Source organism: Oceanobacillus halophilus, from assembly GCF_003628505.1.
GTDB lineage: Bacteria > Bacillota > Bacilli > Bacillales > Amphibacillaceae > Oceanobacillus > Oceanobacillus halophilus.
Window position 1 is genome coordinate 1 of record NZ_RBZP01000006.1, and the last position, 57,671, is coordinate 57,671.

Sequence of the window (57,671 nt, forward strand, 5' to 3'; positions counted from 1 at the left end):
TCTCTTTTTATAGGCGCTCCTCTCTTTTTATAGGCGCCCCACACTTTTTATAGGCGCTCCACTCTTTTTATAGGCGCTCACTGCTTTTTATAGGCGCTCCACTCTTTTTATAGGCGCTCCACTCTTTTTATAGGCGCTCCTCGCTTTTTATAGGCGCTCCTCTCTTTTTATAGGCGCTCCTCTCTTTTTATAGGCGCTCACCGCTTTTTATAAGCGTTCACCGATTTTAATAGGCGCTCCTCCCTTGATATATTTTTAAGCATATCCTCTGTTACTTTTTCCAGATCATAATTCGCCTTAAATCCCCATTCTTCTTTAGCTGCTGTGCAATCGAGGTGATTGGGCCAGCTTTCTGCTACTTTTTGTCGGACAGGGTCGACATTATAATCTAGTGTAAAATCTGGAATATGTTGTCGAATAGATTCTGCAAAATTTTCAGGTGCTGCGGAAAATGCGGATATATTATAGGCATTGCGGTGGACAAGATTTTCAGGGTTTGTTTCCATTAATTCGATAATGGCATGGAGTGCGTCAGGCATATACATCATATCCAGGTATGTTCCCTTTCGAATATAAGAAATATATTTTTTCGAATTGATCGCTTCATGATAGATTTCAACAGCATAATCTGTCGTTCCCCCTCCAGGTGGGGTTACATAAGAAATCAATCCTGGAAAACGAATTCCTCTAGTATCCAGTCCATACCGCATAAAGTAGTAATCACAAAGGAGTTCTCCAGCAACTTTATTAATGCCGTAGATGGTGATTGGGCGTTGAATAGTGACTTGTGGCGTGTTTTCCTTTGGAGCTAATTGCCCAAATGCACCGATGGAACTTGGAGTGAAAAATTGTAGATTCATTTCTCTAGATACTTCTAATGCATTCCATAAACCGCTCATATTTATGTTCCAAGCAGATAAGGGATTCTTTTCTGCATTTGCGGATAAAATCGATGCAAGATGGATCATGGTGTCAACATTATGCCGTTTTGCAATCAATGCAAATGACTTTTCATCTGTCACATCCAATAGTTCAAATGGTCCTTTTTCTCTTGCATTCTTCGACTCACGAATATCCGTGGCTATAACGTTCGAAATTCCATACGTCTTTCTCAACAAATCAACTAACTCTGTTCCAATTTGTCCAAGGGCACCAGTAACTAAGATTCTTTTCATAAAGAAGTCTCCCCTTGTATTATTTATTAGCTTTTTTCCTAAAAGAAGCGTATTATAATGTTTCTTTTCATCGTTTTTTCTTTATAAATGTCACAGTTGATAGATACTGTTAATAATCTGAATTCACAGTAAAGTGCTTAACCCGCTACAAGAATACACTACGCTTTTCACAGGAGGCCATAGAAAGAAACCATCCAGAACAACCATCAACTGTGCACAACCAGCAAACCTTAAAGCAACCCCATTTCTTTCCCTACTTTTTCATAGGCACTAAGTGTTTTATCCAGCATTTCTTTTGTATGCGCGGCTGTTGGCATGTTTCGTACTCTTCCCGTACCTTTTGGGACTGTTGGAAAAACGATAGACTTCGCATAGACACCTTCATCGTACAGTCGCCTGCTAAATTCTTGTGTTATCTTTTCCTCTCCAATAATACAAGGTGTAATGGGAGTTTCACTTTTCCCTATATCAAAGCCTAGCTTTCGTAATCCTTGTTTTAAATAATTTCCATTTCCCCATAACTTTTTATTTAACTCGGTAGAATTTATCAGCAAATCAAGCGCTTTTATACTTGCTGCGGCATCTGCTGGGGAAACAGCTGTCGAAAATAAAAATGGGCGTGATCTTGCTTTCAACCAATTTATTAAATTTTTCTTTCCAGCGACATATCCCCCTACCACCCCGATGGCCTTTGAAAGTGTCCCGATTTGAAAATCAATAGACTCCTGCAGTCCAAAGTGTTTTACCGTTCCAAATCCATTTCCTGTAACTCCTGAACCATGTGCATCATCCACATACGTTATAATGTTCCGTTCCTCCGCTATCTCAACAATATCCGGCAGTTTCGCAATGTCCCCATCCATTGAAAAGACACCATCTGTTATTATCATAATTTTTTTGTACTTTCCAGAGTCAGCCGCTTCCTTCGCTTTCTTACGCAGGTCATCCATATCAGAATGTGCAAAAGGTATGATTGTTGCCTTAGATAAACGGCAGCCATCAATAATCGATGCATGGTTTAAGGCATCTGAAAGAATAATATCCTGATCATCCATTACGGCAGAGATTGCTGCCATGTTACAATTAAAACCAGATTGATAAGCAATTGCTGCTTCGGTGCCTTTAAATTGAGCTAGATTCTCTTCCAACTTTTCATGCAGATCAAGTGTGCCATTTATCGTTCTTACAGCACCAGAACCTACACCATAAACCTCCACCGCTTCCATTGCAGCTATTTTCAAACGTTCATCTGTTGCCAAGCCTAAATAGTTATTGGATGACAGATTTATAAATTCTTTATCATGGATATGGATAGTAGGTCCATTCGCTCCTTGAACCGTATCAATCTCGTTATATAGGCCATTCTGTTTTAACTGTTGTAAGTTACTATTTAGAAACTGATTTAATGTCTTGCTAGTCAAAATTCGTTACCTCCTTATTAGGGATATAATCACTTTCTATTATTCTATTCATGAAACGCTTACATTTACCATTAATTCACATAAAAATTTGCTTCCTATGATTATACTTCTTTCCTTGTATAAAATTTATTTTTTTCAAAGATTTCCCTGTGGTTAAATTCTCATATTTTTATTATACTAATGTGTGGTAGATACAATTGATGGAGGGCACAGAGAATGAGGAAAGTGTTGTTGGCACTGTTTATTATGGTTATTTTGTCTGTAGGTGCTATTGGAGTCGTTAAATCAACGGATAATCCCGGTGAAGTTATAGAGGAAAATGGTGTTTCGACGGAAATACAACTTTAGAAATGGTGGATGTTATATCCACTAAAAATGTTTAAATTCTACAAAAAGAAGGAATACACCTTATAGAAAGGTGAATATTCCTTCTTTTTTAGTCTAATATGGTTATTTCTAAATCACGCGTTCCCCAGTCCTTCGCATCGCTTAGCTCTGGGATAAACACATCAATTCTTTTACCTTTAATGGCACTACCAATATCCGCCGCGGTTGCATAACCATAACCTTCGACGTAAACTTCAGAACCTAATGGTATTACTTTTGGATCTACTGCAATGACTTTTGCATCTGGATTCTTATTCAAGTCAACACCAGTATAAGTTACTCCTGAACATCCGTCACAGCTAGCAGTATATGCGGTAGATTTTACCGTCATCTTCTTGCCTTCTGGTTCCTCGTTTGATGATGTTGTTTTTACTTCTTTATTTTCGTTCTTGGTTTCTGCCTTTTCCTCTGAAGATGATTCCTCATTGTTTTCTTCTTTATCAGTGGTTACACTTTTAATTTCTAACTCTTGTCCAATAATAATTATATCGGATTCGATGTTATTCCATTTCTTTAATTCATCCACCGTTACATTATACTGATTTGCTACACTAATCAGTGAGTCTCCGCGTTTTACTTTATGCACTTCATTTAATAGTAATACCTCTTTTGGGTGTATAACGGTATCTTTTAATTCATTTATATCTATTAACTCATCTACTGTTGTATTATTCTCTTCTGCAATATTCCAAAGATTATCTCCGGATTGAACTTCATATTCTTCTGCTGAAACGGTAGTGACAGCTGTTGTTGCTATGATTATCCCGGTAGCTAATGCTGCTACTAGCTTTCTCATATGGATTCCTCCTTTAATAACTATGAATCATGTTATCATAGGATAATAGAGAATACAGTAACAGCTCAGTTAAGAATCTATTACACGGATTACTAATACCGACAAAAACATTTCAATTGTAATATATTTGATATAATTATAGGGTAAAAACGCGAATACTGTAATAGAAGTCACAAAAAGTATCGAATTGTAATAGAAATGCACTAGTCATGCCTACTAATATTCTACTAAATGTTGATATTTTTTAGATAAACATATATAAAGTCAGAACAAAAACTAGAAATGAAAGTTAGAGTTTTATCTACTGTCACGATAACATTACGACAAAAAAGCACCCCTACATTGGAGTGCCTGTTTACCGTATATATACCTATATAATCTATGCCAAACTACCTTCCTTATACCTCTCATCATATAAATGACATGCAACCCAACGGTCTTCCTTATACTCTTGCCATTCCGGTTCGACTCTTGAACAAACATCCATGGCAAGGGGGCATCTGGTGCGGAATCTGCATCCACTAGGCGGATTTACAGGGCTCGGTACATCTCCTTCCAAGATAATCCGTTCCCTTGTTCTTTCTAATTGTGGATTTGGTACAGGAATGGCACTGATTAACGCCCTAGTATAGGGGTGCAATGGTTCATGGTATAATTCATTACTTTTTGCAATTTCTACCATTTTCCCTAAATACATGACCCCTACACGATCGCTAATATGTTTTACCATGGATAAATCATGGGCAATAAATAAATAGGTTAATCCATGGTCCTTCTGTAATCTTTTTAGTAGATTTACAATCTGTGCTTGAATGGAAACATCCAATGCAGAAATCGGCTCATCCGCAACAATAAATTCTGGATTGACGGCAAGGGCTCTGGCTATTCCAATTCTTTGTCGTTGTCCGCCACTGAATTCATGAGGGAATCTTGATCCATGATCCTTATTTAATCCAACTAATTCAAGCAATTCATTGACACGTTCTGCACGTTCCTTAGGAGATTTTATCAGTCCATGTATATCTATTCCCTCTGCAATAATATCTTTCACTGTCATTCGTGGATTTAAAGAAGCATATGGGTCCTGGAAAATCATTTGCATCGATTTGTTAAATTCCTTTATTTCTCGTTTGGATTGTATATGATGGACATTCCTCCCAACAAAATCTACTTTTCCATCTGTTGCTTCGTACATACGCATGATAGTCCTGCCTGCTGTTGATTTTCCACATCCTGATTCGCCGACAAGGCCAAACGTTTCTCCTTGATAAATATCAAAGCTAATTCCATCTACTGCCTTCAGGATACTTTTTCTATCTAATTTAAAATGTTTTTTTAAATCTTTTATTTCTAATAATTTTTCCTTTGTACTAGGCATTGATCTCCGAGCCCCCTACAATGGCAGATTCAGGAATTTGAACTTCTGGTGCTCGATCATCCAATAACCAGCATGCGGTTTTTTGTGTATCCGAAATATTGGTATAGGCTGGCATTTGTTTTGTACACGCACTCATTGCATATGGACAACGAGTAACAAATGGACAGCCTTTTGGAGGATCCGCTAAATCTGGAGGGGAGCCAGGAATAACCTGCAATTCCTCCTCTTCAATGTCTAGCTTTGGCATAGAACCCAGAAGACCCCAAGTATATGGATGTTTTGGATGATAAAATATCTCATCGACCGTACCTGTTTCAACAATTTTACCACCATACATAACCGCTACTCGGCTAGCCATATTAGCAACGATACCTAAGTCATGCGTAATTAATATAATCGCTGTCCCCGTTTCTTCCTGCAACCCTCTCATTAAATCCAGAATTTGTGCTTGAATGGTCACATCTAAAGCCGTTGTTGGCTCATCAGCTATCAGAATTTTGGGGTTACATGCAAGGGCAATCGCTATCATCGCACGTTGTCTCATTCCACCTGAATACTCGTGTGGATATTGATTAATCCGAACTTCCGGAGTCGGTATCCCAACCAACTTCAATAATTCAATCCCTTTTAAATGAGCTTCTTTTTTGGACATATTTCGATGTTTGATTAAACCTTCTGCAATCTGTTTTCCTATCGTCATGGTGGGATTAAGAGAAGTCATTGGGTCTTGAAAAATCATCCCTATCTCTTTTCCTCGTATATTTTCCATTTGTTTCTCCGGTTTTTCAGTGAGGTCCTCCCCATTAAATAGAATGGACCCATTAACAAACTTTCCTGGAGGCATTTGAATTAATCGCATAATTGATTGTGCGGTTACACTTTTTCCAGAACCTGATTCTCCAACAATGGCTAACGTTTCTTTTTCTTCCAAATCAAAACTAACCCCTCTAACTGCCTTTACCTCTGCTCCATATGTATCAAATGAGACAGATAGATCTTTTACTTCTAAAATTTTATTCATACTTGTTTCCCTCCCCATTATCTGCGCTCTTTAGGATCCAATGCATCTCTCATTCCATCTCCTATGACATTAAATGCCAGCATGGTTAAACAGATGAATATGGCGGGGAAGAAAAGCTGATATGGATAATACTGTAATGCCGGCAGACCATCATTTGCCATGGTTCCCCAGCTAGCAAGTGGCGCCTGAACACCTATACCGATAAAGCTTAAAAAAGACTCTGTAAATATGGCACTTGGAATTGTTAACGTTAATGTAACTAGTATTTGCCCTGTTGTATTTGGAATTAAATGTTTAAACAATACCCTTCCATTGCCCGCTCCCAGCGATTTAGAGGCCATAATGAATTCTTGTGCTTTCAATTGCATGACTTGTCCACGCACGATTCTTGCCATATTAATCCAACCTGTTATTGTCATGGCAATAATCAACGTCCACAATTTCTGCGGCAACACGACTAATAACAAGATAACAACTAACAAATATGGCAATCCATATAAAATATCTGCAATTCGCATCATTATCTCATCTGTTTTACCACCAAAATATCCGGCAATTGCCCCCCATATGACTCCTATAACAATATCGATAATTGCTGCCATCAATCCAATAAACAAGGATATTTGTGCCCCGTACCATGTTCTCGCAAAAACATCTCTACCTAAATTATCTGTTCCAAACCAATGATCGGAAGAAGGGGGATTATTGGCATTCAACAAATCTTGTTCATAGTAATTTTGACCAGAGATTGTTCCACCAAAAATGGCCATAAATGAAAGTAATAAAATAACAATGATTCCTGCTATAGCTAGTTTATTTTTCTTAAATCGGCGCCATGCATCTTTCCAATAAGAAGCACTTTCACCAGCGATTTTTTCCGCTTCTGAATGATGGACAGTAATTGGCTGAAAGTCCTTATTTGTTATTTGTGGTTCTGCCATTATCCCTTGTCCCCCTTCGCAGCTACTTTAATACGTGGATCGACGAGACCATACACTAAATCGACAAGTAAAATAGATACTAGTAACAGAACACTGAAAAAAACAGTAGTTCCCATTATGACCGTATAATCTCGATTCGTAACACTTACGACAAACTCATTTCCTAATCCAGGAATACCGAAAATCTTTTCAATAACGAAGCTTCCCGTTAAGATAGATGCAACGAGAGGTCCAATATAGGAAATGACAGGAAGGATGGCATTTCTGAGTCCATGTCGATAGGTGACAACTCTTTGCCCTAGTCCTTTCGATTTTGCTGTTTTAATATAATCGGTGCTTAAAACATCTAGCATACTGGAACGCATAAGCCTTGCTATAAAAGCGAGAGGAGTGGATGCTAAAGCAACTGCTGGCAAAATCGTATGGGCAAAAGTCTCAAATCTCGCAATCGGCAATAGTTGCATTTGTATAGCGAATATATATTGCAATACCGCTGCCATAATAAAGCTAGGCACAGAGATTCCCAGCACAGCAATAATCATTGCTGTATAATCTCCAAATCTATTATGTTTTAATGCAGCAATTACCCCTAAGAGAACACCAATGGCTAATGCAATAAACATTGCTTCTAAACCTAAAACCAAAGAATACGGAAGTCCTCTCCTAATAATATCTGATACTTCTTGTCCCACATATTTAAACGATGGCCCAAAATCAAACGTAAAAGCGCTTACTAAATAATCTAGGTATTGGACATGTATCGGATCATTTAAACCATATGCTTCATTCATTTGTGCTTCTATAGCTGGGGTCAATGCTCTTTCCGATGCGAACGGTCCGCCTGGTGCTGCATGCATTAAGAAAAAGGTAATTGTGATAATAAAAAATAAAGATAGGATGATATAACCAAGTCTTTTTAAAATATATGTGACCACAAAATGACACCTCCATATTTTGTTAATTACGCTTATTGATTAGATGAAAGTACTTCAATAAAGCGGAGGTTAGCATTAATCAAATTCCCTTTAAAATAGATTAGAATAGAACAATATAAGGTATACAGCATTACCATATACCTCCTATTGTTCTAGTCGTTTATTTATCTCTTAATCTAGTAGTTAATCGGGACGAATCCCCTTATTCTTCCAGCAGATACGCCCACTTAAACTGGACGCCACCCAATCCAGATACTTCCAGACCTTTAACATAATCCTTGCTTAACCAAGCATTGGTATAGAAATAGACTGGTGCGATTGGTAAGTCTTCCATAAAGATAGCTTCTGCCTCGCGAAGAATCTCTTTCCGTGCTGCATCATCTGTTTCCGTTCTAGATTGATCGAGAAGATCAGAGTATTCTTGACTTTCCCAGTTTGTATAATTGTTTCCTCCAACAGTTTGGAAAATTTCCAAGAAGTTGATTGCATCGTTAAAGTCAGCTAACCAACCCATACGTCCGACATGGAAATCACCACTACCCATACTATCCAGATAAACGTTCCATTCTTCGTTTCTAAGTGTTACATCAACACCAAGATTCTGCCTCCACATTTCTTGAACAGCCTGAGCAATAGCAGCGTGTGCTTCACTTGTGTTATAAGAAAGCTCAACAGGTGGCAATTCATCCAGACCTAATTCCTCTAATCCCGTTTGCAAATACTCCTTCGCTGTTTCTATATCATTATCTGTGAAGTAACCTTCATTGCTTTCTTCCCAAATGGATGGTGGAACAAGTGCCATTGCAGGTTGCTCTTCACGTTGTGTAATACTCTGTACAATACCTTCACGATTAATAGATAATGCAAAAGCTTTACGTATATTCACATTATTAAACGGTTCTTTTTCTGTGTTAAATGCATAATAGTATATACCAGCTAACGGTGAAATGTTCAATGAACCATCTTGTGCAAGAGATGGGATTGCTGACAATGGAAGTGAATCAGTTGGATCCCCTGCCCAATCAAGCTCTCCACTGTTATACATTTCTAAAGCTGTATTTTCATCATCAATCATATACATATTGATGGTTTCTAATTTAACGGTATCTGCATCCCAGTAATCTGGGTTTTTCTTCAGTACGACTTGATCCTGATGGGCCCATGAATCTAATACAAACGGTCCATTAGTTACATAGTTTTCCCCAGCATCTAAAGCCCAATCATCCGCTCCTTCTACAACATTTTGATTGACAGGATAATACGTATAAAACGCGGTTAAATCCAAGAAATAAGGCGTTGGCTGTTCAAGTACCACTTCCAATGTTTTTTCATCAACTGCAGTAATACCTACATCATCCAGTGACCCGCCTTCTTCCTTCGCAGCTTGGGCACCTTTAATAACATAAAGCTGATAAGCATAGTCCGTATCGGCATTATCTGGATCTAGTACCCATTTCCATGCAAATTCAAAGTCCTGAGCTGTCACTGGATCACCATTAGACCAAACAGCATCTTCTCGAATTTGGAAGGTGTACGTAGTTAAGTCCTCTGATACTTCATAGGACTCAGCCATCGCTTCTTCCGGAACACCTTCTTGGTTAATTCGCATTAACCCTTCAAAAACCTGATCAAGCACTGCGCCCGAAGTCGTATCGGTTGCTGTACCCGGATTTAATGAAGGTGGTTCTGATTTAATATTAATATCAAACGTTTGATCTGCCGCTAATGTTTCTTCTCCATTTGTACTTTCTTCTTCGGTTTCTCCGGAATCCTCCGTTTCTTCAGGTGCTTCCGTTTCTTCTGTTCCTGAATCCTCTTCCCCTTCAGAACTTGACTCTGTTCCCCCTCCAGAGCAGGCTGCTAGTACGATTCCTAGTGTAAGTAATAATGTTAATAATAAAGACCATTTTTTGTTCATCAATTGCATAGACCCCTTTCCTTTATCTTTTTACAAGATTATTTTGCAGACAATTCAAAAACATCTGCGCTACAACAAATATTATACTATTACATCCGAAATAATCAACACTAAATTCAAAATAGTCATAATATTACATAAGCTTACAAAGTTCTACTATTATAGTAGAAGATTAGCAAATAACAAAGAACGATTAACAAATCGTATTGTTAATCGTTCTTTGAGAATCATTAGAAGATTAGGCCTTTATTGTAAGTTTTGTTGCTTTTTTTATTATGTCGGAATTGGTAGAAGGAGGATAGAGGTTGATAGAGCGCTGGTCCCGGTTGATAGAAGGAGGAACGCGGTTGATTGTGCATCTCTCCCGGTTGATAGAAGAAGGTACGCGGTTGATTGTGCACTACTCCCGGTTGATAGAAGGAGGAACGAGGTTGATTGTGCATCTCTCCCGGTTGATAGAAGGGAAAAAGCGGGTGATAGAGAGCACCAGCCGACGGAGATATTAACGCACCGGGCACCCAAATCAACAAATGGTTAGATAATAATTTTCTTCACTAGTTCGAACTCTAAAAACCTGCCTTTTACTGTTTGGTATGGGATTGTTTTGCTAGTAACATTCCTACTAAAATAACTAGTAAAGCTAGTGCGGCTGCGGTAAGGAACATTTGCCTATAACCGTCTGTTTTGGATATTGCAATAAACCCTGCAAATACAGCTGGGAATATGGTTAGGCCGATTTGCCGGATTAAGGACAACGTACCAATGGCTGTTCCTTTTTCTGTTTCTTTTGCACTTTCTCCAGCGAGCATATTTAAAGGTGCACCGAGCAATATTCCTAGGGATATTCCCGCCAAAGCACTTGCTATGGAAAAGGAAACAAAGCCATTAACAATAAATACAAACAAGGAAAATCCGATAATTCCTATGATTCCTGAAGCATATATTGCTCTTAATGGTCCGTATTTATCTGTTACTACTCCACCAATTCCCGCACCGACACCTGATGCTAACGCTAATGGTGTAACCCAGTAGCCTGCATGCTCGACTGGTACGTTTAGTACTTGCTGAACAAAAGCAGGGATAAAAATAATTCCTGCCAGAAAACCACCGGATAAAAAGCCTAAAATGAGTGTACCTATGTATTTTCTTTCCGTTAATAACGAATAGGACAAAATAGGATCTGCCCCTTTATTTTCCAAATTTCGTTCATGAAAAACCAGAAAAATAAAGCCAATTAATCCAACTACAATAAATAACAGGTTTACGACATGGAATGAGGTATTCCCCATTTGCGTGATACCGTACATAAAGGACAGTATGCTTATGGTTAATAAAGCTGTACCCATCATATCCAACGGTTTTTCCGTTCCTGGTCTAGATTCATCCAATTTCCAAAAGGCAAATAGAATGAGAATGATTGCAATTGGAACATTTATTAAGAACATCCATTGCCAAGAACCAGTCAAACTTAATATGACAGCTCCAAGATTAGGACCAATCACTGCTGAAAGTCCATGCATCCCTCCCAGCATTCCTAACGCCTTACCTTGTACTTCTTTTGGCAGTGTAGCAAGTATATGTGAGCTACCTATAATAAAGATACCTCCACCACCAATTGCTTGGATGACTCTTGCCATAAGTAATATTAAAAAGTTAGGGCTTAATGCGACAAGTACGGAACCAAACCCGAATAAGGCAATTTCGATGATAAACAACCGCTTCCTGCCATAGCGGTCTGATAATTTCCCGATGATTGGGGTGCTAATCGCTAGACCCAACGTATACAATGTCACGGTCCAGGCTCCCCAAGATGGTGAAACACCAAAGGATTCGCCAATTGTTGTCAGCGCTGTACTAATAATTCCATTATCCAGTCCTGCCATAAATACACCCACGGTAAATAATCCGATAGCCCACTTTTGGCTAGACACTTGATGTCTTTCCATATATTCAACTCCAAATGAAAGAGGCTCTTGTGTGGAAGAGCCTCTTTATAAATGTCTTTACTCGCTAAATAATCCTCCAAGAAACTCACTCAGAGCACCAAATATCTCACTGAAGAAATTGGCTACCTTTTCCCAGAAGTTTTGATCCAGCCCTAACTCTTCGGCTTTCTCGGCTACTGTATTAGCGATGTCTTCCAGTTGGTTTTTCACTGCATCAAAGTCTATATCTAAGTTACGCATTTTATCAAATAGGTCAATTAACATTTGTCGATCCGCTTCACTCAACGATATACCTAAACTATCTAATTTCTCACTTACAATTTGTTCCACATCTTCTCTTGTTGCTGGATTTTGTTCGGCAATCATTTGTTTAATCTCTGTTAATAGTTGACTTACTTTTTCTTGAGATAAGCCTTCTTCCTCATTTACAAGATCAGTTGCTACATCCAATTCTTCATTGGCTAGCTCCATTCTCTCTTTATCCAGTTGTTCTCCTTCTGCATCATACGCCTTATAAATACCGGTTAACGCCGAATGCCCACTTACTTTCAATGGGGAAGCAACATCCACCGTAGCATTCTCAACCCCTGCCGTTAATAATGCATTGGCATACATATCACTTGTTACCTCTGTAATGTTTTCCGGTGTAACGATGTTAATCGTTAAACCATTGCCTTCTTCCTGACGAACAATTTTAGCGGACGAATACATATTAGAGTTAATATCACCATTAATATAATTTGCGATATCTTCCCCTGTTACATTGTATTCCACCACATTATCTGGATTCGTAACCTCTAATAGTTCCTTCACTTCTTCCCTTTGAGCTTCTGATAATGTATCTCCATAAACCACAATTGGCGGTCCTAATTTTTCGTTAATACTATCTGTGTCTGTGGCAGCTCCATCTGAAGCATGAACCGGAAATGCTGACCCTAGTAGCAATGCAAAAATGAAAAGCATTAAACCTATCTTTTTCAAACTTTCTTTCATCAGGTATTACCTCCTCTTCAAGCACTTTAATCATATGCTTGTCTTCATAAAAATAATAATTACCAATAGCTTCTTTTATCTAGTTGAATTTAGTCTCTTCAATCATTATACTGTTTTTTTATGCTTGTGCACATTATTACTTTCATATTTCAAATATTTCAATGTGAGCAGAAGGCTTTTCAAATTCCTTTAAATGAGATATATTTAGAGTAACGAAATATTTTTCTGAAAGAAGGTAAAACCAATCATTAATACAGACTTAGCGGTCAAACGTAACTTAGCAATCATGTGGTTTGCTAATTTTTTTATTGCCGGAAGCATGACAATGGTCATCCCATTTATTTCCCTCTACATTGAATCCATGGGGGATTTTTCTGATTCCTATGTTCAAACGTGGTCAGGTCTTACTTTTGGCGTTACATTCGTAACAGCATTTATCTTTTCTCCGATTTGGGGACGAATTGGAGATAAATATGGCAGAAAATACATTCTAATAATCTCTGCTGTCGGCATAGGTATTTCGGTTTTCTTAATGGGATTCGCTACTACTGTCTGGCAGCTTTTCATGTTGCGCTTATTTATGGGGATAGTTACTGGTTTTATACCAATGTCCCAAGCATTTATTTCTACACAAACACCAAAAGAAGTTGCAGGAAAAGTAATGGGAACTCTTCAAACTGGTAATATTACCGGAGCTTTAATGGGACCAATGTTAGGTGGGGTTCTGGCTGATGCATTTGGCTATTCCAGTACTTTTAAATGGATAGCGATCACTATCTTTATTTCTGCGTTCCTTGTGATGTTTGGTATTAAGGAAGTAAAAGTAAAACTTTCTAACGACGCTAGCGATTACAAATCTTATTCCAGTAAAGAAGTTATCCTGCATATTATTCACCATCCCGTCCTATTAATCGTCTTGCTATTATCAACACTAGTGCAGGTTGCCCATTTTAGTATACAGCCAATTCTTTCACTCTTTGTTGCAGAAATTCATGGGCCAGTAAATATTGCTTTCTATTCAGGCATTGCATTTTCAGCTGCTGGTTTAGGAAACTTGATGATGTCTAGAAACTGGGGAAAACTTGGGGATAAAATTGGCTATTCCAAAATATTAATCATATTATTGTTTGTTGCTGGTATCGTCTATCTCCCAGGCGCATTCGTAACCGATATATGGCAATTAATTATCCTTAGATTTCTACTAGGTGTATCTATTGGCGGAATTGTACCAGTTCGAATGGCATACATTCGACAAGCTGCTCCATTATCCATGCAAGGAGAAGTAATCGGCTATAATACTAGTTTACGATTCTTAGGAAATGTTATCGGGCCCGCTCTCGGTGGTATGCTAGCAGCAGTTTATGGTTTCTCAACCGTATTCTTTGTAACTAGTACATTACTGATTTTAAGCGGGATAATTATGTTAATCGCATGGTACAAATATGAATACCAACCGAAACATACACGATCCATCCCATCAACGAGATCATCTCATTAAGGCTAAAAAAAGACCGAGTTATTCGGTCTTTTTTAGACTGTAATTTTATTCCAATAAATAACTTCCTATTTTTACAGATTAGCAGTACACTAGTCTTAAATGATGGAGAGTTGCATACATTTCATGATGTGTTGCACTCATTTTCATCTCCGAAGATAGACAAACAACCAACTCTAACAAGAAAAACCTTATCATAAAAGGAAAAGGTATACATTATGGAAAATAAACATACTTCAAAAGAGCTTACTCTATTTGCGTTAACTTGGCCAATATTTATTGAAATATTATTGCATATGCTAATGGGAAATGCTGACACTCTTATGTTGAGTCAGTATTCAGATAAAGCAGTTGCTGCTGTTGGAGTATCAAATCAGATTTTATCTGTAGTTGTTGTAATGTTTGGATTTGTAGCTCAAGGTGCTGCTGTTCTCATTGCCCAGAACTTAGGTGCCCAACAATCCAAAACAGCAGGTGAAATTTCTGTTCTTTCACTTAGCCTAAATTTATGGTTTTCTCTAGCCCTAAGTGCACTATTATATATTGGTTCTAAACCAATCTTACAAATAATGGATATCCCACCAGAACTTATGAAGGAAGCAATGAACTATATGCAGATTGTTGGTGGATTGATATTTGTTCAAGCAATGATTATGACAACTGGAGCTATATTAAGAAGCTACGGTCACACCAAGGACACAATGATGGTAACGATAGGCATGAATATTATTAATGTCATTGGAAATTTCTTTGTTATTTTCGGTCCTTTTGGTTTTCCAGTACTTGGGGTTACTGGTGTAGCTTTTTCTACAGCCATCAGTCGATTTCTTGGTTTTCTGGTTCTTCTCTCTTTACTCATTAAAAGAACAGAAGGAGAATTACAGTTTCGCATCTTTTTCCACTTTCCTAAAGACCAGCTAAAAGGATTGCTTCAAATTGGAGTCCCTTCTGCTGGAGAACAACTATCCTATAATGCCAGTCAGATGGTAATTACTTATTTCGTTGCACAAATGGGAACACTTGCTATAACAACCAAGGTATATGTGCAAAATATTATGATGTTCATCTTCCTATTTTCGATTGCCATTGGACAGGGGACACAAATATTAATCGGGCATATGATTGGAGCTGGGAAAACAGAAGAAGCCTATCGAAGGGCCATTAAAAGTTTACAGCTATCGATCCTTATTTCCCTCGTTATCGGAGGAATCGTTTATACATTTGGGGATACCTTGCTTGGGATTTTTACAGATGAGGCTACTATTTTGGAAACAGGTCTTTTCCTGTTACTGATGACTGTTGTGTTGGAACCAGGACGTGCATTTAATTTAATCATGATTAGTTCCTTACGTGCTGCTGGAGATGTGAAATTTCCTGTTTATATTGGAATTGCATCCATGTGGGGAGTTGGCGTTACCTTTGCCTGGTTCTTTGGCATTTATTTAGAGCTAGGTTTAATCGGTATTTGGATTGCCTTTATTTCGGATGAATGGCTGCGTGGTATATTTATGTTACGACGCTGGAGAAAACGTGATTGGGTCTCTATGAGTTTTGTCCACAAAAATACGGAGATTGAGTAAAAGTTATTATTCGTAGAAGTTACTTTTTATAGTTTATGTCGCATTTTGTATAAAGTTCGCACTGACTAGAAGTGAAGGTTGGTGTTTTATCTACCGATACGCTTTCCATGAACGAACCAGCGCTCAGCAAGAAAACGATTTGGTAGAGAGGAATTCTTATACTTTCTTTATCTCTAACAAAAACCAAGAAAGAATTTAAAAAAACCAACTTCCTAAAAGTTGGTTTTTTTGTTATTATTCGACAATATTTCCGAGGAAATATTGTCAAATTATGTCCTTTTATAAACTTGCCTTGAAGATTTCAACGGAATCTTGTTTGGTTAGTTTCTTAAAGTTTCCGTATTGTGGTGTAGCTGTAACAGTTTTTTCTGCCATTTCATCTACTGTTGATTCGTCAATATTGTAATCAGCTAACCTTGCTGGTGCTCCTATACTTGTCCAAAATTCACTTAACTTATTAATGCCTTCAAGCCCAACCTCTTTATCTGATTTACCAGTAGGGTCAACATCCAATACACGAACGGCTAATTGTTTAAAGCGATGAGCATTTTCATCATCTATTACATGGCGCATCCAATTTGGGAAAAGGATAGCTAAGCCCCCACCATGCGGAATATCATGAACTGCCGATACAGCGTGTTCCAAATTGTGTGTTGCCCAATCTCCACGATACCCCATATTCAGCATATTATTTAGCGCCAGTGTACCGCCGAGCATAACGGTTTCTCGATGTTCATAGCTCTCTAAGTTATTAAGAAGTTTCGGCGCAGTCTCCATTACCGTAGTTAAAATACCCTCACAGAAGCGATCCTGAATTGGTGTATTTGTCGTTTGATGGAAGTAGTGCTCTAGTACGTGTGACATCATATCAACGATGCCATATACGGTTTGATCCCTCGGTACAGACATCGTATGTTCCGGATCAAGAATAGAGAATTTCGGGAACGTATATGCTCCTGCACCCCAACCATATTTTTCATTCGTTTCCCAATTTGTTATAACAGATCCGCTATTCATCTCAGAGCCAGTAGCTGCTAATGTTAATACCGTTCCAAACGGCAACGCATCAGTCGCTCTTTCCTTTTTAGTAACAATATCCCACATATCTACATCTGTTTTGGCACCTACAGCGATTGCCTTCGTACAATCAATCGTACTACCACCGCCAACTGCCAATATAAATTCTATATCTTCCCTTTTGCAAATCTCTACACCTTTACGAACCGTGGAGATCCTTGGATTCGGTTCAACCCCAGGAAGTTCAAATACTTCTGCATTGATTTCTGCCAATTTCGCTAATACATGATCATAAATACCATTTCGCTTTATACTTCCCCCACCATAGACAATAAGCACTTTGTTCCCGTATTTTTGCACTTCTTTTGGCAGTGTTTCTAACTGGCCTTTACCAAAAATTAATTTGGTTGGATTATAATATTTAAAATTATCCATGCTACAATTCCTCCTTACTTAGTGTATGCTACTACGTCCATTTCCACTAGTACGTCTTTAGGTAGACGGCTCACTTCAACTGTTGCACGAGCAGGATATGGTTCTTCCAGGAAGCTACCATAAATCTCATTTACAGTACCAAAGTGGTCCATGTTTGCTACAAAGATGGTAAACTTTACAACCTGTGAAAAGTCTGCTCCAGCTTCCGTTAAGATAGCCTGTAAATTTTTCAATACTTGCTCAGTCTGTTTTTCAATACCTTCTACTATTTCGCCACTTGCTGGATCAATGGGAATCTGCCCAGAAACGTACAAGAAATCACCAGCTTGAATGGCTTGAGAATAAGGACCAATTGCTGCGGGAGCATTTTTTGTATGTATTGCTTTTTTCACCATGTTCATTCCTCCTGCTTCTCATTTTATCTATATTTTACCAGTTAACTTATTCTAAGGCTAATACGTCGCGATATTCCATTACAGACTTTACATAGTAAATATCACCATAACAAGCATTGTACTGTTTTGCCTCTTCGCGTAAACATGTATAGATTGACTTATCTGGAGCATTTTCATACATCTCTTGAGAAAAATCAATGGCAACATCCTGCGTGTATCTCCCCGATTCTTCTAACACATAGTTAATGAATCCTCTTCCAAAGTTATAGGATTGGATAGCTAACTCAAGGTCTCCTTCTGCCTCTTTCAATACTTTTGAAAAATAGTAGACTCCTTGTTTAATAGATAGTTTGGGATCATCGATACACCCTCTTTCTCCGCAGTAGCTTTCCGAGGACTGCATCGGATCATTCCCTCTCCCTCCAGACTCCTGCATCATCATTGCCAGTAAAACGTCCTCATAGCCGGATACTCCATATTCCTTCGCATACTTATCCACAAGTGGACGATATTGTCTCACTTCTTCTGTTATTTTTGGATAAGATGTGAATTCTTTTTGCTTAGATTCCTGTGAACCAATCATGGATAGAAAAGAGATAACGAAAAACATCGAAAATAGTAGTACTGTTACGATTATTACTTGATAAAATGCCTGCTTTGTTTTTTTCTTTAACCTCATATTGTTAATTCCTCTTTAAACTGCTTTTAAAATTTTTTTGGAAAGGCTTTTGCTAAAAGTTGTTGTTTTTTATCATGATTTTATTTTACATTTTGTTAATATCCTTAATTCAGTATAGAGTAGCTCTCGCTTACACGTAAGTTGTGTATAACTTGTGTATAAAATTGTATTTATCCACAACAAAACTAATAATCTAGAAACCTTTATCTTTATCATCTATATTATTTACAGTTAGAAAACCTATTAAAAGAACATTCGACATTAACTATATACTAGCAGATAAATTTCTACTAGTTATATTATCCACAAATCTATCAACTTATCCCCAGATCAAGCAACACATCCATATGATATTAACAACTTATACACATGTTAATTACCTTGGGCAAATAATTCTTTTTTCCGCCATTTCCCATAACGGAAATATAAGAAGGCAAAGGCACTGCTAATGAGAAAACTGGAACCCATCCCGATTGCAATTCCAATCTCGCCAAACATATTTGCAAATAGTGCAGTCAGTGGGAAACGCAATACCCAAAAGGAAATAATATTTAGAACAAGTACCTGATACATTGCACCAGCTGCACGAACAATCCCATTTAGCACAAAATTTATACCTAAGAACGGATAACAGAGTGCAATAATTTGCAAATACAACGTACCAAACTGAACAGCCTCTTCTTCTCGAATAAATAATCGAACACCATATTCAGCCAAGAACACAACTAAAATACCAACTAAAATCATCATAGATAGGTTATATAATACTCCATATTTAGCTATTTTTCCTACCCGAGACCAATTTTTCACACCGATGTTTTGGCCTGCCATACTACCTACAGCTGTACTCAGTGCATGAGCTGGCAATAATAATAAACTATCCAAACGTTGAGCTGCACTAAATCCAGCAACTACCCCAGCACCAAACGTAGTCACTACACTCATGATGGCAGCTGAACCTGCAGAGATTACTGCCATCTGAAGTCCGGAAGGGATACCTAGATTTAAAATTAGTTTCACTTCATACCACGAAGGCAATTTCGGTAATGTAAAAGGTGCAAGTTTGCTATAGAGTACGTAAATAGTTCCATATAGGAATGCCGTTCCTTGGGAAACCACCGTTGCTAAAGCAGCCCCCTCTACCCCCCAGTTAAAAACAGATATAAAAACAGGGTCAAGAACAACATTCATCAATACTGCAATAATAACAAAGTTCATTGGTGTCTTACTGTCACCAAGTGCACGAAGAACGGTACTTATAAAGTTATAACCAAATAAGAATAAAATACCCAGGAAAGTAATTCTCAAATAACTGTTTGCTTCAGCCATCATGCTCTCCGGAGTCCCTAAGAGATTCAAAAAACCGTTTGAAAATATGAAACCAGTTATCCCAAGTGTTAAAGCAATAAGTGTTAATAACACAACAAACGCATTTAAATAACGCTTTAAGCCTTCTTCATTGTCACGGCCTTTTTGCTGAGAGAGTATCGTCAATGCAGCATTATTTAAACCTATGACAAAAGAAAGTACGGTAAATATAATCGTACTGCTTACTGCAACGGCCCCCAATGCATTTGCCCCTAACAAGTTACCAATCCATAGACTATCAATAAACTGATAAGACGTTTGCAATAGATTGGCTAGCATAATCGGACCAGAAAATACAATCAATTGCTTTAAAATATTCCCTTGTGTAAAATCATGCTGCTTTTTCATTGTTTAAACCAGCTTTCTATTGTTAAAAGTTATATCATATCACTGAAGATAAATTAAAATCCACTCTGGAAATACACTTTGCTTTCCACGAAAGAAGACTTCTATATCATATCAATTCTATCTCATTTTAGCATAAGGACAGCGAGGCGAAAATAATTAGAACTGCCTATTTACGTATCATTACAAAATGAAAAAATGACCAGAACTAATTCTAGTCATTTTTCATGTTGCGAATCATGTTATGCCTGACTTCCTGCTTTTTGATTTTTATCCTCAGATTTCCCTTTTGTCATAAATTGAATCACAAGAAGAACAACAAAGATTCCAAAACCAATTAAATCTGTATTACCTTCTGGGTAAACAAGCATCAGGCCAGTTATGACAGTAATAATTCGTTCAACCCAATGTAGTTTTCGATACCAGAAGCCTATGAGTCCGGCCCCAATTGCTATCATTCCCACTATTGCCGTAATTAGGGAGAGAACTATCTCACCGGCATGTGCATCAATCATTAATAATTGCGGATTTAACACGAACATATACGGAATGATATATGCAGCAATAGCTAATTTTGAGGCATTAAAGCCCGTTCTAATAGGCTCTCCACCTGATATCCCAGTAGCCGCAAAAGCAGCAAGAGCAACTGGTGGTGTAATATCTGCCACAATTCCGAAGTAAAATACAAACATATGTCCAGCTAAGACTGGAATAGCTACTTCTAACTGATCATTTAAAGCTAAGATAGCAGGTAAGGCAATAGTTGATGTGATAATATAGTTCGCCGTTGTTGGCGATCCCATTCCCAAGATAATAGAAGTAATCATCGTAAAGAATAGCGTTAATAGTAATTGTAATTCTACTGTATTAGCTAATGCTCCTGCAATATCAACAAGTCCATTACCTAATTTCAAGCCCAATCCAGTTTTGGTTACAACTCCAACAATGATACCAGCACATGCGGTTGCAGCAGCTACACCTAATGCGGTGCGCGCACCAGTTGTTAATGCATCCACAATCTTAGTAATGGTGAACTTCCCATCTTTTAAGAACATATTGGTTTCTTTACTAAATAGGCTCACAAGAATTGTTATACCAATACCATAAAGAGCAGTACGTTCAATACTGAATCCTTCAAATAACAGATAAACGATAGCTATGATAGGTAATAATAAATAGATTTTCTTAAATACAGCTTTTCGATTAGGCATCTCCTCTTTGGAAAGTCCAGTCAGACCTAAACGTTTGGCTTCTAAGTGTGTCATAATCCAGATACCTGAAAAGTATAGAGCAGCTGGTATTACTGCTGCCTTGGCAATATCCCAATAACCTACACCGGCAAATTCAATCATAAGGAATGCAGCGGCACCCATTATTGGTGGCATAATTTGTCCACCAGTTGAGGAAGCAGCTTCTACTGCACCAGCAAAGTTAGGTCTATAGCCTAACCTTTTCATCATTGGGATTGTATAAGAACCAGTTGTAACCGTGTTGGCAACAGAACTTCCAGAGATTGTACCGTTTAGAGCACTCGAAAAAATAGCAACTTTGGCCGGTCCACCCACTCTGCGACCAGCAATCGCAATTGCCAAATCATTAAAGTACAAGCCAACACCACTTTGCACTAGAAAAGCACCGAATAAAAGGAACAGGAAGATATATGTTGAGGATACCTGTAAAGGAGTACCTAAAATACCTTCTGTTGTAAAGAACATGGAGTTAATCAACTGGCTAAGATTAAGTCCCCTATGAGCCAGCATACCTGGCATATAAGGTCCGAAGTAAGCATAGATAAGGAAGAATATAGCAATAATAGTGATTGGTAATCCAACCGCACGTCTAGTAGCCTCTAAAACTAGCAGAATTGCTACTCCACCAACAACCATCTGAGCTTCATTAATTCCGCCAATTTGCTGCACAAGTGTATCGTAGAAGATTGGCCAATAACTTGCAACCAAGATAGACAGGATAACTAAGATCCAGTCATACCAAGCTACACCATCTTTCTTCGTACCTCGTTTAGCAGGAAATAATAAATATATTAGCGATAAAGCAAAACCTAGGTGAATGGTACGTTGTATATAAGCTGTATACGCTCCAAAGGCACCTGTATATAATTGGAATAAAGAAAATGCAATGAGACCAATAAATACGAGCCAGCTCGCGAAGCCTTTAAGCTTTCGTGTGTTTGCCTCTGCATCATATTTTTCCAGCAACTTTTGCTGTTCTTTTTCTGTTAATTGCACTTTATCCTTATTTTCACTCATGTATGTTCACTCCTTTCAAGTATTCCCAAAGTGAAATCCTTTCCACTTTCAACTTGAACCAGGCACCTGGCTCAAAGTATTCATTAAACCAAACCATTTTTTCATTTGGTTCTTTCCCCCAAACTAGGCGATTTTCCGAAACTGTTTTTCCATTTCTTATATTTATAGAAGGAAATACATTGTCTATATCTTTTATATAATACTTTCCATCTTCATATACAAATGATTCGCCATCTTCAGCATTCGAAGGCATTCCTATTCCGAATTCTTCATAAACAAACTCATATTGTTTTATTTCAAAATCATCAGTAACCTTATATTTTTCGACTACATCTGTTAAATGGATAGAATGCTTAAAGATGATTTGGAAAGTATCACCTTTTTGAATGGGTAAAAATGCTTCTATATTGTCAGTATTCTCTTTATAAAAAACTAAGGCGGTACGAAAGGGCACAAATAATAAGGTGAGTAGGATGAGCAGAATGATAATGGAAAGAAGTGTTTTTTGTAACTTCATGAAATGTTCCACCTTTTCGTATCCATGTACAGTTGGGGTTATGCAAATTAAGAAAAGTTAAAATAAAATAGCCGGCAGCAAACACCTATACCTGATAGGATTAACAGCCGGCCATTTATGTCATATATTGACTATATTTTACTCAATCAGTCCTTCTTCTTGGAAGTACTTCTCAGCACCTGGATGCAAGTCAATACCAACACCGTCTAAGGCAGATTCAGGAGTTATGAATTCAGCTTTAGCGTGTGTGATTGCATCGGTATTATCAAATATAGCTTTTGTAATATCATACACTACATCTTCAGATAACGTATCTGTTACAGCAAGCATTGCTAGAACAGCAACCGTCGTAACTTCTTCTTCAAGCCCGTATGTTCCAGCTGCAATTGTATCTTCCGCATAGTAAGGATATTGATCGACTAGCTCAGCAATTTTTTCTTCAGCAATAGGAACGATACTTACATCAGCAGTAGCACCTAAGCCTTCAACTGCACCTGTTGGCGTACCAGCAGTAATGAATGCAGCATCAATATTACCATCTTGAATTCCACCTGTTGACTCACCAAAGTCTAGATTTTGTGCGTCAATATCATCCATGGTTAAGCCATGAACTTCTAAGATTTGTTCCGCATTAATATACGTACCTGATCCTGGAGCACCTACAGAAACCGTTTTCCCTGCCAAATCTTCCACAGATTCAATTCCTGATTGTGGAGTTGTAACAATTTGAATCGTTTCTGGGTAAAGGGATGCTACAGCTAAGACATTATCAACTGGGTTTCCGTCAAATGCATTGATTCCTTCAGCTGCATTCGCTACAACGTCTGTTTGGACGAACGCTAACTCTGTTTCTCCTTCTTGTAGAGAGATTACGTTATCAGCAGAAGCATTAGAGGAAACAGCATCTGTTTGAATACCCGTTTCATCTGTAATAATACTAGCCATCTCACCACCTAGTGGATAGTAAGTACCGCTTGTCCCACCTGTATACATACTTAAGAATTCAGGTGTACCTTCACTATCTCCACCCTCATTATCCCCACCTCCACATGCGGTCAGGATTAAGGAAATTACTAAAACCGTTACAAACGACAAGAGTGTTTTCTTTTTCATTTATAGTCCCCCTTTTTCTCATACTTTTTTTCATTTTATTATATAAATCAATCTGTTGTCAAACAATACAGCGCTTTATGACATTGTTGAATAACAAAAACAAAAAACATAAATTTCGTACTAGCTATCATATAATGATAGAAACTTTAATACTAAAGGAGTAGAAAGCCTATGATGAATGTACCACTGACCATCGGTTCCATGCTGGAGCATGCTGAGAAGTTTTTCCCAAAAAAACAAGTCATCTCCCAAACACATGACAGACTCCATTATCTTACATATAAGGAAATAGGAGAACGAACAAGGAAGTTAATGAGCATATTAGATAAATTAGGCACAAAAAAAGGAGACAAAATTGGTACACTAGCATGGAATCATCATCGACACCTGGAAATATACTTTGCCGCACCAGGATTCGGAGCTGTCTTGCACACGATTAATATCAGACTATCGCCAGAACATATCATTTACATTATTAATCATGCCGAGGACAAAATACTCTTTATTGATGAAGATATCCTTCCATTAATTGAAAAAATCCATCCACAGTTAAAAACAGTAGAAGCATTTGTTGTTATGACAGATAAAAAGGATCTTCCAGTATCTAACTTAACACCTCTCTATTCCTACGAAGAACTACTAACAAAAGGGGATTCATCCTATTCTTTCCGAGACGATATGAACGAAAATGATCCGGCAGGCATGTGTTATACATCTGCAACAACCGGAAAACCAAAAGGAGTCGTATATACACACCGAAGTATCGTTCTACACAGCTATGCATTAGGATTAGCTGATTCTGCTGCTATTTCTGAATCTGATGTTTCCATGGCAGTAGTCCCACAATTTCACGTTAATGCTTGGGGGACACCATTTGCCTGTACCTGGTTTGGTTCCACACAAGTATTTCCTGGTCCGCAGTTTACTCCCAAGCGATTAGCAGAGTTTATTGAAAAATTCAACGTTACTATAACAGCAGGTGTTCCAACGATATGGTTAGGATTATTGCAAGTATTAGAGCAAGGGAGTTATGATACTTCAAGCTTACGAGCTGTTCTGTGTGGTGGATCTGCAGCTCCATTAGGTTTGATTAAAACATTCGAACAAAAATACAATATTCCGTTCTATCATGCTTATGGTGCAACAGAAACAACACCTTTAGTATCCTTTTCAAGACTAAAAAGTTATCAATTGGATTTATCGGAAGAAGAGAAGTTACATGAGCGTTCCAGGCAGGGAATCCTTGTCCCTGGTTTAGAAATGAAAGTTGTTGGAAGCGATGGTAATGAAGTTGCTTGGAATGACGAAGAAATGGGAGAACTTCTTCTTCGCGGTAACTGGATAGCCGATGAATACTATAAGGATGAAAGAAGTAAAGATGCCTTTACGGATGGTTGGTTCCATACTGGAGATGTCGTAACAGTCGATGAAGAAGGTACCATTAAAATTGTGGATCGTACAAAGGACTTAATCAAAAGCGGCGGGGAATGGATTTCTTCGGTCGATTTAGAAAACGCCATCATGGCGCATGAGTCTGTTTTCGAGGCATGTGTTGTTGCTGTACCAAGTATTAAGTGGCAAGAGCGTCCTGTAGCTTGTGTTGTTTTAAAAGAAGGGTATAAACAATCTGAGATGAAAGATACCATACTGGAATACCTGAAACCTCAATTTCCAAAGTATTGGCTACCGGATGACGTAATATTTTTTGAAGAAATTCCTAAAACTTCCGTTGGCAAATTTTTAAAACGCGAATTACGCGAACAAGTAAAAGGAGAACTAAAGATCGACTAAATACATTATGGCTATTGCACTATTTCAGCAATAGCCCATTCTATTTTATACTTTTCCTAAGTGTTGTGGAAAATAAATGTCGTAGTTTATACAGATTCCTGATTTATTTAATTAAGAATAGTTAGCTCTCGCTTTCACTTATGAATGTTTTCTGCTGACATTCGCTCCGGCAGAAGACTACGACAGCGAAGCATCGCACGAAGAAAATGTGCTTTTCATTTTCGAGGAGTCTCCGCATTCTGCCTCCGCTATTTTACATGCACTAGATATTATTAAAGCTAAACTTCATAATTTTACGTTTAGGGTAGTTGGTCCTCCTAGAATACAGAATTTTTCTAGCAAAAATTAAGTAGAGCAGGAACTAAGCGGAAATACACGGAGACTCCTTGAAAAAAGAAGACCACTTTTTTCTGCGTGCGATGTAACCCTGCCGAAGCGTTCCTTGTCCTGCGGGAAGAAGAGCAACGGTGAGACTACGTAGTGAGGGAACTACTTGAATAATCTTCCTTGTTCCCTTGCGCCGAGAAAGCCCGCTTCGAAGCACTACTGGAAGACGCAGGCGCACACGCTTTTTAGCACGAAGGAGGCTCACCAGCTCCCCGCGGAAAGCGTAGTATATTTCCGTAGCGAAGACAGAGCAGTATTCTGAATTACAAATATCAACATTCTATACAAAAAACAATCCAAGAAACACAGATTTGCTTAGACATCCATCACTTATAAACCTCAATAATCCAACACCAAAAATCCCTGCTACCTTAAACAGTAGCAGGGATAAATAGTTATTTACTCTCTAATTCTATTTTATATTGCTCAAATTCTTTCGTTGTACAAAGTACCCAGTGTCGAGGGCTAACTTCTCTGAACTTTGGCTCTTCACTCGTATCATGTACAGAAGGATCATAAGCAACACGCTCACGATTGCGCTCATATTCGGGGTCTGGTAGAGGAATTGCTGTAAGTAGCGACTTTGTATATGGATGAAGTGGATTGTTATATAACTCATCACTATCTGCAAGTTCGACCAGGTTACCTAAATACATAACGCCAATTCGATCACTAATATATTTAACCATGGATAAATCATGGGCAATAAATAAATACGTTAAACCGCGATCTTTCTGTAATTTTTTAAGCAAGTTCACTACCTGCGCCTGAATGGATACATCTAACGCAGAAATAGGTTCATCGGCAATAATAAGGTCTGGTTCCACAGCTAAAGCACGCGCTATACCAATACGCTGACGTTGTCCACCACTAAATTCATGCGGAAAACGACTGGCATGTTCCTTATTAAGTCCAACTACTTCTAATAATTCTTCCACACGCTCTTTTCTTTCTTTTTCATCCTTCACTAACTTATGAACATCTAAACCTTCAGCAATGATATCCATAACTGTCATACGTGGATTAAGAGAAGAGGATGGATCTTGGAAAATCATTTGCATTTTACGGTTAAATTTCAATAATTCTTCCTTTGATTTCTTTCCATGGACATCTTCGTTATCAAATTTAACTTCTCCACCTGTTGCTTCATATAGACGAATAATCGTACGGCCAGTTGTCGATTTACCACTACCTGATTCTCCAACTAAACCAAATGTTTCTCCTCTATAGATATCAAAAGAGACACCATCTACAGCTTTGACCGTTTTGTTACGACCAACTCTAAAATGCTTCTTTAGTTCTTTCACTTCTAAGATTTTATCTTCTGCCATTACTCCTCACCTCCAGTGTTTGCGAAGCCTTGCATTCGTTTTTTCACCGATTCAGGAGGTTCCATTTTTGGCGCATCTTCATGAAGTAACCATGTTGCAGCATAATGTGAATCAGAGACTTTAAACATAGGTGGCTCCATGACGCCATCAATTTCTAACGCAAATTTATTTCTTGGGGCAAAAGCATCTCCTTTTGGTGGATTCAACATATCAGGAGGGCTTCCTGGAATTGCATATAGTTCTTCGTCATCACTATCTAGCGTTGGCATGGAACCAAGCAATCCCCAAGTATATGGATGTTTTGGATTATAGAAAATATCGTCAACTGTCCCATATTCCACGATTTTACCAGCATACATTACCGCAACACGGTCGGCAACATTAGCTACCACACCAAGGTCATGCGTAATAAAGACAATCGCACTTTCTGTTTCCTTTTGAATATCCTTCATTAATTCCAGAATTTGTGCCTGAATGGTTACATCCAGTGCAGTTGTTGGTTCGTCGGCAATTAAAATTTTAGGATTACATGCTAAGGCAATTGCGATAACAACACGCTGACGCATCCCACCGGAAAATTGGTGCGGATATTGTTTCATGCGAATTTCAGGATTAGGAATTCCAACCTGATCTAAAAGTTCAATCGCTCTTTTCTTCGCATCCGTGCGGTTCATATTTTGGTGCTTAACTAGACCTTCAATTATTTGATTCCCAATTTTCATCGTTGGATTCAACGATGATAAAGGATTTTGAAACACCATCGAAATATCTTTCCCACGAATTTTTTGCATTTCTTTATTTGATTTTTTAACAAGATCTTCTCCTTCAAGAAGAATTTCTCCTGATTTAATAACACCCTGTGGTTTTGGAACAAGCCCCATTAACGCACTAGTAGTGACAGATTTTCCGGAACCTGATTCGCCTACGATTGCTAATGTTTCTCCTTTATCCAAATCAAAGCTTACACCTCGAACAGCTTGTACCTCACCATTGTAGGTGTTAAATGATACAGCTAAATCTTTTACTTCTAATAATTTACTCATTTAAACACACCTACCTTTATTATTTATGCATTTTAGGGTCGAAAGCATCACGTAATCCATCGCCAATCAGGTTAAATGCAATCATAATGACTGAGATTAGAATTGCAGGGAAAACGAGCATATATGGATAAAGCATAATATTATCGAATCCCGTATTAATTAGTGTACCTAAAGATGCATCTGGTGGAGTAATCCCCAATCCAATAAAGCTCAAGAATGCTTCAAAGAAGATAGCATCCGGAATATTAAACATGGTGTTGATAATAATAATTCCACTAATATTAGGTAACAAATGTTTTGTAATGACTTTCCAGTTAGACTGACCTAATGTTCTTGCTGCCAGTACATATTCCTGGTTTTTCTGCTTCATCACTTCCCCACGTACGATACGCGCCATACCTGTCCAACCAGTAATGGTTAAAGCAATGACGATGGAAGTAATTCCTGGGTCAAGAACGAGCATCATCAAAAGAATGATAACTAGATTTGGTATACCTACCAATACTTCTAAAATACGCATTAAGACGTCATCGACTTTACCGCCATAGTAACCAGCAATACCACCATAAGCTACACCAATCAATAGACTAATGGCTGCAGCAATAAATGCAATAAGTAATGAAACAGTTGTACCATCCCATAATCTAGTCCATTGGTCACGGCCCAGTGTATCTGTACCTAACCAATAGTATTGATCTTGCATATCTTTTGCTTCATAGACATGATATGTGGCCTTCACTTCAGCTGAATTTCTGCTCCCGTCACCTTCGTCAAGAACCTCTATATCAATAAATTCCTCTTGATTACTATATCGTGATATAGCATTCGTTGTTGCTTGTTCTACCGTGTCACCTTGGAACTCATCACTTAGGACTCCAGTAAAACCTGACCAAGAAATATTCTCCAACACAGGTACTCTCGCTGGCAATTTTGCTCGAGATAAGTCCTGGTCGTCAATCCCATGGTCGTTCATTCCAGGTCCGACAAAACTCATTATAATAATTAGAACCAACGTAATCATGCTGACTACTGCTAGTTTGTTTTTAAAGAAAGTTCGTCTAGCATCCTGTAAAAACGTTCTGCTTGGACTGGAGATTTTTTCACTCGTATCCTCTTTCTGCTTCATTGGGACAAGAAGGTCTTTTATTTCTTTGTTTTCCATATTAACTATCCCCTCCGCTAATTCTAATTCTAGGATCAATTAGTCCATACAGAAGGTCAATTATTAGAATGATTCCAATGAATAACGCAGCAAACATGAGCGTTGTACCCATAATAGTTGGATAATCATTAACCATAACTGAATTTACAAACTGTTCCCCGATTCCAGGGATAGCAAAAATTTGCTCAATAACCATTGATCCAGTCATTAAACTCACTGCCATTGGACCAATAACGGTTACTAATGGAATTAACGCATTACGTAAACCGTGTTTAAATACAATTCCAGGTTCTGACACACCTTTTGCACGAGCAGTCGTAATAAAGTCTGAACCTAAGACCTCTACCATTTCTGTTCTTACAAAACGGGCAGCAGTCGCCATTGGAAAGATCATCAGTGCAATGGTAGGTAGTATTGAATGTTCAAAACTCCCCCACAAAGCAACTGGGAACCACTCCAATTCTGCAGCAAATACGTACTGTAGAAGACCTGCAAACACGAAGTTGGGGATGGATGTACCTAATACGGCGATAACAGTTGAGGTATAATCAAGAAAGCCATTATGTGAAATAGCCGCGATCAGACCTAATAAAACACCTAATATGGTCCCTACCACAAGTGCTTGAGCACCTAATTGTGCCGATGGTCCAATTCGGTCCATTAAAATGTCTGTAACCGGTGTGTTACTAAATGCAAAGGAAATACCTAAATCCCCTTGTACTAAACCACCGAGATAATTCACATATTGTACCGGTATTGGATCATTTAATCCATATTTTTCTAGAACAATCGCTTGTTGTTCTTCACTTAATTTATCTTCCGCGTTAAGCGGGCTTCCTGGCAACAACTTCATTAAAAAGAAGGATAATGTTGCAATGATGAATAATGTAATCAACATATACATTACTCGTCGTAAAATATAACGAACCATTCTCGCACCTCCCAAATTATATAGTTAAATCCAAAAATGAGAAATGTTCATTATTATAAGATATTTTTGCTACAAGTGAACAAGAGAGTATGTTCAAAGACATACTCTCTTGTTGATTTTAGCATAACTATGCATTTTTGAACCAAATTAATTATTCTGCAGATCCAACGCTCGCCCATTTATATTCATACGTTGCCCCAAATGGATTCACAAATACGCCTTCCACTTTTGGAGAAATTAACTGTGCCATTGCACTTTGGTAAATAGGAGCTATTGCTGCATCTTCAAACAAGATATTTTCTGCTTCTAAGAAGTTTTCGTAACGAGCAGGATTATCAGTAGCTAGAGTTGTTTGAGCTTCTTCTAGTAAAGCATCGTACTCTTCATTAGAATAACTCATCTTATTGTTTCCACCATCTGTTACCCATAGGCTTAAGAAAGTATATGGATCAAGATAGTCTGGACCCCAACCAGCAACTTGGATATCATAATCCTGTGCAGTATCTGCATCTAAACGTTGCTCAAATGGAACGTTTTTCAATGTTACTTCAAGACCTGGTAGATTTGTTGATAATTGGTTAGCAATGTATTCGTTCATTACTTTAGATGTTTCTGTATCTCCACCAAGTAGTTCAAGTTCTACTGTATCCGTTCCTAATTCTTCTAGAGCTGTTTCCCAATATTCTTGTGCTGCTTCTACATCATAAGTCATTAAGTCTCCACTTACTTCACGGAAGTCCTCACCAGTTTCTGGCATTGGAGTGAAGTCAGCTGGAACTAAGCCATTCGCAACAATTGAACCGTTATTTAGGATTTCATTAACTAATGCATCTTTATCGAAAGCACGAGCAATTGCATGGCGTACATTCTCATTAGCTAATTCGTCGCTTCGTTTTTGATTCAACTTGAGGTAGAATACAGATGTTTCTGGTGTTACTGCGTAATCTTCATGAGTAGAGTATTGGTCTACTAAGTCAGAAGAAATACCAGCGCGATCGACGGAACCTTCTTCATATAGCCTTACTGAAGTTGTTGGATCTTTAACAACTACATGGTTAATTCTGTCTAATTGTACAGTATCAGCATCCCAGTAGCTTTCATTTTTAACAAGATCCCATTCATTTGCTGTACTTGTCCAATTTTCTAATGTATATGGACCATTAAATAATAGTGTATCAGTACTTGTTGCAAAATCGTCACCTTGTTCTTCTACAAATTCTTCATTTAATGGCATGAAAGTACCAAATGAAGTTAAAGACTCAAAGTATGGAGTTGGATTTTCTAGTTCTACCACTAAAGTATAGTCATCTTCTGCAGTCACACCTAGTTCGTCCAGTTCAGCTTCTCCAGAGTTAACTGCTACTGCATTTTTAATAACTCCACCCATCATGTATGGGCCATACTCAGATCCAGTTGCAGGATCAACAGCACGCTGCCAAGCATATACAAAGTCATGAGCCGTAACAGGGTCACCATTAGACCATGTTGCATCTTCACGTAAGTTAAATGTCCATGTAAGACCATCATCACTTACTTCATGATCTGTTGCAATACCTTCAACAGGTTCTGAATTTTCATCTAAACGATATAGACCTTCCATTGTAGAACCGATGAATTGGAAACCATATTCGTCAGTTGCCATGGATGGATCCATAGAAGGAATTGCATCTCCATTGATAAAATTAAGTACTTGTTCCCCTTCTTCTGCTGGTTCTTCAGCAGTTTCCTCTGTACCTTCAGCTGATTCAGCTGATTCTCCAGATTCTTCTGTATCATCGCCACCACATGCAGCTAATACAGCTAATAATAAACCTAGAATTACTAATAATGCCCAATTTTTCAGCTTCATTTCTTCGCCCTCCCTGTAGTTGTTTTTTTCTGAAAATTTCAGAAATAAAAGCCGTATGAAAAAGTTAACATAGTGAATTATACCCCTACTTTGTGCATCTTGTAAATAGCTTTTTTAAAAAATCTTAAAATTTTTATTAATAACTTAACAGATTTCGACAAAATATTTGTCAATTCCGACAAATGTCACTTTAACTATTTACACTTTTTTCCAAAATCTCTTTTACGTTACTTGTGAGAAAAATAACAATACGAACTTGTAGTGATGGTGTGATATACTGAATGTAATTTCTAAATTAAAGGTGTTATACAAATGAATAAAAAAGGTATCTATCTAAGTATAAATGTATTGTTGATCTTAATTCTATTTATTACACAAGCTGCTTTTAACCTCGTAAATTTGATCAATGCAGTTTTTTATGTGAGCTTTGCAAACTTAATCATTATGCTTTTCTTATATACAGTGAGAGGCGGCTTTTACGATGGAATTACGTTCAGTTTTAGAAGGTTTTGGAGTATTATGTCACCAAGTAAAGATTATATGGATGAATGGAAAGAGAAACCTATGCCTTCGGAGAAAACAAATGAATCATTTTATGCACAAATAAAATTCCAAACAACTGTTTTATTCACTTTTTTTGCGTTTTTACTCTTGATATATTATATTTTCTAAACTTCAAAATGAAAGCAGGACAGTCATCATACAAATGTGACTGACCTGCTTTTTCTTACATATTATTCTTCACTTCCAACGCTTGCCCATTTATATTCATATGTTGCGCCAAATGGGTTAACAAACACTCCTTGTACTCTCGGTGACACAAGCTGCGCCATTGCTTTTTGGTAAATTGGGGCGATTGCTGCATCTTCGAATAGGATTTTCTCTGCTTCTAGGAAGTTTTCGTAGCGAGCAACATTATCTGTTGCCAACTCCTTGCCAGCTTCTTCTATTAAAGAATCGTATTCTGTGTTAGAGTATCCCATCATGTTATTTCCGCCATCTGTTACCCATAAGTCCATGAAAGTGTTTGGATCAAGGTAATCAGGTCCCCATAAGGAAATTTCTAGTTCATAATCCATATTGGAATCCAAAGATAAGCGTTGCTCGAAAGGTACATTCTTCAATTTGACTGATAAACCAGGTAAATTGGATGATAGTTGGTTTGCAATATACTCATTACTTATCTTTGCATTCTCGCTATCATCACCAAGTAATTCCAGTTCAATGGAATCTACACCTAATTCTTCTAATCCCTTTTCCCAGTACTTTTGGGCTTCTTCTACATCATAGGTAACGAGATCTCCGCTTACATCACGGAAGTCCTCACCTGAATCAGGCATAGGAACAAAATCTGCAGGAACTAGTCCATTTGCAACAATTGAACCATTGTTTAAGATTTCATCTACTAACGCTTGTTTGTCGAAAGCTCGACTAAGGGCTGCACGGATATTGGTATTTGCAAGTGCTTCATTACTTGTTTGATTCATCTTAATAAAGGCAACGCCAGTATCTGGTGTTACTCGATAATCCTCGTGCGATAAATATTGGTCAACTAGGTCTGACGAAATGCCTGCACGATCTATTTCGCCTTGTTCATATAATCTAACTTGTGTAGTAGCATCCTTAATCACGACATGATTAATTCTGTCCACTTGTACAGTATCAGCATCCCAGTATTCTTCGTTCTTAACTAAATCCCATTCATTTGCTGTACTTGTCCAATTTTCCAAAGTAAACGGTCCATTAAACAATAACGTCTCTGTACTTGTAGCAAATTTGTCTCCCTGTTCTTCTACAAAGTTTTGATTCAATGGCATGAAAGTACCAAATGTTGTAAGTGTTTCAAAATACGGTGTTGCATTCTCTAATTCAACAACTAATGTATAGTCATCTTCTGCTGAAACCCCTAACTCTTCAATTGGGACATCTCCAGCATTAACTGCATCTGCATTTTTTATTACGCCACCCATCATGTATGGTCCATATTCCGAACCTGTATCAGGTGCAACTGCGCGTCTCCAGGCGTATACAAAATCATTGGCAGTTACAGGGTCCCCATTAGACCACTTTGCATCTTCACGTAATTCAAATGTATAAGTTAAACCATCTTCACTTACTTCATGATTTATCGCAATACCTTCTACAGGCTCTGCATTTTCATCTAAGCGATATAGACCTTCCATAGTAGAACCGATGAATTGGAAACCATATTCATCCGTTACCATGGATGGATCCATGGAAGGAATGGTATCTCCATTAATAAAGTTTAATACTTTCTCCCCGGTATTTTCCCCAGTAGAAGTATTGTTATTTTCTTCATTATCACTTGTACCACACGCTGTAAGTGCGATTAGCAATAACCCTAAGACTACTAGACGTAGCCAGCTTTTCAATCTCATTAAAGCATCCTCCTAAGTGTTGAATTTCTCATGATGTTTCTTTCTAAAAAAGAGAAACAATTAAAGCGCAACATATAAAATTATACCCTTCCATTTAAAATACTGTAAAGGGTTTAGTAGGTACTGTCTATCCTTATTATGGCACTTTGTGTCAAAATCATGTCGATAAATTTAATAAATACGTAACACGACTCTGATCACACGGTTTGTTTATGTAATTTGATCACAGTTGATGGAAATTGTTGATCTATTTAATTCAGAATAGTGCTTCACAACCGCTACGGAAATACACTTCGCTTTCCGCGGGGAGCTGGTGAGCCTCCTTCGTGCTGTCGCACTACGTAGTCTCACCGATGCTCTTCTTCCCGCAGGAGTCTCCGTGTATTTCCTCCGCTATTCGTCTGCTCTACTTGTATAAAAAAGAAATATACTGTTTTAAGGATTATAACGGTCTTAAAACGTAATTACTAGAGATATAAGCCAAAGTAATCTTGAGCGCCTATTTAAGCGGAGGCATAATACGAAGACTTCCTCGAAAATAAAAACCAATTTTCTTCGTGCGATGTAATGCTGACGAAGCCTTCCTTGTCCTGCGGGAATAGCACGTGTCCAGACCTGAGCAGGAAGTGGTTTTCTTCCGAGGAGGCTGAGGCCGTGCCCGCGGAAAGCGAAGTATTCTGGCGGAGCGAATGAATGCACAAATCAAACATAAGTGTGAGCGAGAGCTACACTATCTTGAATTAAAGATATCAACAGTCTATACAAATATCGAACAAAGTTATGGTTCTTTATGTTATTTCATCTAGTGCTATAAAATTTTTCTAAATATTACGGTGCTAGACAAAAAAAGTGCATATGCTCTAAAAGCATACACACTCTTTTATATTGTCATTTTATTCTGCTACATCTGCCCATTTATACTCATAGGTTGCTCCAAATGGGTTAACAAAGACACCATCTATTCTTGGTGATACTAATTGTGCTCTTGAAGACTGGTATACAGGTGCAATTGCTGCATCTTCAAATAATACTTTTTCCGCTTCTAAGAAGTTGTTATAACGAGCAACATTATCCGTCGCTAGTGTTGTAGCAGTCTCTTGTACTAACTCGTCATACTCTGGATTTGAATATTCCATATGATTGTTACCACTATCCGTAGTCCAAAGATTCATAAATGTAAATGGATCTAAGAAGTCAGGACCCCATCTGGAAAGTTGCAGCTCATAATCTTCATTTGTATCTAAATCCAAACGTTGTTCTTTTGGAACACGTTTCATATTAATCGATAATCCTTCCAGATTTGTTGAAAGCTGGTTGGCAATATACTCTACAAGCGTTTTGGTTGTTTCATCATCATCAACTAGAAATTCTAATTCTACAGAATCCGCACCAATTTCTTCTAATCCTTTTGCCCATAATTCTTGAGCTGCTTCCACATCATAGGTTACTAAATCTCCATTAACTGCACGGAAATCCTCACCTGTTTCAGGCATTGGAGTAAAGTCAGCTGGGATTAGACCATTTGCCACTAATGATCCATTATTCAAAATCTCATTAACTAAAGCATCTTTGTCAAATGCACGACTAATTGCAGCACGAATATTTTCGTTTGCTAAAGCATCTGTTGTTTCTTGGTTAAATTTCAAGAAATAAACAAAAGTATCAGCTGAAATTGCATAGTTTTCATGTGTAGCATACTGGTCCACAAGGTCAGACGCTAAGTCAATACGGTCAACTGTACCTTCTTCATATAATCTTACTGCTGTTTGCGGATCTTTCACAACTTCAAAGGTTAGCCTATCCATTTGAACCGCATCTGCATCCCAATAATCCTCATTTTTCACTAACTCCCACGAATTGCTCGTACTATCCCAGTTCGTCATTTTATATGGGCCATTAGCTAATAAATTTTCTTCGTTCGTTGCAAAGCTATCTCCCTTTTCTTCCACAAATGCTTGATTTAACGGGAAGAAAGTTCCAAACGTAGTCAATGTTTCAAAATATGGTGTTGGATTTTCTAATTCCACAACTAAGGTGAAGTCACCATCTGCTGTCACACCTAAATCTTCTACAGGAGCTTCTCCTGAACTTACAGCCGTTGCATTTTTAATGACATTATTCATCATATATGGACCGTATTCAGATCCAGTGTCCGGATTAACAGCACGTTGCCATGAATAAACAAAATCATGAGCAGTAACTGGGTCACCATTTGACCAAACGGCATCTTCACGTAAAGTAAACGTCCAAGTAAGACCGTCCTCACTCACTTCATGATCAGTTGCAATTCCATCAACTGGTTGTGCATTTTCATCTAATCGATATAACCCTTCCATCATTGCTGCTAAATAAATAAAGGATGATTCATCTGTTGCTAATGATGGGTCCATGGAAGGAATAACTTCCGGATTAACAAAACTTAGTACTTTTTCTTCTTCTCCACTTGTTTCTGCTGCTGGATTTTCCGTTTCTTCTGCCTCATTTTCTTCTGTACCAGCAGTCTCCTCACTATCATCACCAGAACAAGCAACTAACACACTTATTAGTACGCCTAGTGTGATTAATAATAGCCAGTTTTTAAACTTCATATCTGCATCCCCCTTTATGTTCGTAAATCCCATAAAAACCGATTATCCAAGTTGTCTAACCGTAGATTGAATTATAACCTTAATGTAAATATTTTGTAAAGTAAATTTTAGAAAAATAGTAAAATTCAACCGGTAAACTAGATAGATTTCTTGACAATATTATGAAAATTCAATATGATAGTATTAATTATAATTAGTTCCAAAGGAGGGGAAAGAATGCAAATAGATTATCTTAGATCCTCCCTTCTTGAAATGCTTTCAGAGGTATCAGAGAACTTTTCCATATGCATACATAGTTCTAATGGAAATATTACCATCAATGCAGAAAACCAAAAAAAGGCTGCAAGTATCGTTAAACTATTTATTCTCGTAGAAGCTTTTAGACAAAAGGAAAAAGGTAACCTTTCATTTGATGATACTGTCTCTATAGATAAGAAAAGAATGGTTGGCGGTTCTGGTATTATTACGAATTTGACGGAATCTCACGTTTATAGTTATCGCAACCTTATCGAGTTAATGATTATCGTATCTGATAATACAGCATCTAATGTATTGCTTGATAAACTTGGAATAAATGAAATTAATAATCTAGCTAACCAAATTGGTTGCGAACAAACGATAATAACACGAAAATTCATGGACTATCATGCTGCATCCAAAGGTTTTGAAAATTACACCTCAGCAAGTGATGTCTGCAAACTATTACAACTACTACCCAAGAAAAACAATATTTTATCAGATAATAGTCGCGAACAAATATTAGATATTCTAGCAAAACAGCAATTTAATCACAAACTGCCTAGTTATTTTCCCGAGGGTACAACTTTCTATCATAAGACAGGTGAAATAACTGGCGCAGAACACGATGCTGGTATCTTTAAAAATAAGCAAGAAATGATTCCAATTGCTGTTTTATCCGATGGCTGGGAAGAAAACGGAAGAGCACAAAGGTATTTGGCTGAAATCGGGAGGCTCATTTATAAATACGCACAGTAAACCCGAATACTTTCTTCAAACTTTAATTAAATCTTTTAAAAGGGAGTAGTGTTATCTATGAATGTAAAAATAGCCGTATTTGGAAGAAATGAGGTAATTACGAGGTTCAGTAAACTTACTGACCAACAAAATGATGTAGAAATGGTTCGTTTTATATATGAACAAGAAGAAGAAACCATCCAATTAATTGAAAAGGCTTTCATGTGTGATATTTACGTATTTACAGAGCCTCTTTCCTATCTATATGTCAAGCAAAAAGTGGAGAAAAAACGATTACCTGTTGTTCAGGTTCCCCAAGATGAACTAATGGTATTAAGATCTTTCTATCAACTGAAAAACACACAAATTGGAAAGCGCCTTTCAGTAGATGTGGAAAATGAAAAGAGTGTAAAAAATGTAATGCAAGAAATAGAGGGAAACTTCCAGAATATCCATATCTATGACTATGGATTAGATTCAAAGATTTCGATTGATGATATTGCAAACTTTCATATAAATTTATGGAAAAATGGAAAAATCGATTATGTCCTAACCTCCGTTAAATCTGTAGAGAAACTACTTAAAGAGCAAGATATTCCCGTTAGCACCATGGACATACCGGAGATAAACTTTGAAAAAACAATTACATATTCCAAATCAAAATTAAAACTGGACTTAAGTAAAAGCGCTCAAGTGGTAACAGGATATATACAAATTAAAAATGATAAAGAGAACCAACAAAAGCTCCAGACTGCGATGAACAAACTTAGAGATATCTTAGAAAAATTTAGTAAGAAAACAGATGTTTCTGTATTTCAAATTTCTAATCATCAAATTGTTTTATTTGGAACAAAAGCATTGATTAATCATTTAACCAATCATTATCGCGATTTTCCATTGCTGAGGGAAATTAAATCAGAGGTAAACGTTCCAGTAGATATAGGGTACGGTTTAGGTCTCACTGCTAAGCAATCAGAGGTAAACGCTAAAATAGCTGTGGAGACATGTAGTAAAACAGAGGATAGTAAATGCTATATTGTGAATGAAAGGCAAGAAACGATTGGCCCGATAGGTGTGAAAAAGGAATTTGACGCATCAAGATTATACCATGCCCTTATTCACAATGCCCGATTGAATAATGAGTTATCTTATAATTTCATTGATTTTATTCGAACAAGAAATAATGAGCCATTTTCATCTAATGATATTGCCAACTATTATAATGTTACTAAACGCAGTGCAGAGCGGACTGTTAATAAACTATTAAACGGAGAAGTTATTAAGGTATCCGGAGAGGAAAGACCTTATCAAAAAGGCAGACCTAGAAAGTTATTTACATTAAATCAATAGATTACAAACCAAGAGGCTGGGACATAACTAAAGTGTTTAACTCAGAAAACGAACAATGTGCTACATAGCGGAGGAAATATACGTAGACTCCTTGAAAAAAGAAGACCACTTTTTTCTGCGTGCGATGTTTCGCTGCCGAAGCGTTCCTTGTCCTCCGGGAAGAAGAGCATCGGTGAGACTGCGTAGTGAGGGAACTACTTGAATATTCTTCCCTGCTTCCTTGCGCCGAGGAAGCCCGCTTCAAAGCATCACTGGAAGACGCAGGGGCACACGCTTTTCAGCACGAAGGAGGCTCACCAGCTCCCCTAAGGTGTGCGAAGTATATTTCCGGAGCGGTATTTATGCACCAATCCACCAATCATGTTCGGGTTTTCCTTTGAGTAAATACTTTTGTCCCAACCTCTTTTTCACGTAATTTGTAGGACGATTCCTTAACTTCATAAAATTGGGTATGGAAGTTTGTGCGTTTTTACCGCTACGGAAAATACGTCGTACTCTATCCCTTCTATATGAAAGCAACAGCTTCTATTAAATGTGTTTATATATTTAACAATTCACGAACATCTTCTTCGCTTAAGCTGGAAAGCATTGTTTCTCCTGGCTGTATAACTTGGTCAATCAGTTCTCGTTTTTTCTGTTGTAGGTCATATATTTTTTCTTCAATCGTACCTTCTGTAACCAGGCGGATGACCTGTACAACGTTTTTCTGACCAAATCGATGGGCACGTCCTGTTGCCTGATCTTCTACTGCAGGATTCCACCACAGGTCATAAAGGATAACGGTATCTGCACCAGTAAGGTTCAGACCTGTACCACCTGCTTTTAAGGAAATAAGGAAAATATCTTTTTCTCCATTATTAAAACGTTCACTCATCTCTACACGATCTTTAGAATGCGTTTGCCCGCTTAAATAAAAATAACCAAGTCCTTCTCTTTCTAATCGTTTCATTATGATTTCATGCATACTTGTAAATTGTGAAAAAACCAGCATCCTTTTTCCATTCTCCACAGCACTTTTAACCGTGTCCATCAATTGCTCCAGTTTACCAGATTGACCTTGGTAGTTTTCAATAAACATGGAAGGATGGCAGCAAATTTGCCGTAATCTCGTTAATCCAGCTAGTATTTTCATTCGATTTTGATTAAAACCACTTTCTTTCATGGACTGTGCTGCCTCTTGCTGGACTTGTCTTAAATAACCAACATACAAATCCTTTTGGTCCTTTGTCAGCTCAGATACATGAACAGATTCAATCTTATCTGGAAGCTCTTTTAAGACATCCTTCTTCAATCGCCGTAAAATAAACGGACGAGTTATGATCGATATTTTTTCATTGGATAGTTGTTTAAAACTCCGATGATTTGGCAGCAATCCAGGTAAGATAACTTGAAAAATGGCCCACAATTCATCGATGGAATTTTCAATAGGTGTACCACTTAGCGCAAACCTTCTTGTTGCTTTTATTTCACGCATTGCTCTGGATGTTTTCGTTGCATAATTTTTAATATATTGCGCTTCATCCAGAATCAAGGTCTGAAACGTCCTATCCCGATAATACTCTATATCCTGTCTTAATGTGGCATAGGAGGTAATCCATACATCCATATCCTTGGATGCTTCCATCTTTTCATGACGTTCGCCTGGGTTCCCGGTCATAATGGTTACTCGCAAGTCTGGTGCAAACTTTTCAAACTCATTTTTCCAATTGTAGACTACGGATGAAGGTGCAACAATTAAATGCGGTCCCTGTACAACAGGTTCTGATGCAATATACGCAATACTTTGTAAGGTTTTCCCTAGCCCCATATCATCTGCTAATATGCCACCTAAATGATAATGGCTTAAGGACTTAAACCATTGGTATCCTGTCATCTGATAACTTCTAAGATTTGCATTTAGATTCTCTGGAAGATCATACACTTGTTCTTCTGGTGATTTCAGCTGATGGAGCAATGTTCTAAACGCTGGATCATAGCTTTTGTCGGTTTGAATCACATCATCAAGCTGTGTACCGCGATACACAGGCATTTGAACATTCCCGTTTTGTATATCTACCTTATCAATATTCATGTCCTGTAAAAAACGATTGATTGATGTAAATTCTTCTCCTTCTAAGGAAAGAAGTGCACCATCCGATAATCGGTAATATCGTTTCTTTTCAATAACTGCATCTAATATTTTATTAATTTCCGAATCATCTACTCCATTAATGTCAAAACCGATTTCCAACAAGTTAGAAGATGTTTCCAGGCGCACATTTGTACTCGGTATAGGCTCATTTTCTACAACTAAACTGCGAAGTTCTGATGTTAAAAACAGCTCTACTTGTTCATCCATTAACGGTACCATATAATAAAGAAAATTGTATAACTCTTCTTCATCCGCTTCAATATATAGCTCCTTGCCATTGTAATGGAAGTTAGCATGCTCAATAAGCTGCATGATATGTTGCTCTTTTTCAACATCGCGTATAATAATAACGTCATCACTTTGTTTACGACCATTAAAAGGATCAATCAAATGGTCCCCATAATGATATTCTAATTTACCAGTTATCCAGTCGGCTTTCATTTCCAAGTACAACTTTGCCCGCAGTGGTACTTGAATAATTTCTGATTTAACATTTTCAGCAGCTTCCACATTCCCTACTTTTTTTAAAGAAGGAAGAACTTCCGATACAAACGTGTCTGCCTGCTGTTTCGTTATGGGCAGTTTTAAATCTTCCATGCCAAAGCCAACCATCTGCTCTAATATAGGAATTTGTTCTTTCTTAGGATAATAGAAAATTCCTTCCGCAAAAAGGATTTCATACGGCTTAAAATAAGTTGCTCCAGAAACATCATCCATCGTTAACATTAAATCATCACGTTCATTTTTTGTAAGTGAAAATTGAAATGGTAAAGTTTCTTTCTCAACGGTTATATGGTTATACATCTTGTCACGAGCATCGACAACAAAATTCCGCTCCGTTAATTTTTCGATGAGCTCTTTTGCAATAAATGGAGGAACAACGATGGAACGTCTATCATTGACATTCCCTTGATAATGATAGAATCTAAATCCATCATAGATTTCCTCATTCCTTCGAATCGAATATAACATTTCAAAGATTTCTACATCCTGCTTCAGAAAATAGTGGTTATCCGGGCTGTACGTAAATTTCTTTGTGAAGAAGTATTCCTTCCCTTCAAGTACATCACGTAAAAATTCAAAGGCATCTTTAATTACATAGCGATGAGATTCCCCAGCTTTTAATTCAATTACAATATTTCGATCATACGACCACTTGCAATAATACTCAACTTGCATTGGCCTTTTTTCAGGTAGTACTTCCGTATTCTGACTTGGTTGATTAACAGAACTTAATACTTGCATAAATCGGTCTGTTAATTTGTAGTTGTAATTTTTTGTTCCTAATGCTTGATTAGACTCTTTATTGGCGATACTTATTAATGTTGCTGCAATATGCTTACATGATCCAAAAGTATCAAATGCTGGACAATCACAATACGTATCAACCGATCCACTATCCATATCTTTCATATTGATTTCGACAAAGTAATCCTCTGATCCCTGTACGGTTGCTGTCCAAACTTGATAATTAATATCATAGAGTAAATCACTAACTTTATTCTGTTTATAGTATTCTAATCCTCGTCTGTAGATAACTGACGGAAATAGTTTTTGGAGATTAATTTCGCTAAGTCTTTTCACAACACTAGTAACCTACCTTCATCTATCTCTTTATCTATTTTAACTATCCTTCTATTGTAAACGAGACATCGTAGTTTTTAAACCTCTCAGGCTTGCTCTTACTATCATTGGGTTTTTTATACTCAATTATACCTATCAATGCTTTAAAAGCTGACACTTAGTGCCAGCTTTTTATTGTAATTTTTTCGTAATCTCGTTATACCACCGCTCTGTTTCGGTAGAATCCTTGCTATTGATAATAAAATAAGTTTCATTTAGGTCAATTAATAAGTATGGTTTATTTTCCCCGTGAATATAGAGCTTTCCTCCTCCATATTCCTCTAAGTCAAAGTTACCAATTAATCGTTCCCCAAAAGCATAACCATTTGTTCTTAAATTTATCTCAGGAATATCCTCTATTAATTCTATTTCCTGTATTTCCTCTATCTTGAACTCTATACCATAAGGTCCAGTAATTTCTATTTGTTCTTCATTTATTATAAGGTCATTGGCAATAAAACCTCTTCCTAAGATGTATCCGACAATTCCGATGGTAATAAATGCAGTTATGGCACTGGATAGATAAGCACTTTGTCGTCTTTCCTTTAACTCATATTTTTGTATATAGATATATCCAATGACAAACACAATAAGAAAAATCCCTACGGAAATCTCAAAAGCATAGGATATCCCTGCCATCATTGCTATAAGACCTATCGATAGAATAATTCCAGTAGCAAGATATAATCTCCCTGTAGCCCTCAGGAAACCAGTTTTTTCAAGTTTTTTAATTTCTTCTTCCGGCCGGGTTCTCATTCCTGTAACAAAAAAGTATTTCCTTTTCTTTAGTATTAAAAATGCTGCAGTATATGTAAAACTAACAGCGATGGTTAAAACTAAAAGACCCATTCCATTCATATGTTTGCTAAGCTCCTCAACGATTAAAATTACCTCATTATTTTACCATTCTTTTCGCCTTCATATAAAGATAAATGTATAAAATCATCGAAACGATAATAGAAACAGCTGAGGTTATATAAATAGATTCATATCCAAATACGGCAATTTGGCCAAAAAGTATGGCACCTATACCTACCCCTAAGTCAAAAAAGGAAAAGAAAGTAGCGTTTGCCATTCCCTTTCGATTATTAGAGGCCTTCTCCACCGCCCAAGCTTGAAGGGCAGGCTGAACACCACCAAAACCTAGACCATAAAGTGCAGCACCTATTAACAATACGATGGTATTAGGTATCCATGCCAGTAATATCATAGCAAAAAATATAAGAGCCGCTCCTGGCAGGAAAACAAATAAATGCCCTTTTTGATCATAAATTTTTCCAGAGAATGTTCTAGAAATCATTAAGAACACTGCAAAAACTAAAAAATATAATTGAATTCCTCCAACTCCCTTTTCTAATGTATGTAATGGAAGAAATGTAGCTATCCCACCAAAAGTAACGGTGATAAAAAACAATAGGATAGATGGTTGTAAAGCTGTTTTTTCAAAAATATCGAATTTAATCGTCGTCGTTTTATGTTCGACCTCCTGCACCTTTTTATAATGTATTTTAGAGGCTAATAAAAAGGCTGTTATTCCTAGGGAAGCACATATTAAAAATAGTTGTGTAAAAGAAATGACTCCAACTAATGTTAGTCCGAGTGACGGACCAAATGCTAAGGCAATATTCCCAGATAACCCAAAATATCCCAGACCCTCTCCTCTTCGCTTTGGAGGAATCAAATCAGTGGCAACTGTTCCACCGGCAGTAGTTGATAATCCCCAGCCAATTCCTTGTACAACCCGAAAAACAAACAATAGCACGATGCTGGCGATAAAAGCGTAAGCACCTACCGATAAAACAAATACCGATAAACCCGCTAAGTAAACAAAGCCCCTTCCTTTGGATTCAAGTGCATGCCCAGCATATGGCCGAAATAACAAGGCTGAAAACGTAAAAACCCCTACCACCATACCAACTAATTGATCACTGCCTCCGAGTTCTTTTACAAATAGTGGAATAGTCGGTAATGTCATTTGGAAACCCAAGAAAATAAAAAAGTTTGCCATACATACTAAAACAAAATCTCGAGTCCAAATCTTTTCTTGTACCGGTTTGACCTTTACATTTGTAGCAGGTTCCATCTTTCCCTTCCTTTCCTTCGAGTTCCGAAATAAGACTCGTAATATTGGGCAGGTAGCTATCCATTCTTTGGATACATACCTGCCCTAAACATAACCTTAGGTTATTATCTAATGTTTTCGAATCTTTTATTAATACATTCTCTTTTCTTATTCTATTGTTTGATCTTGTCTTTTATTATACAGGAACATGTACTAGTTTTGAATACATATTTTAGACTATTCAGAATAGGTAGCGTCAAAAAAACAGGCGTTTACGTTTAGTAGTCGCCTGTTTTTGTTTTTTATTTTATTCAAGGACCTTTTTAACTTGGTAGGAGAAGATGGAAATTGTTGATATATATAATTAAGAATAGTTAGCTCTCGCTTACACTTATGAATGTTTTCTGCTGTCATTCGCTCCGACAGAATACTTCGCTTTCCGCGGGCACGGCTTCAGCCTCCTCGCGGAAAAAGCGCCGCTGCGGGGTCTTCAGACTCGTGCTTTTCCCGCAGGAGTCTACGTATTCTGCCTCCGCTATGTTAGATGGTCTAGATATTTTTATAGTTAAAGTCCATAATGTCACGTTTGGGATAGTTGTTCCTCGTATAAAATAAATTTATTTACTTAAAATCAAGTAGGCAGGAACTTAGCGGAGAAATACACGGAGACTCCTTGAAAAAAGAAGACCACTTTTTGTGCGTCAGCACGAAGGGGGCTCACCAGCTCCCCGCGGAAAGCGCAGTGTATTTCCGTAGCGGATAATAAGCACTATTCTGAATTACAGATTTCAACAGTCTATACAAAAAGCAACGTAAACTGTAGAAAGCAATAAATCTTTTAAGTGGGTGTTTAACTGCTGTTTCTACTTATTGGAAAATGGTCTTATTTAATGACCCCACATGCGATTCGGCTTCCTGCATCTCCGGACGGTTGTGATAGGTAATCATCTGCATCTGAGTGTATGACTAGAGCTGTGCCGCCTTCTTTGAAGAGGGAGTTTTCTTTTCCCTTTTCCAACGTCACCATGTCAGCCATTACCTCTGTATACAATGTACCATCTTCTGCAACTTCTATATTCTCTAAATCACCTGCATGTCTTCCTTCTGGATGATCAAATCCGTGTTTCTTATCAGTTGGATTAAAGTGCCCCCCAGCCGATTCAAAATCTGGTGGTTCACAGATTCCTTTTTCATGGATATGGAACCCGTGTAATCCAGGTGGTAGTTTTTCTCCTTTAACGGCGATGTTAACACCCGTCTCCGTCTCTATCAAAGAAGCCGTTGCTACAACTTGTCCATCGGTGTCTTTTAATTCAACAAGTACATCCGATTCACTTATAGCATTCACTTCCTGAGATTCTTCAGAGCTAGAAATTTTCCTTTCACCCTCCGATTGACTTATCTCTTGTGCATCCTCTTGGCCACATGCTGATAGTGTAATAACTAAAGTTAGTATGGTAAAAGATAATAAACGTTTCATGTTGAATATCTCCTCCTCATTTAATACACAAACATTTTTCACCAATTGGGATGTATTTAAACATAATAAAAGGATGTTTGTAGACTTTCTACAAACATCCTTTTCCATTTCAATTGACTATGCTGCTACTGTTTCTTTGTTTACCTTGTCCTTCACAATTGGAGTATGGTCTTTCAAGAATGGAATAACCCATCTGTCTAATCCATAACGTCCTGCATTGTACCCTGCAGCTAGAATGAATACTGTCATTAATACCATTTGTGCATTCGTACTTACTGTTCCACTGAATAGGAAAGCAAAGTTCATGGTAATTCCCATTAGTGCTGCAAAGTTAGTAAAGATTCCTAAGATAAGTGCTAATCCAACCAACAACTCGCCCCACATAACCATAAAGCTAAAAAGTCCTGCATTCGGCAATGCGACTGTTTCTAAGAATGCTGCCCACCAGCCCTGTACTGCTGGATGTTCTCCACCTGCGCTTGCAATTGCTCCTTGAATAAATCCACTTGCATCAAATCCGCCACCTGTTATTTTTCCTAATCCACCTGTGAACCAAGCATATCCTAGATAGACTCTTAACACAGTTAATATTGCTGCCATCATTTTGTTATTACGAATGAATTCCATAATCATCATTGAAAACCCCTTTTCGTTAATTTTATTGTTTAATAATTCACATGTTTGTTTAAAAATTTATGCTGCAACTGCTTCTTTTTTCACTTTGTCTTTCACAATTGGAGTATGGTCTTTCAAGAATGGAATAACCCATCTGTCTAATCCATAACGTCCTGCATTGTACCCTGCTACTAAGATAAATACTGTCATTAAAACCATTTGCGCATTTGTACTTACTGTTCCACTGAATAGGAAAGCAAAGTTCATGGTAATCCCCATTAATGCTGCAAAGTTTGTAAAGATCCCTAAGATAAGTGCTAATCCGACCAACAACTCGCCCCACATAACCATGAAGCTAAAGAGTTCTGCATTCGGCAATGCAACTGTTTCTAAGAATGCTGCCCACCAGCCCTGTACTGCTGGATGTTCTCCACCTGCGCTTGCAATTGCTCCTTGAATAAATCCACTAGCATCAAATCCGCCACTTGTTATTTTTCCTAATCCACCTGTGAACCAAGCATATCCTAGATAGACTCTTAACACAGTTAATATTGCTGCCATCATTTTGTTATTACGAATGAATTCCATAATCATAATGATTACCCCTTTATTATTAAATTTGATTTGTAATTGTTCTTGTTCATTGTTTCACAATATTGTGTGGTGTTTCTTAGTACATTTTTATATTAACATGATTTTTATCATTGCAAACATGTTTGTGTAATAGTTCACAAATTGGTAACAAATATTTGAACAAAATTTGAACGTAATTATGTTATTTACAGTGGAAATAGTGTAAACCTTTAGAAATAGGAAATAAGGAAATAAATATGAAACTTTCTATTTCTTATTACGTACTACATGTATCACGCGCTATAACGGATTTCTAGCAACCATAGAAAGGAGACAAAAGTAGTGGTAATAGAAATTCTCAAAGTAATTGGTATTCAGCTGATCCTTCCTGCCGCTTTTATCATTTCTCTTTGGCGGGCAAAATACACAAATCGATTGGATTGGCTCATTCAAGTATTATTTACCCTTATCTTTATTACTTGGCTTGTCATGGCAGGACGCTGGGATTGGCTTGGATATTACCTGCGATTTCTCTGGATTATCCCAACATTGCTTGCCATTTATTTATCTTATCGCAAAACAAGAGCACTGCCCTTTCGAAAACCTTTAGAAACTAATGAAAAAATATCAAGAGGAATCAATATCTTCTTAATAATTATCTTTGGACTGTACAATGTTGCAGTGTTTATCAGTTTTTCGAGTACGAGTAAAGAAGAAGCAATTGAATTAACTTTTCCATTAAAAGATGGCACATATTACATTGCTCATGGTGGCAGCACAACGATGATGAATTATCACAATAGTTACGATCCTCAAGCATTCGCCCTCGATGTTTTAGCGCTAAACAATTATGGGGCACGTGCTAACGGACTATATCCAAAGGATCTCGATAAATATGTCATCTATGGAGATATTTTATACAGTCCTTGCAGTGGTAATGTGTTAGAAACAGAAGAAAATTTACCAGATTTAACCCCACCCGAAATGGACCCGCAACAGCCAAAAGGAAATTATGTTGCCATTCAATGCGAAAATAGTGATGCCATCATTTATATCGCCCATATGCAGGAAAACAGTATTACCGTCGAATCGGGACAATTTATTGAAGAATCTCAACCAATAGGTAGTGTTGGTAATTCCGGAAACACCTCAGAACCTCACCTTCATATTCACGCTGAGAAAGATGGAGTGGGTGTTCCTTTGAAATTTGATGGTGAGTTCCTTGTTCGAAATGATTTAGTTAAACAAAAAGAGGAGTAAGTCGAATAACGACGAGAGGATGAGTGAGTCATGGAAGTCTTATTAACGGTAAAAGAGATCGAAAAGTCTTTTAAAGACAAAAAGGTATTAAAAAATATTACATTTGAAGTTCGTAAAGGAGAAATTATGGCCATACTCGGGCCAAACGGTGCCGGAAAATCAACAACCATACGAAATATTATGGGAATCATGTATCCAGATAACGGGGCAATAACATTTCATCAACACAACGGAAAAGGGATTCCCCGGAATAAAATTGGCTATTTACCAGAAGAACGTGGATTATATCAGAATGTAAAAGTAATGGATATTTTACTTTATCTGGCAGAGTTAAAAGGGTATCCCCTAGATAAAGCAAAAGAACGCGCACTCATGTATCTAAAGAAATTCGATTTAGAAGGAAAAGAGAAAGTCTCGGTAGAAGAGCTCTCTAAAGGAATGGGGCAAAAAGTCCAGTTTATCTCATCCATCATACATGAACCGGAGCTTTTAATATTAGATGAACCTTTTTCAGGATTAGACCCAGTTAGTCAAGAATTATTTAAAAAAGAAATCAGAAGCTTAGCTGATAATGGTACAGCGATTTTATTATCCTCCCATCAAATGAATCTCGTAGAAGAAATGTGCGATCGTCTTTTTATGATCCAAAATGGTCAGAAAGTTATCTATGGAACTTTAGACGACGTCAAAACTCAATACGCGAACTTTAAGTGCACAATTTACGGCAATAATAATATCGCAGACTTAGAGCGTATTTCACATGTTCAGCGAGTAGAACAAGAAGGAGATACATCCACTCTTTATTTAGATAAAGATGTTGTACCAAACACTTGGTTAAAGGAGCTTCCAGAAAACATTCTAATTCAAGAGCTAAAAATAAACCGAATTTCTCTTCATGAAATTTTTATTGACATTGCGACAAATAAAAACTTAATCCAGGAAGAAGGTGATGCGAATGCGTAATTCAATGAAAGTTGCCAAATGGGAAATTAAACGAAACATGAAAAATAAAACCTTCCTTATTGGGCTATTCTTAACTCCGATTATTATTGTGGCGTTTATGTTCCTAGGGACTATTTTTGGGGATGATTCTGAGAATGAAGTAATCCCTACAGATATTTATGTAAATGACCAGTTGAATTTATTGTCAGACCTACAAAATACGGTCAACCAAGCAGGTTATAATTGGAATATACAGCCTACTGATATTTCAGAGGCCGAAGTAGAAGATGTATTAGATGGCACTGAAAACACAGCCTATCTATATATTAATGAACAATCACTGCAGAGTGGAAATGTGCCCGTTTTTTTAAGTGAAGAAATAGATTCATTCTTTATGAACCAAGTACAAATTCTAGCAACACCTTTAAAATCATTCCAAATGCAACAACTGGATTTATCGAATGAAGAATTAGCTATTATTTCTAGCCAAATTACTTTTGAAGATACAAAAGTGGAGGAGTCAGCCGATGATTTAGAAGAGCAAGGTTCTGATTTACCAGCCACCCTAAGTAGATTAATACCAGGTATTTTTGCTGGATTTATCATGTTATCTATTGTTTTTACCGGAATGGCCATTTTCCAAAGTGCCTCACAGGAAAAGAAAGACAAAATCGCAGAGATCATCTTATCGTCATTAACACCGGGAGAGTTAATGCAAGGTAAAATTATTGGTTACTTTGCTTTAGGTATTATCCAAACAGTTGTTTCTATTATCATCTTACTTCCAGTTATCGCATGGAGAATGGATATACCTATTATGGAATATCTATTTGTTCCAGAGCTGGCCCTATTTATTTTTATTGCAGTGCTTGGCTACTTGCTTTTTGCTTCTATATTTGTTGGTATCGGAGCAACGATGGCCGATGTATCTACAGCAGGGAACTTCCAAGGTTTTGTCATGATGCTGCCATTTGCAACGTTTATTTTTATCGGCCCTGTACTAAGTGATCCAAGTGGACTTTGGGCACAAATCGGTTCTTATATTCCATTTACTTCGCCAGGTGTATTGATTCTTCGCCTTACCGTACTTGAGCAATGGCCTTGGATAGAAATTATTATTTCTTTAGCGATTTTAATCGTAAGTATTCTTTTATTTATGAAGCTCGCAGGAAAAATTTTCAAGGTGGGTATTTTATTATATGGAAAAAATGCAACACCTGGGGAAATTTGGAAATGGATCAAAGCATAATACAGCATCAAGGCACTAGTCGAATACGATTAGTGTCTTTTTTGAATGGATTTTCTGATAGCTTTGTAACTTTTTAAATGAATCTTTATCAAAGAACCCCTACTCCTATATATCTGAGACTATCTCCTTAACTTTAATAAATCCTTAATATGTTACATGTTTTCCATCTTATTTCATATATATATCTAATAACAACCGTTAACTAAATTTGTTTTATTTTACGAGATGATTTCAGAAATGATTGGTGCCTATTATTGTTTATATTGAGTTGTTTTGAGTTTGAAGATAATTGGTGGAAATTTACTGCTACTTAATTCTTATGCGCAGGAGTCTACTACCCTCCGCTCCAATCAACCTGCTTAATAGTGGTGGCTATTTCAGTAGAACTCCTTTATAACGTGCTAAGAAGTTTAAAAGCACTAGATTGGCGGAGAAAATACACGGAGACTCCTTGAAAAAGAAGACCGCTTTTTCTGCGTGCGATGATTTGCTGCCGTAGCGTTCCTTGTCCTGCGGGAAGAAAAGCCTAGGTGAGACTACGGAGAGAGATAGCTCGGAGTAGGCTCAGCAGCGCCCGCGGAAAGCGGAGTGTATTTCCGTAGCGGGTGTTAAGCAGTATTCTGAATGAAAGATATCAACAGTCTATACATTATTCGACTCAACTATAAAAAGCAACATAACTTAAAATAAATAGTTTTTTATCAACCATTTTAATCAAGGGGGATCATAAGTGAAGATTGCAGTGATTCATGGATCAACGAGAAAAAATGGGAATACTGAATATTTAACGTATCATGCCGTTCCAAAGGACAGAGGAACGCATATTTATTTACGCGACTACAATATACAACCAATTGTAGATGAACGTCATTCAGAGACTGGATTTAATGAAGTACACGATGATCATAAGAAACTAATTAACAAAATGCTGGAACATGACACTATCGTATTTTCCACCCCTATTTACTGGTATAGTATGTCTGGACCAATGAAAACTTTTATTGATCGCTGGTCACAAATTCTGCGCGACCCAGATTTTCCGCATTTCAGAGAGGAATTGAAGAAAAAGAAAATATTTCTTATCGCTGTTGGTGGTGATACTCCACAAATTAAGGGTCTTCCTCTTGTTGAGCAATTTAACTATATTTGTAAATTTTATGAGATGTCATTTGAAGGATACGTAATAGGAAAAGCAAGCCGTCCTGGGCAAATTATAAACGACCATAAGGCCCTAAGCGCTGCGTCAATGTTAATCGAGCAGTAGCTCATATTTATCATAAAATATCACATAATAGAAAAGGACTTTAGGATGGATTCTGAGAATCCATCCTATTATTATTTTCAAGTAACATACCTTTCCATCAATTATTTCTGGAAAATTTTACTTGTCTAATGCTTCATTACATAATAAGATAAATAGTAACTATTTCCATATACAAGGAGGAAGAAATGAAGCCAAAACATCATTTAGTTGTACTAGGACTCATTATAATATTTCTTTTTATACCAATGATGGTACATGCAGAAAGTGGACAAACGTATGAAGTAAACGCAGCAATACTTAATGTACGAAGTGAACCTGCTCAAAACTCTGAAATTATTGGCAGATTAACAACAGGAAATCAGGTCACTGTATTTCAGGAGAAATATGGGTGGATGCAAACGTACTTCGGTGGACAAGAAGCTTGGATAGCGAAGCAACATCTTATCCCATTAACCAAACAACCATCAGCAACTTCCGTAGCCAGTTCCGAAGTGGAGAACGATACGATCACAGTAATTGCTGATGGAGTACATATTCGTTCAGGTGCTGGGACTAATTTTTCCGTTATTGCTTCTGCAAGTAACGGGGATACTTATCCACTAGTTCAAACAGATGGAGATTGGCATCAGATTACTCTGTCTAATGGAAAACATGGATGGATTGCATCATGGCTTACAGATACCAATCAAGCAGATGCAGTGGAAAGCAACAGTACAGACACCAACGAAACCATGGATGAAAGTGACTTTATATTCCAAGGGTTCTCTGATGGTTCCGGGCCATTATCCGGTTATAAAATCGTGGTTGACCCAGGGCATGGGGGGAATGATCCAGGCGCCATAGGTCTTGGAGGAATTTTTGAAAAAGACCTTATTCTATCTACAGCAAAACAAGTCGTTCAACATCTACGTAATGCTGGGGCAACAGTTATTATTACAAGATCTGGAGATTATTACGTTTCATTGGAAGAACGTTCGCAAATAAGCAATTCCTTTAACACCGATGCTTTTGTCAGTATTCATTTTAATGCTTTTCCAATCTTAAAAACACAGGGCATAAGTACGTATTATCTAAGTCCAAATGGAAAACAGCTTGCAAATAGCATTCAATCTCAATTGTTTAACACGGTAAATCTGGAGAATCGTGGAATTAGACAGGAAGATTATTTTGTTCTCCGCAGTACAGAAGCACCAGCTGTTTTAATGGAGCTCGGGTTTATCACAAACCCTTATGACCTTAATGTCATTCAAACTACTGATTATCGAGATAAAGTTGGACAAGCTATCACCAATGGTTTAATTGAATTCTTTGAATAACATTTAAAGCTGTTCTCTGATATGGAGAACAGCTTTATTCGTTAATGGAACCATTTCCCAGGCTCCATTTTGATCATTTTCTTCTTTTTTACCTTTTCATCTTCCGACTCTCTTACACCTTGTTGGAACTTTATGTAAATATATAACTCACGCATGATTCCTTCTAGTGACACGTCATCAGGTAACTCTTTGATTAGTTTAAGTACTTCTTCTTTATCTGTCATAACTGCCTCCCCTCCCTCTTTTCTTTATCTATAGTATAACACTTTGGAAAAAATATAGCTTTTATATAATATGAAAATACGAAGAAGTATATGAAATGATTTACCACTAACAAAAGGAACATATAAAGTAAGGTACAGAGCTTCTTATTAGAAAGCCTTGTACCTTACTTTATATGTTCTGTTTTGAGTTTGAAACACATTGTTAGCAAGTGAGTAATTGTGAAGTTTGTATAGACTGTTGATATCTTTCATTCAGAATAGTGTAGCTCTCACTCACACTTATGTTTGATATGTGCAATCATTCGCTCCGGCAGAATACTTCGCTAGATAGATGCTCATATTTTTTGAGTTTATAGATGATGAAATTACGTATAATACCGTTATTATTCATGAAACCAGCATATCTCCTGTTTATACAAGTAGAGCAGGCAACATAGCGGAGGAAATACACGGAGACTCCTGCGGGAAGAAGAGCATCGGTGAGACTACGTAGTGCGTCAGCACGAAGGAGGCTCACCAGCTCCCCGCGGAAAGCGTAGTGTATTTCCGTAGCGAGAGATTACTCTGAATTCAGGTTATCAGGAGTTTCTATCGATATCTTACTAGATACCTATGGAGAAGTCTTCAATAGCTTTTTACTTTAGCATTTAAAATCCTAAGTTAATACTGCTCGATCATCGCCAAATTGTTCTCCACGGATGCGCTGGAATTCTTGTAATAAATCTTGGATCGTTAGTTTTTCTTTTTCTTTTCCACTGACATCAAATATAATTTGTCCTTTATCCATCATGATTAACCTGCTCCCCAGATCAAGCGCTTGTTGCATATTATGGGTTACCATTAAAGTAGTTAATCCAGATTCTCTAACCACTTTTTCCGTTAAATCCGTAATAAGCTCTGCACGAGATGGATCGAGCGCTGCTGTATGTTCATCAAGTAATAGGATATCTGGTTCAGTGAACGTTGACATCAATAAAGAAAGTGCTTGCCTTTCTCCTCCTGAGAGCAACCCAACCTTCGCGGTTAACCGATTTTCTAATCCTAAGTTTAGTGTACTTAAATATTGTTTAAACAACTCTTTACGTTGCTTTGTTACACCTAATTTTAACTTTCTTTTTTTGTTGCGTGAATATGCCATAGCTAAATTCTCTTCTATTGTCATGGAAGGAGCCGTTCCAGCCATCGGATCCTGAAAAACACGACCAATATATTTAGAACGTTTGTATTCCGGCAAGTGAACAACTTGTTCCCCATTAATATATACATCTCCAACATCAGGAATCAACACACCTGAAATAATATTCATCAATGTGGATTTACCCGCACCATTACTTCCGATTACAGTTACAAATTCCCCTTTTTCCAGTTCTAAATTAATATTATTTAACGCTCGCTTCTCGTCTGGTGTCCCTTCATTAAAAGTTACAGATACATCATTAAGTTTAAGCATGGCCATCTCCCCCCGTTCTCAATTGCTGTCGCTTCCATATTCGACGTCTCTTTTCTCGTCTGGATTGAATGATCTTCGGAGTCACAAGCGCGGCAACAACAATAACGGCAGTAATTAATTTCATATCTCCTGTTTCCAGGAAATCTACTCGGAGAGCCAACGTAACAATAATACGGTAGATTACCGCACCAAGTATTACTGCTAATGTAGCTCTCACGACAGTCTTCGTACCAAATAACGCTTCACCAATAATAATAGATGCTAGACCGATAACAATTAGTCCTAAGCCCATATTAACATCTGAAAAGCCACCTAGTTGAGCGATAAGCCCCCCTGCCAGCGCAACCAAAGCATTTGAAAATCCAACACCCACAATTATTAGCGAATCAGTATTAGCGGAAAGGCTGCGAATCATCTTTTTGTTATCACCAATTGCACGAAGCGCAAGTCCTACTTCTGTTTTCAAATAATAATCCGTTAATATTTTAATAGCAAATGTTATAAATACCATTATAATCAGTACAGCCCATGTACTAGGTAATTGTTCTAACCCTAAAGCTGAAAGTATACCGTTTAACATAGAATCTAGCCCTATAGATTTCCACATTTCTTCCAGTTGACCAAACAATGTTGTCTCATTAAGTAATGATAATGTTGGCTGTCCCATAATTCGCAGATTAATAGAATAAAGAGCAGTCATCATCAAAATCCCAGCTAGCAAAGAGTTAATTTTACCCTTCGTATGCAATACCCCTGTTATACAGCCAGCAATGAAACCAGCAACTGCAGCTAATAAAGTTGCAATAATTGGGGGAATTCCATTAATAATCGAGAAAGCAGCAACCGCTGCCCCAGTAACAAAACTTCCCTCCACTGTTAAATCAGGAAAGTCTAAAACACGAAAGGTCAAATATACTCCTAGTGCCATGATTGCATATATAATCCCTGATTCCACAGCTCCAAATAATGATATAAACATGATTTTCTTCCTCTCGCGCAATATTCTTTGAAGTTGGTCCCCTAATTTGAAAAAAGCACTATAGAGCCAGTCATAAACTGGCTCTATCTATTTATCAAACTACTATTATTCTGCTGTTTCCATAATCTCAGCAGACTCATCCCATTCGGATTTCCATTCAATACCTTGTTCTTCTGCTGCACCTTTATTAAGGAACAATTGAATTTCTGGTGGATATTCTGGTGCAATATCGCTTACTGCTGTTTCACCAGATAATATATCTGCTGCCATTTCTCCAGCACGATAACCTAATGTATAATAATCAATACCAAACGTTGCAAATCCGCCTTTGGCCAAGGAATCAGGTTCTCCAACAATGAGTGGAATATCTTGATCATTAGCAACTCCAACCACACTGTCAAGTGCAGATACAACGGTGTTATCTGTGATAATATATATAACATCAGCTTCACCGACTAGTGTATTGGTTGCTTGTTGTACCTCAGCAGAATTGGCTACGGTACGTTCCACAATAGAAAGGCTCGTTCCTTCCGCCGCTTCTTTAACAGCATCAACTTGTGTTACAGAATTCTGTT

General features: G+C 37.5%; 48 protein-coding genes (1 of these 48 running past the window's edge). 13 read left to right on the forward strand and 35 right to left on the reverse strand.

What is annotated here, in order from left to right; all coding sequences use genetic code 11:
- Positions 1 to 197: 197 nt before the first annotated feature.
- Together D8M06_RS09410 and D8M06_RS09415 are read right to left on the reverse strand one after the other, a co-directional pair.
- The gene (locus D8M06_RS09410; RefSeq protein ID WP_121204150.1) at positions 198 to 1,175 is read right to left on the reverse strand and encodes an NAD-dependent epimerase/dehydratase family protein; all 978 of its coding nucleotides are present in this window, start codon (positions 1,173 to 1,175) and stop codon (positions 198 to 200) included.
- Between the two features lie 230 nt (positions 1,176 to 1,405).
- Positions 1,406 to 2,596 (reverse strand): glycine C-acetyltransferase, encoded by a 1,191-nt coding sequence (locus D8M06_RS09415; RefSeq protein WP_121204151.1) that lies wholly within the window; start codon positions 2,594 to 2,596, stop codon positions 1,406 to 1,408.
- A 216-nt stretch (positions 2,597 to 2,812) separates the two neighbouring features.
- Here D8M06_RS09415 and D8M06_RS20270 point away from each other — a divergent pair, with 216 nt between their 5' ends.
- Positions 2,813 to 2,944 carry a hypothetical protein gene (locus D8M06_RS20270; RefSeq protein ID WP_277749474.1) on the forward strand — a complete coding sequence of 44 codons (132 nt, stop codon included), beginning with the start codon at positions 2,813 to 2,815 and terminating at the stop codon, positions 2,942 to 2,944.
- Positions 2,945 to 3,032: 88 nt separating this feature from the next.
- Here the strand turns inward: D8M06_RS20270 and D8M06_RS09420 are convergent, their stop codons facing one another.
- The 6 genes from D8M06_RS09420 to D8M06_RS09445 all read right to left on the reverse strand — a co-directional run bounded on the left by D8M06_RS09420 (position 3,033) and on the right by D8M06_RS09445 (position 9,972).
- Positions 3,033 to 3,779 carry a 3D domain-containing protein gene (locus tag D8M06_RS09420; protein ID WP_121204152.1) on the reverse strand — a complete coding sequence of 249 codons (747 nt, stop codon included), beginning with the start codon at positions 3,777 to 3,779 and terminating at the stop codon, positions 3,033 to 3,035.
- A 379-nt stretch (positions 3,780 to 4,158) separates the two neighbouring features.
- A complete protein-coding gene (locus D8M06_RS09425; protein WP_121204153.1) occupies positions 4,159 to 5,157 on the reverse strand; it encodes an ABC transporter ATP-binding protein in 999 nt (332 codons plus the stop codon).
- On the reverse strand, positions 5,150 to 6,178 hold the full coding sequence (locus tag D8M06_RS09430) for an ABC transporter ATP-binding protein (protein ID WP_121204154.1): 1,029 nt from the start codon (positions 6,176 to 6,178) through the stop codon (positions 5,150 to 5,152). Before D8M06_RS09430 ends, D8M06_RS09425 begins: the two co-directional genes overlap by 8 nt.
- Positions 6,179 to 6,195: 17 nt before the next feature.
- Positions 6,196 to 7,119, reverse strand: a complete 924-nt coding sequence (locus D8M06_RS09435; RefSeq protein WP_121204155.1) for an ABC transporter permease — start codon at positions 7,117 to 7,119, stop codon at positions 6,196 to 6,198.
- Complete coding sequence (locus D8M06_RS09440) at positions 7,119 to 8,054, reverse strand: ABC transporter permease (protein WP_121204156.1); 936 nt, start codon at positions 8,052 to 8,054, stop codon at positions 7,119 to 7,121. The genes D8M06_RS09435 and D8M06_RS09440 overlap by 1 nt, the downstream gene beginning before the upstream one ends.
- 202 nt (positions 8,055 to 8,256) lie before the next feature.
- Positions 8,257 to 9,972: a peptide ABC transporter substrate-binding protein gene (locus tag D8M06_RS09445; protein WP_121204307.1), complete on the reverse strand. Its 1,716-nt coding sequence runs from the start codon at positions 9,970 to 9,972 to the stop codon at positions 8,257 to 8,259.
- A gap of 305 nt (positions 9,973 to 10,277) precedes the next feature.
- Between D8M06_RS09445 and D8M06_RS19705 the strand changes: the two genes are divergently transcribed.
- Positions 10,278 to 10,478 (forward strand): hypothetical protein, encoded by a 201-nt coding sequence (locus D8M06_RS19705; protein ID WP_147404966.1) that lies wholly within the window; start codon positions 10,278 to 10,280, stop codon positions 10,476 to 10,478.
- Positions 10,479 to 10,553: 75 nt separating this feature from the next.
- Here D8M06_RS19705 and D8M06_RS09450 read toward each other — a convergent pair whose 3' ends face one another.
- The 3 genes from D8M06_RS09450 to D8M06_RS20275 all read right to left on the reverse strand — a co-directional run bounded on the left by D8M06_RS09450 (position 10,554) and on the right by D8M06_RS20275 (position 13,244).
- Positions 10,554 to 11,918 (reverse strand): MFS transporter, encoded by a 1,365-nt coding sequence (locus D8M06_RS09450; protein WP_121204157.1) that lies wholly within the window; start codon positions 11,916 to 11,918, stop codon positions 10,554 to 10,556.
- A 57-nt stretch (positions 11,919 to 11,975) separates the two neighbouring features.
- The gene (locus D8M06_RS09455) at positions 11,976 to 12,911 is read right to left on the reverse strand and encodes a DUF1002 domain-containing protein (RefSeq protein ID WP_121204158.1); all 936 of its coding nucleotides are present in this window, start codon (positions 12,909 to 12,911) and stop codon (positions 11,976 to 11,978) included.
- Positions 12,912 to 13,115: 204 nt separating this feature from the next.
- Positions 13,116 to 13,244, reverse strand: coding sequence for a hypothetical protein (locus D8M06_RS20275; protein WP_277749477.1), 129 nt, complete (start codon positions 13,242 to 13,244; stop codon positions 13,116 to 13,118).
- Here D8M06_RS20275 and D8M06_RS09460 point away from each other — a divergent pair.
- Both D8M06_RS09460 and D8M06_RS09465 read left to right on the forward strand, forming a co-directional pair.
- Positions 13,198 to 14,409, forward strand: a complete 1,212-nt coding sequence (locus tag D8M06_RS09460) for an MFS transporter (protein ID WP_121204159.1) — start codon at positions 13,198 to 13,200, stop codon at positions 14,407 to 14,409. The two genes, D8M06_RS20275 and D8M06_RS09460, sit on opposite strands and share 47 nt — an antisense overlap.
- A gap of 215 nt (positions 14,410 to 14,624) precedes the next feature.
- Positions 14,625 to 15,986, forward strand: coding sequence for an MATE family efflux transporter (locus D8M06_RS09465; RefSeq protein ID WP_121204160.1), 1,362 nt, complete (start codon positions 14,625 to 14,627; stop codon positions 15,984 to 15,986).
- Between the two features lie 279 nt (positions 15,987 to 16,265).
- On the opposite strand, the gene D8M06_RS09470 is transcribed toward D8M06_RS09465, so the two are convergent.
- From D8M06_RS09470 to D8M06_RS09500, 7 genes are all read right to left on the reverse strand, one after another.
- The gene (locus D8M06_RS09470; protein WP_121204161.1) at positions 16,266 to 17,438 is read right to left on the reverse strand and encodes an iron-containing alcohol dehydrogenase; all 1,173 of its coding nucleotides are present in this window, start codon (positions 17,436 to 17,438) and stop codon (positions 16,266 to 16,268) included.
- Between the two features lie 14 nt (positions 17,439 to 17,452).
- Positions 17,453 to 17,830 (reverse strand): RidA family protein, encoded by a 378-nt coding sequence (locus D8M06_RS09475; RefSeq protein ID WP_121204308.1) that lies wholly within the window; start codon positions 17,828 to 17,830, stop codon positions 17,453 to 17,455.
- Between the two features lie 49 nt (positions 17,831 to 17,879).
- Positions 17,880 to 18,512: a lysozyme family protein gene (locus D8M06_RS09480; protein WP_121204162.1), complete on the reverse strand. Its 633-nt coding sequence runs from the start codon at positions 18,510 to 18,512 to the stop codon at positions 17,880 to 17,882.
- Between the two features lie 372 nt (positions 18,513 to 18,884).
- On the reverse strand, positions 18,885 to 20,228 hold the full coding sequence (locus D8M06_RS09485; protein ID WP_121204163.1) for an MATE family efflux transporter: 1,344 nt from the start codon (positions 20,226 to 20,228) through the stop codon (positions 18,885 to 18,887).
- 239 nt (positions 20,229 to 20,467) lie between these two features.
- Positions 20,468 to 22,492: a TRAP transporter permease gene (locus tag D8M06_RS09490; RefSeq protein WP_121204164.1), complete on the reverse strand. Its 2,025-nt coding sequence runs from the start codon at positions 22,490 to 22,492 to the stop codon at positions 20,468 to 20,470.
- Entirely contained in the window at positions 22,485 to 23,009 is a 525-nt protein-coding gene (locus D8M06_RS09495) for a DUF1850 domain-containing protein (RefSeq protein ID WP_121204165.1), read from the reverse strand. Before D8M06_RS09495 ends, D8M06_RS09490 begins: the two co-directional genes overlap by 8 nt.
- A 138-nt stretch (positions 23,010 to 23,147) precedes the next feature.
- A complete protein-coding gene (locus D8M06_RS09500; protein WP_121204166.1) occupies positions 23,148 to 24,122 on the reverse strand; it encodes a TAXI family TRAP transporter solute-binding subunit in 975 nt (324 codons plus the stop codon).
- A gap of 171 nt (positions 24,123 to 24,293) precedes the next feature.
- On the opposite strand from D8M06_RS09500, the gene D8M06_RS09505 reads away from it, so the two are divergent.
- On the forward strand, positions 24,294 to 25,913 hold the full coding sequence (locus tag D8M06_RS09505) for a long-chain fatty acid--CoA ligase (RefSeq protein ID WP_121204167.1): 1,620 nt from the start codon (positions 24,294 to 24,296) through the stop codon (positions 25,911 to 25,913).
- A 782-nt stretch (positions 25,914 to 26,695) separates the two neighbouring features.
- On the opposite strand, the gene D8M06_RS09510 is transcribed toward D8M06_RS09505, so the two are convergent.
- The 5 genes from D8M06_RS09510 to D8M06_RS09530 form a co-directional block, all read right to left on the reverse strand.
- Positions 26,696 to 27,631, reverse strand: coding sequence for an ABC transporter ATP-binding protein (locus tag D8M06_RS09510; protein ID WP_121204168.1), 936 nt, complete (start codon positions 27,629 to 27,631; stop codon positions 26,696 to 26,698).
- Complete coding sequence (locus D8M06_RS09515) at positions 27,631 to 28,674, reverse strand: ABC transporter ATP-binding protein (protein WP_121204169.1); 1,044 nt, start codon at positions 28,672 to 28,674, stop codon at positions 27,631 to 27,633. The genes D8M06_RS09510 and D8M06_RS09515 overlap by 1 nt, the downstream gene beginning before the upstream one ends.
- A gap of 19 nt (positions 28,675 to 28,693) precedes the next feature.
- Complete coding sequence (gene opp3C / locus D8M06_RS09520; RefSeq protein ID WP_121204170.1) at positions 28,694 to 29,836, reverse strand: oligopeptide ABC transporter permease; 1,143 nt, start codon at positions 29,834 to 29,836, stop codon at positions 28,694 to 28,696.
- A 1-nt stretch (position 29,837) separates the two neighbouring features.
- Positions 29,838 to 30,767 (reverse strand): oligopeptide ABC transporter permease, encoded by a 930-nt coding sequence (gene opp3b, locus D8M06_RS09525; RefSeq protein WP_121204171.1) that lies wholly within the window; start codon positions 30,765 to 30,767, stop codon positions 29,838 to 29,840.
- A gap of 151 nt (positions 30,768 to 30,918) precedes the next feature.
- Complete coding sequence (locus tag D8M06_RS09530; RefSeq protein ID WP_121204172.1) at positions 30,919 to 32,616, reverse strand: peptide ABC transporter substrate-binding protein; 1,698 nt, start codon at positions 32,614 to 32,616, stop codon at positions 30,919 to 30,921.
- A gap of 312 nt (positions 32,617 to 32,928) precedes the next feature.
- Between D8M06_RS09530 and D8M06_RS09535 the strand changes: the two genes are divergently transcribed.
- Positions 32,929 to 33,288 (forward strand): DUF3899 domain-containing protein, encoded by a 360-nt coding sequence (locus tag D8M06_RS09535; RefSeq protein WP_121204173.1) that lies wholly within the window; start codon positions 32,929 to 32,931, stop codon positions 33,286 to 33,288.
- Positions 33,289 to 33,350: 62 nt separating this feature from the next.
- Here the strand turns inward: D8M06_RS09535 and D8M06_RS09540 are convergent, their stop codons facing one another.
- Positions 33,351 to 35,015 (reverse strand): peptide ABC transporter substrate-binding protein, encoded by a 1,665-nt coding sequence (locus D8M06_RS09540; protein ID WP_121204174.1) that lies wholly within the window; start codon positions 35,013 to 35,015, stop codon positions 33,351 to 33,353.
- An 893-nt stretch (positions 35,016 to 35,908) separates the two neighbouring features.
- A complete protein-coding gene (locus tag D8M06_RS09545; RefSeq protein WP_121204175.1) occupies positions 35,909 to 37,603 on the reverse strand; it encodes a peptide ABC transporter substrate-binding protein in 1,695 nt (564 codons plus the stop codon).
- Between the two features lie 216 nt (positions 37,604 to 37,819).
- Here D8M06_RS09545 and D8M06_RS09550 point away from each other — a divergent pair, with 216 nt between their 5' ends.
- Both D8M06_RS09550 and D8M06_RS09555 read left to right on the forward strand, forming a co-directional pair.
- Entirely contained in the window at positions 37,820 to 38,599 is a 780-nt protein-coding gene (locus D8M06_RS09550) for a serine hydrolase (RefSeq protein WP_158591774.1), read from the forward strand.
- Positions 38,600 to 38,656: 57 nt separating this feature from the next.
- The gene (locus tag D8M06_RS09555; RefSeq protein ID WP_121204177.1) at positions 38,657 to 39,928 is read left to right on the forward strand and encodes a hypothetical protein; all 1,272 of its coding nucleotides are present in this window, start codon (positions 38,657 to 38,659) and stop codon (positions 39,926 to 39,928) included.
- 538 nt (positions 39,929 to 40,466) lie between these two features.
- Here the strand turns inward: D8M06_RS09555 and D8M06_RS09560 are convergent.
- The 6 genes from D8M06_RS09560 to D8M06_RS09585 all read right to left on the reverse strand — a co-directional run bounded on the left by D8M06_RS09560 (position 40,467) and on the right by D8M06_RS09585 (position 48,433).
- Positions 40,467 to 43,643, reverse strand: coding sequence for a DEAD/DEAH box helicase (locus D8M06_RS09560; protein WP_121204178.1), 3,177 nt, complete (start codon positions 43,641 to 43,643; stop codon positions 40,467 to 40,469).
- Positions 43,644 to 43,814: 171 nt separating this feature from the next.
- Positions 43,815 to 44,540 carry a DUF3784 domain-containing protein gene (locus tag D8M06_RS09565; protein ID WP_121204179.1) on the reverse strand — a complete coding sequence of 242 codons (726 nt, stop codon included), beginning with the start codon at positions 44,538 to 44,540 and terminating at the stop codon, positions 43,815 to 43,817.
- Positions 44,541 to 44,577: 37 nt separating this feature from the next.
- The gene (locus tag D8M06_RS09570) at positions 44,578 to 45,765 is read right to left on the reverse strand and encodes an MFS transporter (RefSeq protein ID WP_121204180.1); all 1,188 of its coding nucleotides are present in this window, start codon (positions 45,763 to 45,765) and stop codon (positions 44,578 to 44,580) included.
- 862 nt (positions 45,766 to 46,627) lie between these two features.
- Positions 46,628 to 47,224 carry a superoxide dismutase family protein gene (locus tag D8M06_RS09575; RefSeq protein WP_121204181.1) on the reverse strand — a complete coding sequence of 199 codons (597 nt, stop codon included), beginning with the start codon at positions 47,222 to 47,224 and terminating at the stop codon, positions 46,628 to 46,630.
- 117 nt (positions 47,225 to 47,341) lie between these two features.
- Positions 47,342 to 47,857: a DoxX family protein gene (locus tag D8M06_RS09580; RefSeq protein ID WP_121204182.1), complete on the reverse strand. Its 516-nt coding sequence runs from the start codon at positions 47,855 to 47,857 to the stop codon at positions 47,342 to 47,344.
- 60 nt (positions 47,858 to 47,917) lie between these two features.
- On the reverse strand, positions 47,918 to 48,433 hold the full coding sequence (locus D8M06_RS09585) for a DoxX family protein (RefSeq protein WP_121204183.1): 516 nt from the start codon (positions 48,431 to 48,433) through the stop codon (positions 47,918 to 47,920).
- 321 nt (positions 48,434 to 48,754) lie between these two features.
- Here D8M06_RS09585 and D8M06_RS09590 point away from each other — a divergent pair, with 321 nt between their 5' ends.
- The 5 genes from D8M06_RS09590 to D8M06_RS09610 all read left to right on the forward strand — a co-directional run bounded on the left by D8M06_RS09590 (position 48,755) and on the right by D8M06_RS09610 (position 54,443).
- The gene (locus D8M06_RS09590) at positions 48,755 to 49,672 is read left to right on the forward strand and encodes a M23 family metallopeptidase (protein WP_121204184.1); all 918 of its coding nucleotides are present in this window, start codon (positions 48,755 to 48,757) and stop codon (positions 49,670 to 49,672) included.
- Between the two features lie 30 nt (positions 49,673 to 49,702).
- Complete coding sequence (locus D8M06_RS09595; protein ID WP_121204185.1) at positions 49,703 to 50,635, forward strand: ABC transporter ATP-binding protein; 933 nt, start codon at positions 49,703 to 49,705, stop codon at positions 50,633 to 50,635.
- Positions 50,628 to 51,863 carry an ABC transporter permease gene (locus D8M06_RS09600; RefSeq protein WP_121204186.1) on the forward strand — a complete coding sequence of 412 codons (1,236 nt, stop codon included), beginning with the start codon at positions 50,628 to 50,630 and terminating at the stop codon, positions 51,861 to 51,863. The genes D8M06_RS09595 and D8M06_RS09600 overlap by 8 nt, the downstream gene beginning before the upstream one ends.
- A 730-nt stretch (positions 51,864 to 52,593) precedes the next feature.
- Positions 52,594 to 53,127, forward strand: a complete 534-nt coding sequence (locus D8M06_RS09605; RefSeq protein ID WP_121204187.1) for a flavodoxin family protein — start codon at positions 52,594 to 52,596, stop codon at positions 53,125 to 53,127.
- 185 nt (positions 53,128 to 53,312) lie between these two features.
- Complete coding sequence (locus tag D8M06_RS09610; RefSeq protein WP_121204188.1) at positions 53,313 to 54,443, forward strand: N-acetylmuramoyl-L-alanine amidase family protein; 1,131 nt, start codon at positions 53,313 to 53,315, stop codon at positions 54,441 to 54,443.
- A 41-nt stretch (positions 54,444 to 54,484) separates the two neighbouring features.
- On the opposite strand, the gene D8M06_RS09615 is transcribed toward D8M06_RS09610, so the two are convergent.
- The 4 genes from D8M06_RS09615 to D8M06_RS09630 form a co-directional block, all read right to left on the reverse strand.
- Positions 54,485 to 54,667, reverse strand: a complete 183-nt coding sequence (locus tag D8M06_RS09615; protein WP_121204189.1) for a hypothetical protein — start codon at positions 54,665 to 54,667, stop codon at positions 54,485 to 54,487.
- Positions 54,668 to 55,322: 655 nt separating this feature from the next.
- On the reverse strand, positions 55,323 to 56,117 hold the full coding sequence (locus tag D8M06_RS09620; protein WP_121204190.1) for an ABC transporter ATP-binding protein: 795 nt from the start codon (positions 56,115 to 56,117) through the stop codon (positions 55,323 to 55,325).
- The gene (locus D8M06_RS09625) at positions 56,110 to 57,096 is read right to left on the reverse strand and encodes an ABC transporter permease (RefSeq protein WP_121204191.1); all 987 of its coding nucleotides are present in this window, start codon (positions 57,094 to 57,096) and stop codon (positions 56,110 to 56,112) included. Before D8M06_RS09625 ends, D8M06_RS09620 begins: the two co-directional genes overlap by 8 nt.
- 105 nt (positions 57,097 to 57,201) lie before the next feature.
- A protein-coding gene (locus D8M06_RS09630; protein ID WP_121204192.1) for an ABC transporter substrate-binding protein crosses the window boundary here: on the reverse strand, positions 57,202 to 57,671 show its 3' end. It continues 562 nt past the right edge of the window; 470 of the gene's 1,032 nt are visible here — the last part of the coding sequence; its start codon lies off the right edge, out of view — the gene reads right to left on this strand; its stop codon occupies positions 57,202 to 57,204.

What these genes read in the sequence shown, in the direction of transcription:
- D8M06_RS09410 (WP_121204150.1), bottom strand. Translation starts at nt 1,175, where the DNA reads ATGAAAAGAATCTTAGTTACTGGTGCCCTTGGACAAATTGGAACAGAG.
- D8M06_RS20270 (WP_277749474.1), top strand. Translation starts at nt 2,813, where the DNA reads ATGAGGAAAGTGTTGTTGGCACTGTTTATTATGGTTATTTTGTCTGTA.
- D8M06_RS09420 (WP_121204152.1), bottom strand. Translation starts at nt 3,779, where the DNA reads ATGAGAAAGCTAGTAGCAGCATTAGCTACCGGGATAATCATAGCAACA.
- D8M06_RS09425 (WP_121204153.1), bottom strand. Translation starts at nt 5,157, where the DNA reads ATGCCTAGTACAAAGGAAAAATTATTAGAAATAAAAGATTTAAAAAAA.
- D8M06_RS09430 (WP_121204154.1), bottom strand. Translation starts at nt 6,178, where the DNA reads ATGAATAAAATTTTAGAAGTAAAAGATCTATCTGTCTCATTTGATACA.
- D8M06_RS09435 (WP_121204155.1), bottom strand. Translation starts at nt 7,119, where the DNA reads ATGGCAGAACCACAAATAACAAATAAGGACTTTCAGCCAATTACTGTC.
- D8M06_RS09445 (WP_121204307.1), bottom strand. Translation starts at nt 9,972, where the DNA reads ATGAACAAAAAATGGTCTTTATTATTAACATTATTACTTACACTAGGA.
- D8M06_RS09450 (WP_121204157.1), bottom strand. Translation starts at nt 11,918, where the DNA reads ATGGAAAGACATCAAGTGTCTAGCCAAAAGTGGGCTATCGGATTATTT.
- D8M06_RS09455 (WP_121204158.1), bottom strand. Translation starts at nt 12,911, where the DNA reads ATGAAAGAAAGTTTGAAAAAGATAGGTTTAATGCTTTTCATTTTTGCA.
- D8M06_RS09460 (WP_121204159.1), top strand. Translation starts at nt 13,198, where the DNA reads ATGTGGTTTGCTAATTTTTTTATTGCCGGAAGCATGACAATGGTCATC.
- D8M06_RS20275 (WP_277749477.1), bottom strand. Translation starts at nt 13,244, where the DNA reads ATGACCATTGTCATGCTTCCGGCAATAAAAAAATTAGCAAACCACATG.
- D8M06_RS09465 (WP_121204160.1), top strand. Translation starts at nt 14,625, where the DNA reads ATGGAAAATAAACATACTTCAAAAGAGCTTACTCTATTTGCGTTAACT.
- D8M06_RS09470 (WP_121204161.1), bottom strand. Translation starts at nt 17,438, where the DNA reads ATGGATAATTTTAAATATTATAATCCAACCAAATTAATTTTTGGTAAA.
- D8M06_RS09480 (WP_121204162.1), bottom strand. Translation starts at nt 18,512, where the DNA reads ATGAGGTTAAAGAAAAAAACAAAGCAGGCATTTTATCAAGTAATAATC.
- D8M06_RS09485 (WP_121204163.1), bottom strand. Translation starts at nt 20,228, where the DNA reads ATGAAAAAGCAGCATGATTTTACACAAGGGAATATTTTAAAGCAATTG.
- D8M06_RS09490 (WP_121204164.1), bottom strand. Translation starts at nt 22,492, where the DNA reads ATGAGTGAAAATAAGGATAAAGTGCAATTAACAGAAAAAGAACAGCAA.
- D8M06_RS09495 (WP_121204165.1), bottom strand. Translation starts at nt 23,009, where the DNA reads ATGAAGTTACAAAAAACACTTCTTTCCATTATCATTCTGCTCATCCTA.
- D8M06_RS09500 (WP_121204166.1), bottom strand. Translation starts at nt 24,122, where the DNA reads ATGAAAAAGAAAACACTCTTGTCGTTTGTAACGGTTTTAGTAATTTCC.
- D8M06_RS09505 (WP_121204167.1), top strand. Translation starts at nt 24,294, where the DNA reads ATGATGAATGTACCACTGACCATCGGTTCCATGCTGGAGCATGCTGAG.
- D8M06_RS09510 (WP_121204168.1), bottom strand. Translation starts at nt 27,631, where the DNA reads ATGGCAGAAGATAAAATCTTAGAAGTGAAAGAACTAAAGAAGCATTTT.
- D8M06_RS09515 (WP_121204169.1), bottom strand. Translation starts at nt 28,674, where the DNA reads ATGAGTAAATTATTAGAAGTAAAAGATTTAGCTGTATCATTTAACACC.
- opp3C (WP_121204170.1), bottom strand. Translation starts at nt 29,836, where the DNA reads ATGGAAAACAAAGAAATAAAAGACCTTCTTGTCCCAATGAAGCAGAAA.
- opp3b (WP_121204171.1), bottom strand. Translation starts at nt 30,767, where the DNA reads ATGGTTCGTTATATTTTACGACGAGTAATGTATATGTTGATTACATTA.
- D8M06_RS09530 (WP_121204172.1), bottom strand. Translation starts at nt 32,616, where the DNA reads ATGAAGCTGAAAAATTGGGCATTATTAGTAATTCTAGGTTTATTATTA.
- D8M06_RS09535 (WP_121204173.1), top strand. Translation starts at nt 32,929, where the DNA reads ATGAATAAAAAAGGTATCTATCTAAGTATAAATGTATTGTTGATCTTA.
- D8M06_RS09540 (WP_121204174.1), bottom strand. Translation starts at nt 35,015, where the DNA reads ATGAGATTGAAAAGCTGGCTACGTCTAGTAGTCTTAGGGTTATTGCTA.
- D8M06_RS09545 (WP_121204175.1), bottom strand. Translation starts at nt 37,603, where the DNA reads ATGAAGTTTAAAAACTGGCTATTATTAATCACACTAGGCGTACTAATA.
- D8M06_RS09550 (WP_158591774.1), top strand. Translation starts at nt 37,820, where the DNA reads ATGCAAATAGATTATCTTAGATCCTCCCTTCTTGAAATGCTTTCAGAG.
- D8M06_RS09555 (WP_121204177.1), top strand. Translation starts at nt 38,657, where the DNA reads ATGAATGTAAAAATAGCCGTATTTGGAAGAAATGAGGTAATTACGAGG.
- D8M06_RS09565 (WP_121204179.1), bottom strand. Translation starts at nt 44,540, where the DNA reads ATGAATGGAATGGGTCTTTTAGTTTTAACCATCGCTGTTAGTTTTACA.
- D8M06_RS09570 (WP_121204180.1), bottom strand. Translation starts at nt 45,765, where the DNA reads ATGGAACCTGCTACAAATGTAAAGGTCAAACCGGTACAAGAAAAGATT.
- D8M06_RS09575 (WP_121204181.1), bottom strand. Translation starts at nt 47,224, where the DNA reads ATGAAACGTTTATTATCTTTTACCATACTAACTTTAGTTATTACACTA.
- D8M06_RS09580 (WP_121204182.1), bottom strand. Translation starts at nt 47,857, where the DNA reads ATGATTATGGAATTCATTCGTAATAACAAAATGATGGCAGCAATATTA.
- D8M06_RS09585 (WP_121204183.1), bottom strand. Translation starts at nt 48,433, where the DNA reads ATGATTATGGAATTCATTCGTAATAACAAAATGATGGCAGCAATATTA.
- D8M06_RS09595 (WP_121204185.1), top strand. Translation starts at nt 49,703, where the DNA reads ATGGAAGTCTTATTAACGGTAAAAGAGATCGAAAAGTCTTTTAAAGAC.
- D8M06_RS09600 (WP_121204186.1), top strand. Translation starts at nt 50,628, where the DNA reads ATGCGTAATTCAATGAAAGTTGCCAAATGGGAAATTAAACGAAACATG.
- D8M06_RS09610 (WP_121204188.1), top strand. Translation starts at nt 53,313, where the DNA reads ATGAAGCCAAAACATCATTTAGTTGTACTAGGACTCATTATAATATTT.
- D8M06_RS09615 (WP_121204189.1), bottom strand. Translation starts at nt 54,667, where the DNA reads ATGACAGATAAAGAAGAAGTACTTAAACTAATCAAAGAGTTACCTGAT.
- D8M06_RS09620 (WP_121204190.1), bottom strand. Translation starts at nt 56,117, where the DNA reads ATGCTTAAACTTAATGATGTATCTGTAACTTTTAATGAAGGGACACCA.
- D8M06_RS09625 (WP_121204191.1), bottom strand. Translation starts at nt 57,096, where the DNA reads ATGTTTATATCATTATTTGGAGCTGTGGAATCAGGGATTATATATGCA.